Below are 57,671 nucleotides of genomic sequence, written 5' to 3'. Positions count from 1 at the left end.
TTCTCCTTCGTCGAAATGACAAATAATACGTATATTCTCCATGTAAAAAACTTTGTGACTTTGCGAGATAATTCCACTCTACCATAAAAAAACTTTGCGCCTCTGAGTCTTTGCGAGCAAATTACACTCCAGCATAAAAAAAACTTTGTGCCTTAGCGCCTTCGTGGCAAAACTCACTAATGCGAATGCTCCCCGCCACCCTTCATTGCTGAAAGCAAATAAAAAGCGCCTTTTGTAACAATCTTTGCTTGAGAGTCAATTTTATCAACGAATTTAACTTCTGTAAAACCTAAATCGGTTGTTCCTGGAATTACCTCTAAAGCTTTAAAATGAACTTCTGCCTCATGTGCTTCTTCTTTTTCGCCTACTTTGTGTTCGTGTTTTTCTTCTGCATGGCCTTCTTCCTGAACAAAAACAAAATACTTATCGGCATTGCGGACTACGGCATCTTTTGGCAATGCTGGAACAGTTGCATTAACTATATTGATATTCGCAGAAACATACATTCCCGGAATCAAACCTTTGGCATCAGCAGGATCAATTTTGGCATGTACGGCAACTGTTTTGCTCTCGTTAGAAAAAGACTTATTGATTCCGAAAATCTTTCCTTTAATTGATTTATTCGACTGATTCGTTAAGACAAAATCAATTACCTGACCAACAGAAATCGAACCCAAATCTTTCTCATACACATTCAAATCCAAATGCATCTGGCTGTTGTCTACCACTTCAAAAAGCGAAACTCCGGTATTCGCAAAAGCGCCTTTAGCAATATTGATTTTTCCAACAAAACCATTTATCGGCGACACAATTGGCACAACCGATGTAGTGCCTTTTGCACCCACATGTAAAGCATCTAGCTTGTTTTTTGCGGCTTGCGCACGGGCTCTTTCGGCCGCTAATTTGGCTTTTACTTCCTGAAAAGTCTTTCTCGGATTCACATTTTCCTCACTCAACGTTTTCTGGCGATTATATTCTAACTGCAAGAATTCTACATTGGCAACAGCCGACTGATAATCTTCCTGCATTTCTATAACTTCTAGATTCTGAATCGTCGCTAATACTTTTCCTTTGTTTACATAAGTTCCTTCCAAAACAAAAATATCTTTTACTGTTCCACCAATTAAAGTCGAAACCTCAGCAGAATTTTGCGGAGGAACTGTTGTGTAACCATTTGCTTTGATGACTTTGTTGAGATTACGATCTTCTACAATTCCAGTTTCAATTCCTACCGTTTTGAATTGTGATTCCGTCAAAGCCACTTCTGTAGTTTCTGTTTCTTCTTCCTGAGCGTCTTCCGCTTTCTTTTCGTTACAACTTGCTAAAGTAACCGCAAGGCATGCAAAGACAAAGCGCAAGGCACGCAAGGAAATTAAACTTTGCGAACTTTGCGTTAAAATCTTTACGCTCTTTGCGGCTAAACTATTATCTATATATTTCATGATTAATTGTTTTTGATAGTTGGAAATTGAAGTTCGATAGCACTCTGATTGTAGCTGTGCGTTGCCTCTGCAAACTGTTTTTTAATATCAATAGCCTGATTTAAAAAGCTGATATACGACCAGTAACTCATATCGCCGTTGGCATAACTTTTTTGAGCCGTTTCAATAATCTGATCGGCATAATGCAAGCCTTCATTTTGGAAATACGCTAAGTTTTTCTGCTGCTTTTTGAAATTGTTCTGCAATTCTTCTTTCTGCAAATTCAAAATCATTTTATTTCGATCTAAAGCCATTTGCGACTGCGAAATACTGATTTCGGCCGCTTTGGCTTTGGTAGTATTCACACCTCCAAATAACGGAATCTGTAATCCGGCTGTAAAACCCTGAAACAGCGATTCGGTATTGATGGTTTGTGCAAAATAACCTAATCCAACTTTTGGTGTTCGCAGTGCTTTAAACGTTCCCGCTTCTTTTTGATAAACCGAAATCTGCTGCTGATAAAAATCGGTCATCAAAGTCTCTGCTTTTGTATTTTCCTGATTTTCTAAAAAAGTGTATTGTAAAGCCGTATTTGAATCAGGAACTATATTTTCATCTGTCTGAATGAAAAATTGCAATTGCTTCTGATAAATTGCCAAATCGTATTCTAACTGTGCTTTTTGTATTTCGATTTCTTTTACTTTCGCTTTAGCGCTGATTACTTCAATATTACCACTTTCTCCTGTTTTAAAACGCAGTTCGGCGTTCTTTAAGAACTTGGTATAAATAGCATTCAATTCTGAGTTGAGTTTCTGGATTGAAACACCATACAAATATTGATAATACGCCAATGTCACCGCTTTTTCAATTTCATACGAAGACAAAGCTTTTCGTTTTTCAGCCAGTTTTGCCAATTCTTCCTGCAATTGTCGATTGGCTTTTGTTATATTTCCTAACGGAAAAAACTGCTGTACCGAAACGTTATGGTCGTAATCGGCACTGTTAAACTGTCCGCCTTGATATTGCACTTGAAGCGGATCTGGCTGAAAAGCCACTTTCTTAAGAACGGTTTGTTTCTCGATCTCTTTATCAGCAATTTTTAAGTCGATGTTGTTTGATTTGGCTAGTTCTATTGCTTTTTCTAGACTTATGGTTTGCTGTGCAAATGTTGCTGTACTTGTTAATAGGAATGTGCTTAACCACAAAACCTTATTTGCTAATAGCAACTTATTTAACCGCAAAGTTCGCAAAGGATGCGCGAAGTTCGCAAAGGTTATATACTTTTTTTTATATATTGAATTTTTCATTTTTATCATTTTTGTTTCACGCAGATTTTAAAAGATTTAAGCAGATAAGCGCAGATTAACATTTAAATAATCAAAAATTAATCTGCCAAAATCTGCAGGATCTGCGTGAAAAATCATTTTTTTTGTTTCTCGCAGATTGAGCAGATTTTTTCTTTTAAAATTAATCTGCGAAATCTGCGAGAGAAATTATTTTTTACACGCAGTAATAAATTATCTAATTATCAAATTTTCTCACTAACTAATTATGTTTGCGGTTAAACCCACGCTCCAGCAATAAATACAAAATCGATAAAACGATTAAGGTCAATAAAGTTGCAGAGATTAATCCGCCGATTACTACGGTTGCAAGAGGTTTCTGCACTTCTGCCCCGCCGCTTGTCGATAATGCCATTGGCAAAAATCCTAACGACGCAACCGCTGCGGTCATTAAAACGGGACGTAATCTCGTTTTGGTTCCAATAAGAATTCGTTGAAACGGATCTGAAATGCCTTCTGTTTTTAACTGATTGAAATACGAAATCAGTACAATTCCGTTTAAAACTGCAATTCCAAATAAGGCGATAAAACCAATTCCTGCCGAAATACTAAATGGCATTCCTCTCAGCGAAAGCGCAAAAACACCTCCAATAGCCGATAACGGAATCGCACTAAAAATCAGCAACGCTTGTTTGGCACTTTTAAAAGTAAAATACAGCAAGACTAAAATCAGTCCCAAAGCAATTGGCAAGGCTACAGAAAGTCTTTTTGAAGCTTCAATAAGATTTTCAAATTGTCCGCCATATGTCACATAATAACCCGCTGGAAGTTTAAAACTTTTATCCAGTTTTGCCTGAATTTCTTCGACAACGCTTTTAATATCTCTTCCACGCACATTCAATCCAACAGTAATTCTTCGTTTTCCGTCTTCGCGGATAACTTGCACAGGACCTTGTTCGTATTCAACAGAAGCAACCTGAGAAAGAGGCACTTGCTGGCCATTTGGAAGCGGAATAAACAAATTGCTAACATCTGTAATATCAGCGCGGTTGTCTTCGTCCATTCTCACCACCACATCAAACCTTTTGCTTTCATCATAAATCTTTCCCGCCACTTCTCCCGCAAAAGACGAACGGATAATTTGATTGATATCTGAAATATTCAGTCCGTACAGCGCGATTTTGTCGTAATCGTATTTTATGGTAATCTGTGGTAATCCGGTAACTTTATCAGCTTTCAAATCTCCGATTCCTTCAATTCCCTTTATTTTCGAAATCAATTCAGTTGCTTTGGCATCTAGAATTTCCAAATCGTCACCAAAAATCTTGATGGCAATATCAGATCGGCTTCCTGTCATTAATTCGTTAAAACGCATCTGAATAGGTTGCGAAATCTCGATATTGGCTCCTGGAATAATCTCCATTTCCTTTTTCATGCCATTGGCCAATTCTTCCCAATTATGATACTTCCCTTTCCATTCTTTTTTGTCTTTTAAAACAATAATTAAATCCCCGCTTTCTATTGGCATTGGATCGGTTGGAATTTCACCACTCCCTATTTTAGTCACAATAGTCTTGATTTCTGGGAATTTGGCTTTTAAAATCTGTTCATATTTAGTCGCCGTTTCAACCATTTGCGAAAGCGAACTTCCCGTCATAATGGTCGCATTGATTGCCAAATCGCCTTCTTCGATTGTCGGGATAAATTCGCCTCCCATATTTTGGAAAACAATAAAAGCAAAAGCAAATAACCCGACAGCAACAGAAAGAACTACTTTTTTAAACTCTAAAGCTTTTTTCAATAATGGCGTATAACGGCTTTCTAGCCAAGCAATCATGCGGTCGCTAAAATTTTCTTTGTGTTCTGTTTTTTTTGAAAGAAATAAAGCACTCATCATTGGAATATAGGTCAGCGAAAGAATAAATGCTCCAATAATGGCAAAACCAACCGTCATAGCCATTGGCTTGAACATTTTTCCTTCGGTTCCAATTAGAGCCAGAATTGGCAGATAAACGATCAGAATAATGATTTCTCCAAAAGCAGCACTGTTCCTGATTTTTGAAGCCGAATTATAGACTTCTTCGTCCATCTCTTCCTGCGTTAATTCTTTTTTATTTTTGAGTTTCTGCAGATGATGCATCGTGGCTTCGACAATAATCACAGCGCCGTCAACTATAATCCCGAAATCTATCGCTCCAAGACTCATTAGGTTTCCGCTTACGCCAAAGGCATTCATTAAAATAACAGCAAACAGCATCGCCAGCGGAATCACAGAAGCGACAATCAATCCCGCACGAAGATTTCCTAAGAATAATATCAGAACAAAAATTACGATTAAAGCTCCTTCTAATAAATTCTTTGCAACCGTTTTTATGGAATTATCAACCAGTTTTCCCCTGTCAATAAAAGCTTCGGCAACAACTCCTTCTGGAAGGCTTTTATTAATCTGAGCCATCTTTTCATGAACTCGTTCAACAACAGCGCTGGAGTTTTCGCCTTTTAACATCAAAACCAATCCCGAAACAATTTCTCCTTTTCCGTCTTTGGTTGATGCTCCGTAACGTAGCGCAATACCTTCTCGAACTTGAGCTACATTTCGAACCAAAACAGGAGAACCATTTCGGTTTTTGACTACCACATTTTCGAGGTCTTTTACGCCTTTTGCCATTCCGACACCGCGAATAAAATATGTGTATTGATCTTTTTCGATATAAGCTCCACCTGTATTTTGATTGTTTTTTTCTAAAGCATCAAAAATTTCGGTAATGGTAACTCCAAGACTATTCAGCATATTAGGATTTACGGCAATTTCGAATTGTTTGAGTTTTCCGCCCCAAGTGCTAATTTCAGCAACACCGCGAACTCCCTGCAATTGCGGAATAATGATCCAATCCTGAATTGTTCTCAGTTCAATCGCGCTGTATTTGCTTTCGTAACCTTTTTTGGCATATACATCATATTGATAAATTTCTCCTAAACCCGTTGAGATTGGCGCTAATTCTGGAGAATTTACATAATCTGGAATGTTTTCTTCGGCTTGTTTTAAACGTTGGAATATCTGTTCACGAGCCCAGTAAATATCAACATCCTCTTCAAAAACAACGGTTACAACCGATAGTCCGAAACGAGAAATACTGCGAAGTTCGATCACATTTGGAACTGTCTTTACAGCTCTTTCTAAAGGATACGTAATTAATTGCTCGACTTCTTGACTCGCCAATGTTGGTGCAGTGGTAATAATCTGAACCTGATTGTTGGTTACATCGGGCAAGGCATCGAGCGGTAATTTTTTAAGCGAATAGCTTCCCCAAGCAATAAGTACAAGGGTAAATAATAGTATGACGAATTTGTTTCGTATACTAAATTGAATGATTTTATCTAACATTTGAGTATATAATGACGTGAGAAATTAGACAATTAAATTGTCTGTAAATGTGTGGAAAGTCCACAACTCTCTCGCCCGTTTTCGATTTTTATCGAACAGGCCTAATCATTATGCTATTTGAGGGGGCTGCCAAATACTTCCGTAGAAATTGGAAATAAAAACAGAACTGTAACTTGGCAATACAATTGAAATTTGATTGTAAGGTTTAGGAAACTCAAAACTTACAGTAGAATGGTAACTTAAAACCTGTGCACCACAGCAGTTGCAAGCACAAAATGGAGAACATAAATCATTGTCTTTGTCATGCGAATGATTGTCTTCTGACGCAAACTGAGCTGTTTTATGCATAGCACTGTTTACTTCCATATCGGCGCAGGGCATATTAGACAATGCCAAAAGGTAAATTGATAATATGATTGTTATCCATTTCACAGCTGTAAAAATACAATTTATTTTTTAATTGGTATTTGACGGTGCTAATTCCTAGAATAAAAATACTGAAAAATGGTACAAAAATTATTTTAATGCCTTTTATCATTTTCTTATCATTTTTTGTCGGTGGTAAGAAAATTTCCTTAACTTTAACATTAATTAACACATTATCAAGCCTTAATCTTTAATTACAATAAAGCCAATTTAGCATACCAATAAAAAGATTCTCACAATAGCATTAGTACATATTTATTTTTCGCAGTTTAATTAATTTAACATTAAAACACTTAAATCAATGAAATGTAATACACTAATATCAGCCTTTTTATTACTATTTAGCATGCAAATTTTCGGGCAGGTTTATACCGATAAAATTGTAGGGAAAAAAAATGAAGAATTACTAGACAGTCTTAAAGTAGAAAAATATCCGTACGCTCTGCCTATTTGGGGTGAGAAAGTAGCTCAAAAAGGATACAAACTTCCCTACTCTGCAGGTGTTTCTGTTAATTATTTTTGGCAGGAATCTGAAATTGTCATTAATGATCTAAATATTGGTTTTAATCATGGACCCCAATATAACTTAGATGAAATTGTACGATTTGACAAATCAACGGTTGAAGCTGGTGCGCTAACTATTAGACCTGATATCTGGCTGCTTCCCTTTCTAAATATTTATGGAATTTTTGGAAAAGCCAAAACGGCAACTAAAATTAATGCTGGTATTTGGGTGCCAGATGCAGATAACAATTGGTCTGAAGTTGCCAATTTTAGCACCAAAGCCAATTTTGACGCTACTACTTTTGGTATAGGTATGACACCAACAATTGGTATTGGCGGTGGCTGGCTCGCTCTGGATATGAACATGGCTTGGACTGATATTAGTTCGCTAGATAAACCTGCTTTTTCCTATGTTTTTGGTCCGAGATTAGGAAAAACATTTAAATTCAATAAACCAGACACCAATATAGCGATTTGGGTTGGAGGTTTTAGAGTTCATATTTCTGGAGATACAAATGGAGATTTGCCTTTATCTGATTTTATTGATCTAAGCAGTGCTCAAGCTAAAGTAGACAGCGGACTTCAAAAAGTTTCTGACAATCAGACAAAAGTAGATGCATGGTGGGATGGTTTAACTCCGGCTGAACAAAAAAATCCAGTTAATGTAGCCAAACATAATACTGCCGACAGAGCTCTAGAAAGAGCAGGAACATTCCTTGCAACTCTAGACGGGGCATTGAGCACAGCCTCAGATTCATCTGTTCAATATTCCCTTCAAAAAAGACCAAAAGACATGTGGAACTTCATTATTGGGTCGCAGTATCAATTCAGTAAACATGTAATGTTTCGTGCAGAGTGCGGTTTCTTGGGGACTCGTACACAAGTATTGGGAAGTTTACAATACCGTTTTGGACTGTAATTCATCCATTATATGAAAAAGATTTTATTAATCGTTTTTGCTTTCTTTTGTATTTCCACGGCGCAGTCACAAGTTTTGATTTCCTTAATCTTTGGAGATAAACTCAACTCAGAGTTTTTAGAATTTGGTCTGGAAGGCGGTGCAAATTTTTCTACCATTTCTAATATGGGATCTTCGGCCTTAAACCCAGGATTTAATCTTGGTTTTTATTTTGACTTTAGATCAAAGAAAAATCCTGCCTGGATGATCAATACCGGAGTTATTGTTAAGTCACCAATGGGAGCAAAAGATATTCCAGTGTATTCTCTAAACGATGAAAATCTAGACAATACTTTTGCGGGCGGACATGTGAATCGTGAAATACGTTATTTTAATGTTCCTATTCTAATCAAATACCAATTCAAAAATAATATTTATCTTAAAACTGGACCTCAATTTGGTTTGTTAGCCAAAGCATTTGATGAGTTTAAAAACGAAATCAATAAAGATGATGTGGTTTACAAGAAAAACATTAGAGATCAAATTCATGTTATCGATGCGGGACTTGCTTTTGGTGCTGGTTATCATATGAATGTTGGAAACGGATTAAACATCACCGTTCAATATTACTACGGACTTGTTACGGTAATGAAAGGAGATGGTCCAAATAACCAATACAACCGATCTTTGTACGTTACAGCGGGAATTCCGATCGGAAAAGGAAAAGCGGCACAGAAAAGAGCTGAAAAAGAAGCTGAATTGAATAAAGTCGTACTTCCTGAAGATGAAAAAAATTAAGAAATTGAAGATTTTAGATTTTTGATTAACGATTTTTGATTTCAGATGGAAGAAATCAAAAATCGTTAATCAAAAATCAGCAATATTAATTTCTTTTATAAACTCTAAAATCTCTTCGGTTTTTAAAATAAAATCTGGCACTGTATGCAAAATTGCATTGTTTGGCATAAAAGGCATATCTGCAGAAAGCGGATTCTGCACAACGCTTACACCGCCAGCTGACTGAATTGCTCTCAACCCTGCTGTCCCATCCGAATTGGAACCCGAAAGTAGAATTCCAACTAAATTTTGACCATATATTTCTGCTGCAGACTCAAAAGAAACATCTATACTTGGCCTGCTATAGTTTATTTTTTCTGAAATATCTAAAGATAATGTCTCATCTTTCTCAAATAACAAATGATAATTGGAAGGCGCGATATAAATAAATCCTGCTTCGAGTTTTACTTTGTCTTCTACCTCTTTTACTTTTATTTTTGATTTGAGAGCGATTAAATCTTCTAAAGTTTGTTCGTCTGAGTTTTTTCTGTGAACCACAATGGCAATCGCAAAAGAAACAGGTTTTTCTATAAAGGGCAAAATCTGCAATAATGCCTGCAAACTTCCTGCCGAACCGCCAATTATAACTACTTTACAATTTGTTACTCTTTTATTTTTCTCCATATTTTCTCTTTATCAAATTGTTTGTATTTGGTTTGAGATATAGAATACTTTATAGTTTCTTTTGTTCCAAGTGCCAAAAAACCTAAAACAGCCAAGCTGTCATCAAATAGATTGACCACTCTTTTCTGCAGATTATTATCAAAATAAATTAAAACATTGCGGCACAAAATCAGATCAAATTCATTAAACGAAGTGTCAGAAACTAGGTTATGCTGAGAGAAAACCATTTTCTCCGAAAGATTTTCATTAAATTTTGCAAATCCGTAATTGGCAATGTAATAATCTGAAAAATCTTCCTGTCCGCCCGCTTCACGATAATTATCGGCATAATCTTTTATCATTCTCAGCGGGAAAATACCGCTTTTTGCTGTCTCCAAAACCGTAGCGTTTATATCGGTAGCGTACAATATTGATTTATGCAGCAAACCTGCCTCTTTGAGCATAATCGCCATCGAATACACTTCTTCTCCTGTAGAACAGCCAGCATGCCAAATTCTGATAAAAGGTTTGGTTCCTAGCAAAGGAAGAATTTCTTTTCGAAGCGTTAAATAAAAAGACGGATCACGAAACATTTCTGTAACGTTAACCGTTATTTCATCAATCATTTTTTTGTAATATTCTGGATCGGTACGGACTTTAGACAGAAATTCATGAAAATGCTTAAATCCATCCAAAGTAAATACCCTGCTTACACGTCTTTTAAGTGAGGCTCTTGAATAACTTCCAAAATCAAAACCATAATATTCGTAAACTTCATTAATGAGAGTCTCTAATTCAATATCTTCAATCATAATTCATTTAAATTTCTCCCAAGATGTGAAGTAATTTATCTACATCTACAGGTTTTGAGATGTATGCATCTGCTCCGGCTTGTAAACATTTTTCTTTATCTCCTGCCATAGCTTGCGCTGTGACGGCAACTACAAAAGTATTCTCTTGAGACGGAATGGCTTTAATGAGCGGAATGGCCTCATAACCGTCCATTTCGGGCATCATCATATCCATCAAAACGGCATCTATTGAATTGTCATTTGCTAATATTTTTAGGGCTTCTTCAGCACTTAAACAAGACAGACAGTCAAAAGATTTTGCCTTTAAGGTATTTACTAAAGCAAAAATATTTCTAGAATCGTCATCTACAATCAATACTTTTTTCTTTTCCATGTACAGTATTTTTTAAGATTAGATTTTATCGTATAACCAAACTCGAAGCAGCGATAATAACTGATCGACATCGACCGGTTTTGTAATATAATCTGAAGCTCCCGCCTTAATACATTTTTCTCTATCGCCAGTCATGGCTTTGGCTGTTACGGCGATTACAGCTAAGTTAAGAAATTTAGGATTGCTCCTAATTTTTTCTGCTGTTTCATAACCGTCCATATTAGGCATCATCATATCTAAAAGCACTACATCTGTATCTGGATTTTCATCTAAAATTTTAATAGCCTCTTTTCCATCAAAAGCCGTGATAACAGTCATCTTAAAGGCCTCTAAAGCTTTAGAAAGCGAATAGATGTTTCGCACATCATCATCTACAATTAATACTTTTTTCTCAAATAAAATATTGTTTAACGAATTCAGTTTTTTACTGCTTTCTTTTCCTGTATTTCCTTCTTTCTTATTTTCTACTAAGTGAAGGAAAAGCGAAACCTCATCGAGCATTCTTTGGTACGAATGTGCTGTTTTCACGATAATAGAATCGGCATATTTCTTAATTTTCAGTTCTTCTTTTATCGAAAGACTTTTTCCTGTAAATACAATTACTGGCAGATTTTCTAAACCTGGACTTTTCTTAACTCCTTCTAGAATTTCATAAGCCTGTTTATCCGGAATTCCCATATCGAGAATTACACAGTCTACCTCTTCTTTTCCTAAAGACGATAAACCTTCTGAAACTTCACTTTTAATCTCCGAATTAATATTATAAGTTTCTAAGAAAAACGCCAGTGCTTTTGCATGTTTCGCATTATCTTCAATAATTAAAACCTTTTGCGATTCTTTGTTTATAATATGCTCAATACGTTTAAAAACATCTGGAATTCGGTCAAAAGCAACAGGTTTATCTAAGAAGTCCACAGCTCCTTTTAGCAGACTTTCCTGTTTCAATTTATGCGAAGACATAATGTGTACCGAAATATGTTTGGTATGCGAATGATTTTTTAGTTCTTCCAGAACCTGCCATCCACTTTTTATCGGAAGTTCGATATCCAATAAAATTCCGATTGGTCTATAAATCAGAGCAAAATTTAAAGCATAATCGCCTCTTACTGCTACAACACCTTTATAGCCCTTTTTCTGAGTGAAAGCCAATAACGATTTAGCAAAATTGATGTCGTCTTCTACAATCAAAATCACTTTATCACCTTCTACAATTGAATCTCTGTCATCTTCAATTTCTTGCGGAATAACTTCACTGATGTATTTCGGTCTTTCCTCATCACTTTCAGTTGTTACTTCGATTTCTTCTGCATGTGGAATTTTATTTACCGAAACTTTGTTGATTGCAAATCCTAAAACGGGAAGACACAATGTAAACGTACTTCCTTCATTTACTTTACTATGCAATACAATTTCTCCTCTCAGTAATTTTGCCAACTCACGGCTAATCGACAATCCTAAACCGGTTCCGCCATATTTTCGTTTTGTTGAGCCATCGGCTTGCTGGAAGGCTTCAAAAATTAAAGGCTGTTTTTCTAACGGAATTCCGATTCCGGTATCTTTTACAATAAAACAGATAATTTTATCATCGTCTGTATCTACTTTTATTTCAAGAGAAACGGTTCCTTTTTCTGTAAATTTAATCGCATTAGAAATCAGGTTTTTCAGAATCTGCTCCAAACGCATTTTGTCTGTTTTAATGACAATAGGCGCGTCTTTGGCAATAATTTCAAAATTAATTCCCTTTTCTTTTGCAACCAGATGAAACAAGTTATACAGGTTATCTGTAATCTCTTTGGTCGAAACATCCAAGAATTCCAGATCCATTTTTCCGGCTTCAATCTTAGACAAATCTAGGATTTCATCAATTAAACCTAACAAACTATTTCCTGAACTCTGAATTACTTTTGCAAATTCAATTTCTTCATTGTTCATCGTTTTGTTGTTGTTTTCAGACAATAAACGACTCAGCAATAAAATCGAATTCAACGGTGTTCTCAACTCATGCGACATGTTGGCCAAAAACTCTGACTTGTATCGCGTAGTTAATTCTAAAGCTTCTGATTTCTTTTGGATCTCGGTGTTTTTTTCTTCCAATAAAACACTTCTTTCAGACAACTCTTCGTTCGTCTGCTCCAATTCTTCCTGCTGTACTCGAAGTTCTTCTTCTGAAGCCTGCAATTTTTCGGTCTGCGCTTCTAATTCGGCATTTATAGCTTCCAATTCGCTGTGCTGAATCTGCAATTCTTCTGACTGCGATTTAGTTTCCTCCAAAAGTTCCATCACTCTCTTACGATTTTGGGTCGCTTTAATCGCAATTCCGATATTATTGGCTACCATATTCAAGAATTCAAGCTGCAAAACAGAAAATCCGTAAATGCTAGCCAGTTCCACTGCGCCTTCAATCTTAAAATCCATTAATGGCAAGGCCACAATATGTGTAGGTTTTATTTCTCCCAATGCATAATTGATCTGAATATCGTCTGGAGAAAGGGTTTTAAGTTCCAACATTTTTCCAGAAACTATAGACTGGCCAATTAATCCCTCGCCCTTCTTGATTCTTTCTCTGTTTTTACTCGGTATATAACTGTAACCTCCTGTAACTGTCAACTCCTCTCCATCAATCACATACAAAACTCCAGCGCTACTGTTGGTGTATTGACACAAAAATTCGATAACGTCTTTAGATAATTTCTGGATTGTTTTTTCTCCCAGCATTTTATCATTCAAAGTTGCAACCCCCGATTGAAGCCATTCTTTTTGAGATAATAATTCGAAAGAATCTTTTAATGAATCTTTCATATTATGAATGGATGCGCCCAAAGCTCCTAAAGTATCTGATTTTCTATCATCTATCTGAACATCATAATTTCCTTTAGAAATTTGTGTTGCGATACCGCTTATTACATCAAGTCTTTCAGCTGTTTCTTTATCTTTTCTTTCCAATTCCAACTGCAATAAAGTTCTCTCGTTGTAATCCTTCAGAATTCTGATTAGGAAAACAATAGAAATAAGAAAGGCTATAAAGAAAGCAACAGCAATTAAAGCTAAACTATAATTTCCGTAACGTTCTGAATTTGAATTACGTTCTTCTAAAAGTTTTTGTTCTGTATTTTCAACTTTCCTTACAAGTGCCTTAATCTCGTTCATCATATTTCGACCTTCATTCAAATCGAAAATCAGTGTTTCTTTGCTTAAACGTTTTTTTACAATCTGATTATTCAAGTACTTAAAGAAACCAAAACGTTTGCCACGCAACTCTTCTAGTAATTTTGTCTGCGAGGGATTATCAACTGTAAGTTCATCCAATTTTACAAAGTAGGCATTAGATTTATTTTCAGCATCATTAAATCGATCCACAAACTGTTCATCGCCTGTAAGCAAATAACCTCTCATACTGGTTTGCGCTTCGGTAATAATTGAGGAACCTTCATTCAGATTGTAAATTACATCCTGAGTATGGTTGACCCAAAAGTTGCTGTTTAGTAGACTTTTTATACTGATAAAAGAAGCAACAGAACTAATAGTAAGCACAAACAGTGAAACTAGTGAACTGATTAATAAATTTCTTTTAAAATTACCATTCATATATTCTAAATTATTTTTATTCGTATTTTAAAGGAAGAACAATGATAAAGCTTGCACCTTCTCCCACTTTACTTTTAGCTGTAATTAATCCGTTATGTTTTTCGATTATTTTCTTAGCAATTGCCAGTCCAATTCCTGTTCCTTCGTAAGATTGACGATCGTTTAAGCTTTGAAAGATAATAAAAATACGATCAAGATAAATCTCATCAAAACCAATTCCGTTATCTTTTACTGTAATCCTGCAAAATTTGCCTTCTGGCGAAGTCGGACTTTCGATTGATTTCTCTAAAATAGTTTCCGAAGTAATTTCAATTACCGCTTTTTCTTCATTTCCGGAGAATTTCAAAGCATTTCCAATTAGATTTTGAAAAACCTGACGCATTTGACTCGGAATACTATCTATTGTTGGAAGTTCGTTGGTCTTTATTGTGGCATTTTTGCGCTCAATTAAATAATCAAAATCGCCCAACACTTCCTGCAAAACAACATTCAAATCTGTTTTTTCCGGTTTAACCTGAGCAGAAAGCCTTGAATAAGCCAAAAGATCGGTAATTAAAGTTTGCATTCTTTCTGCCGATTTTATTGTTCGGTCCACATAATCGATCGCTTTGTCGTCTGCCTTTAAGTAAAGGTCTTTTATTATTTTGATAAAGATCTGAATCTTTCTAATGGGCTCATTTAAATCGTGTGATACTACCCAAGAAAACTGTTGCAATTCGTGATTTCGAAGTTCCAGTTCTTCATTTTTCTGAACCAGTTCTTTTGTTCTTTCCGCGATTTTTATTTCAAGATTGTCCTGCGCTTCTTTTCTAATTTTTATTTCTTTAGAAAGAAGATCTTTCATCACTTTAAGTTCATTTTGCTGTTCGTAGATTTTAATGAAGGTTTTTACTTTTAAAATCAGTAAATCACTATCTACAGGTTTGGTAATGTACTCTACAGCACCTGTTTCGTATCCCTTAAAGATGTATTTTTTCTCGGTATTAAGTGCCGAAAGAAAAATAACAGGAATATCTTTTGTGCGTATATTTCCAGAAAGAATTTTTACTACCTCAAAACCATCGAGTCCCGGCATTTGAACATCCATAATAATCAGACAGTAGTCTGTTTTCAGGATTTTCTTTAAAGCTTCTTCTCCGGATTCGGCAGTATCGACATCGATATTATGCAGCTCTAATGTTTTCTTTAAGGCAATAATATTGGCCCTTATATCGTCTACAATTAATACCATGCCATGTTGAAGCTAAATCGGTTGTAAATCAAAACTGTTGAATTTAAAGTGAAATTTAAAAATTTTCTTATTTTTTTAAAGAATCACCGAAGTAACTCTTAAAAATTATGTGGAAATTCTCAAATGTATAAAAAAAATAACGAGCAGGTTTTTTATCTAAATCAAAAATAGTTACAAAATTCCCATATTTGACTATCATATTAAACATATTGTGTGATTCTTAACTTATTAGAAATTTCTTATTATTTTAACTCCAGCTCTATTAGATGTATTTTCATACAATTTTTTCTTTTTTGATTTTATTGAGGCAAACAAAATTCCTTTTAAGGCAAGTAAAATTTCGGTTATCAATTAATTTTAGATAGCATACAAAAGCTTAAAAGAGAGAAATCATGAAGAAGAAACAAACATTTCCAAAGCAAAACCAAAATCTCCCAGGCAATGAACACATGATGAATCCCGAGCCTGAAATTATAAGAGAAAACTATGTTGGAAGCGGTAAATTACTAGGGAAAACGGCTTTCATTACAGGTGGCGACAGCGGAATTGGCCGAAGTGTTGCGGTACATTTTGCAAGGGAAGGTGCCAATATTACAATTGTATATCTAAAAGAAGATAAAGATGCAAAAGAAACCAAAGCATTGATCGAAAAAGAAGGTCAGCAATGTTTATTGATAAGCGGTGATTTGAAAGATGAAAAGTTTTGCCAAAGCGCCATTAAAAAATGCCATAGTACTTTTAAAAGTCTTGATATTTTGGTGAATAATGCCGCCACTCAGTTTCCGCAAACAGAGATAGAAAAAATAACTTCGGCGCAACTTCATAAAACTTTTGAAACTAATATTTATCCTTTTTTTTATATCACAAAAGCAGCGCTTGCTTTCTTAAAAGAGGGCGATAGCATCATAAACACCACCTCTGTTACGGCTTTTCGCGGAAGCGAACATTTAGCAGATTATGCGAGTACAAAAGGCGCAATTGTAAGCTTTACTCGTTCGCTTTCGACTATGCTGGCAAAAAAGAAAATACGCGTAAATGGCGTTGCACCTGGACCAATCTGGACGCCTTTAATTGTAGCGAGTTTTGATAAATTATCAGATTTTGGAAAAGACAATCCGATGGAGCGAGCCGGTCAGCCTTCAGAAGTGGCGCCCGCTTATGTATTTCTGGCCTGTGAAGACAGCAGTTATATTACTGGGCAGTTTATTCATATAAATGGCGGCGAATTGGTAGGTTAAAAAGTTTCTGAGATTCTGAGATGCTAAGATTCTAAGTTTTTTCTTTTTCAAGGCGCTAAGATTGACGCAAAAACTGGTAAAGTTTTGTGATTTTATCAGACAGAGACACGTCTGATTTGTCATTTCGAGGAACGAGAAATCTCACGCGGGATTCAATACAGATTGGAGAATTTACTTTGCGGAGCTTCTAGTGTGATTCCTCGTTCCTCGGAATGACAAACAAAACTTATAATGCATCCAAAACAAAAATCTTTGTGCCTCTGAACCTTTTAACCTAAAAAACAAATCATGAATTATATAGACATCATCGGACTTTTTGCTGGAGGGTGTATTACACTATCTACGATTCCGCAAATTATAAAGGTCTGGAAGACCAAGAAAGTAAAAGAAATTTCGCTAAGGATGTTCAGCATTTTAACCTTTGGGATTGCGGTATGGATTGTTTACGGAATTCTCAAAAAAGACTTTCCAATTATTCTGACCAATAGTATTTCTTTCGTTTTAAATCTGATCATGGTTTATTTCATTATTTACTACGAAAAAGAATAAGTAATAAATGAAAAAAACAGCCCGATAGAAGCTGTTTTTTTGAAAGTGAAGAATATGGTATGCTTACTAGCTAGCTAATTTTTGGTTGTATGATTTTAATTCCAATTGGTATTTGCGAGGTTGTAAGTTTCGCTTTAAAAACTGTACTGGCGCTGTAATTGCGGTTAATTTCATATGAGATAATTTTCTGATCTCACTTAATTGTTTTACTGCAAAGTTCAAAATAGGTTCAAACGGAGTAAAATAATTATAACTATGTTGCGCTATCTCAAGTTCTAAAACTTCGCGAAGAATACCTTTCATTAATATATAACGAATTAACCCTTGACTCGGAATTTTTTTAAGATCCTGAAATTTCTCTCCAATTTTGTGGTTTTCATCTCCTATATAAATGTAATTTCCAGAATTGCTCGTAAATATTTTTTTTACTTGAGAAACAAAATCGCTTTCTTTATTTTCGATTGTGGTTGGCATTCCAATTAAAGAGAATTGAATATGTTGGTGGCTTTGAAAATATAATACACTATTAATAGTAGAAGAATTGCTCATAATACCCGATTGTTGTTTTTTAAGGCAATGAGTAGCTCCGTCTGCACCAAAACTATGCAAAACGTTTCCTTTCTCGCAATACGCAAAAAACACAGGTGAAAACGGGTTAGATTCGATACTTAAACTAATTTCTTGATTAAAAGTTAAATCAAAACTCAAGTATGACATCTCTTTTTCAAAACGAACGCCAGAAATGCTTCCCTTTGCCCATTTTGATTGAATTGTCAAATTGTATTCATTGCCAGTAACTTTTAATTTTCCTCCAAAACTTTCTTTCAGATTATTAAAAACAGCATCAAAGCTTCCAGTATTTATGTAAAGTTTTTTCATTATATGGTTTGGTTTTAGTAAAAGTGGTTAGTTATTTATTTACGTATAAAAACCAACCTTGGTTGCTAACTTTCTATAACCCAAATTTCGTTTATATTGTCAGTCAATTCTTTATACAATTTTGTTCAGATATTTCATAATTATTATTTAAAGTTGCTAAGTTGCTGAGATAAGTTTCTCAAACTCAAAAAACAGTAAAAAACTACCACAAATGAATTCAAACTAAGGAACTAAACTTCTACCTTTCTCACTTTTAAAAAACTTAGGATCTCAGTATCTCAGCATCTTTGCAACTTTCAAAAAAAAAAGCAGCTGCCTCAAATAAATTTGAAACAACTGCTCATCAGCAAAATAAAAATACCAATCTATTTTTATTCTTTTATGTTAATTCGTTTATGTCTGCATTTTTGGAATAATTGGTTTTCGGAATGTCTTTAAAGAATTCGGCTTCTTCCAAATCTGCCGTTGGACCATATCCTAACAAATGAGTTCCTTTGCCTCCATCTTTAGTTTCTATTATGTATAAAATTGACATATCATCGGGATCACTCATACCTTCATAACGATGATGCGCCACAATGAAAATATCTTCTGGTTTATAAGTTACTTTGCTTTCTGAATCTATCAAATGATCGTTTTCGAATAAATAATTTACCGTGTATCCTTCTTCTTGATATCTCTTTATATTATCGGTTTCGTGTTTTGAATCTTCCCTTTTCATTGTTTTTTTATTTTTAACTGTTATTCAAATTTCCGCATAGGAAAGCGATAAAATTAACTCTAACGATTTTAATCTTGCCTCATTTAAAAATCGCTTTTCTGCGAATATTTATTTTCACTAATTTTAATAAAACATAATTCAAAACAAGAATTTACTAACTTTAATACTAATAAAAAGTAGCTTGTTAACGAGACGAAAAATAAGATTTTAATGAATAGCAACAATTATGATTTTCTCGCAAACGGAGGAGAAATGGGCATGCTTACTCGCACCAAAGATTGGAGTAAAACTACACTTGGGCCTGTAGAATCATGGCCTCAAAGTCTTAGGACTACTTTAGGAATTCTTCTAAACTCTAAATTCCCCATGTTTTTATTTTGGGGACAAGATCATATTTGTTTTTACAATGATGCCTATCGTCCAAGTCTAGGAAATGATGGAAAACATCCTTCTATTCTAGGCCAAAAAGGAGCTGATTACTGGCCTGAAATCTGGGATTTTATTAAGCCCTTAATTGATCAAGTACTTCAAAATGGGGAAGCAACATGGCACGAAGACCAATTATTACCGATTTATAGAAATGGAAAATTGGAAGATGTTTACTGGACATTTAGCTACAGTCCTGTAAATGATGAAAACGGAAAAACAAATGGCGTTTTAGTAATTTGTAATGAAACTACCAAACAGATTATTACTCACAAAAAACTCGAAGAAAGCGAAAGACGTTTTAGAAATACAGTTAAACAATTGCCTCTCGGAATTTGTGTTTTAAAAGGAGCCGATCTAATTGTCGAGATGGCCAATACCACTTATCTCCATATTATTGATAGAGAAGAAAGTGCCATATTAAACAAGTCTATTTTTGATTCTGTTCCCGAAACTAGAGAAACTGCCTATCCTATTATAAAAAAGGTTTTCGAAACTGGCGAACCATACTATGCAGATGAATTTGCTGTAACCTTAAATCGTTATAACAAAGAAGAATTAGCTTATTTCAATCTCGTTTTTTATCCTTTAAATGAAGAAAACGAAATTACTGGAGTTATTGTTGTTGCATATGAAGTGACCGAAGAAGTAAAAGGCAGATATCTCCTTGAAGAAAATGAAAAAGCTTTTCGAAATATTGTAATAGATTCTCCAATTGCAATGGCAATCTTTAGGGGAAAAGATTTCGTTATCGAAATGGCCAATAAAGCCATGATGCATAATATTTGGCAAAAGGAAGAAAAAGAATGTATTGGCATTCCATTAGTTGACGTTTTCCCTGAATTGAAAAACCAAAAATATCCTGAATTATTATATGATGTTTTGGTCAATGGAAAAACGATTCGGGAAAATGAAGCTGTGGCTTATGTTGATATTAAAGGAAGTCTCAAAAAATTCTATCTGGATTACGAATATACTACGCTATATGAAAAAAACGGAAAGGCATCTGGTGTAATGTGCACGGTTTATGATGTAACTTCTAAGGTTAAAGCCAGAAAAAAAGTGGAAACTGCCGAAGCAAGAACACGTTTGGCCACTGAAATCGCCGAAATTGCCATGTGGGATTTGAATCTTAAAACTAAGAAACTCATCTACAGCGATACTATTCTAGACATTTTTGGATTTGAAAAAAACTCAAAGATTGTGCATCAGGACATTCGAAGTCGTGTACTACCAGAAGACGAGGATATTGTTTTAGACGCTTTCGTGGAAGCATTAAAAACTGGAATTTACAAATATGAAGCTCGTATTGTAAAACTAGACCAATCGATTGCATGGATTAAAGTTCAGGGTAAAATCTTTTTTGATGAAAATAACGAACCTTACAAAATGTTGGGAACTGTGATGGATTTTACAATCGAAAAAGAAAGTCAGCACGTTTTGATGAAGAGCGAACAAAAATTTAGACTTCTCGCCGATTCTATCCCTCAGTTCATCTGGACGAGTGATACTCTAGGAAATCTGAATTATTTTAATGAAACAGTTTACAACTATTCTGGATTGTCTAAAGAAGAAATTGAGAAAAACGGCTGGCTTCAAATTGTGCATCCCGACGATCGCGAGGAAAATGTAAAACTATGGATGGAATCTGTAAAAACAGGAAATGATTTTCTGTTTATTCACCGTTTTAAGCGCTATGATGGCGAATACCGATGGCAACTCAGTCGTGCAATAGCGCAATTGGATGAATCTGGAAAGATTCAAATGTGGGTTGGAACAAGCACTGATATAGAAGAACAAAAAAACTTTACCAATAAACTAGAAGATCAAATTATAGAGCGTACCACACAATTGGAACTCAAAAACAGGGATTTGATTAATATGAATATAGAATTGCAGTCGTTTGCTTATATCTCAAGTCATGATTTGCAGGAACCGCTGCGAAAAATTCAAACTTTTGCAAGTCGATTGGCAACTTTAGACGAGCAGAATATTTCGGCAAATGCCAGATCTTATTTAGCGAGAATTGAGTTTTCGGCAAAGAAAATGCAAAATCTAATTCAGGATTTATTAACCTATTCCCGCACCAATTCTGCCGATCGTATTTTTACAACAGTCAAAATAGACGAAATTGCAGAAGAAGTAATAAGCGATTTTTCTGATCGAATTGAAGAAAAAAATGCTGTTGTAGAATATCACGATTTAGGAGAAGCACATCTTATTCAGTTTCAGTTTAGACAATTGCTGCATAATTTGGTAGAAAATGCCTTAAAATTCTCTATTCCTGGTGTTCCTCCAAAAGTGAAAATTTCTGCTACGCAAATTGATGGAAAATCGCTTCCTAATGCTGAATTTAAAGACAAAAATTACCTTCATCTCCAAGTAGAAGATAACGGAATTGGATTTGAACCTATTTATAAAGAAAAAATCTTTGAAGTTTTTCAGCGCTTAAATACCGACAGTGAATACAAAGGAACTGGAATTGGTCTTGCAATCGTAAAAAAAATCGTCGAAAACCATAAAGGTTTCATCACGGTTTCTAGCGAAAAAGGTAAAGGTTCTACTTTTAATATTTATATTCCCGATTTGTCTGAAATCAATATTTAAACACAAAATTGGATTGATTGGGAATAAATTTTTCCCAATCTATTTGCATTGCATGCTCAATAGATTTTATAATGTCATTCATTAAAACTGGCTTTGTAATAAAGCAGTTAGCGCCAAGTTTACGGCATTTTTCTATAATTCCAGGTTCGCTTGAAGTAGAATAAATTACAACAGGAATATCTTTTTTATAATCTGAATTTCGAAGTTCTTCTAGAACATCAAAGCCATTTTTTCCAGGCATGTTTAAATCTAAAAAAACTACATAAGGTGTAGTAGGCGGATCGTAAATTGCGTTTAAAAAATTCTGCCCGCCACAATAGGTCTGAAGTTTAATGTTCTGAGGTATAGATTCTACGGCATCAGCAAAAATACACAAATCATCTTCATCGTCATCGGTATAGAATATCGTAAAATCGGTCATTATCTTTTGGCTTCGAATTATAATGTCTCAAATATAATGTAATTTTATGTAACAACCAGATTTTAAACTAATTTCCTACAAAAACAGCAAATTGAAATCTCATAATTTATAAGTTTAATTATATAATCTGTAAACGGACAAAAAGAGCCAACTTTACTTTTAGCTATTTCAATGACAAACAATACTTTATTTGTCAAGCAATTAACTTAAAATATAACTTAAAAAATATTAATATTATGGGCGATCATAAAGACCTTACAGATGAATTTGCAGTAGATAAAATAAAAGATCTTGCTGAGCATATTAAAACATGTATGTTTTGTACATACAATGAATATAGATTACAGTCCCGACCGATGTCTGTTCAGAAAATCGATGATTTGGGACAGCTTTGGTTTTTATCTGACCGAAACAGCAGTCAGAATGCAGAAATCACATTAAATCCGTTGGTTGAAATATTCTTTTCTGAACCGCACGACAAGTTTTTAACGCTTCACGGAACCGCAAGTATTTCATACGATAGAGAAACTATCGAAAAATTATGGAATCCTATAGTAAAAATCTGGATGCCTGGCGGTGTAGACGATCCGAATCTAAGTGTTATAAAAGTAGTCCCTGAAGATGGTTATTATTGGAATAACAAAAATGGAAAAATGGTTGCCATTGCTAAAATGACAGCAGCTCTAATAACTGGAAAAACAATGGATGACGGAATTGAAGGAAGCTTGAAATTGTAGTCTTTTTATTTAAAGTTTTTTAACTGCAAAGAGCGCAAAGTATACGCTAAGTTCGCTAAGATTTTTTCTTTTGCGTGCCTTGTGTATACTTTGCGCTCTTTGCGGTTATTTTTTTTGCCACAGATCAAAGGATTAAAAAGATTTAAAAAAATCTATTTAAATCTGTAATCGGGAGCGGGAAACAAAAATTATTCAGCACGCAACACTACAAAGCTTTGCGAACTCTTTAACGTTTGTATTAAGTCTTCAAAATAAAAAAACTTTGCGCGCTTTGCGTTAAAAAAATGCGTTTAGATAGAATCTTTGCAGTTAATTTTTTGCAACAGGTTAATAGAATTAAAAACATTAAAAAAGATCTGCGTAAAGCAAATTAAACTCAGAGCTTTGCGAACTCTTTCACGTATGCATTAAGCCTTCAAAATAAAAAAAACTTAGCGTACTTTGCGTTGAAAAAAAACAGAAACAAACTTCTAAGAATTCATTCTTTTCAATTCCAGAGCATTCAGAATACCTGCTTCGCTTGCTGTATTATTAAAGTAGATAAATCCTTTTTTGGAATTAATTTCATGATTAATTTTAGTTAATTCTTCTGTAGAATAACTCGAATAAAATAATTTTGGAACTCCATGAAATCGCATATAAAAGAGCGGGAAATCTTTAAAAATAGTTTTAGGAAGATCTGGATGACTTACACTGCAAAATGTAATGTTATTTTCTTTGAAAACATTCCAAACCTCATCATTCCACCAGCTTTCGTGACGAAATTCGACCACATTTTTAAAATTATAATCCAGACTATTGATTATGGATTCTAATTTTCCTCGACTAAAAACGTAACTCGGCGGGAATTGAAACAAAACTGTTGCAAGTTTTTCCTTCATTCCAACTTTGCAGATTTCATAAAAGTCATTAAGTAGACTTTCGCATTCGTTCAGTTTTTTGATATGCGTAATTTCTTTTGGCACTTTAACCGAAAACTTAAAAGATTCAGGCGTTTTATTATACCAATTTTGAAAAACACGAACGGTTGGAAATTTATAAAAGCTTCCGTTAAACTCATAAGTGTCAAAATGATGGCAATAAAACTCAAACCATTGCTTTGAAGGCAGGTTTTGAGGATAAAAAATATTTTTCCAAAAACTGTTGTAAAAACTTGAACATCCTATTATTACTTGATTTTTCATTTGTATAGTTGTTGACAATTGGTGCAGAAAAAGCTTCTGCGTTTTCGTTCTCCCGTCTGTTTTTTTTCAAACGGCAGATTACATCGTAAGCAAATACTTTTGGTATAGGCTTCCCAATGTTGTTTCAGTTCAAACTTCTTTTTCCAGTATAGAAATTCAAAGCTATAAATAGAGCATTCTGCAATGAGCTGGCTTATAACGTGAGCCGGAATCTTCTCTACAATCGACTCTGGATGAACATAGCAGCGATACAAAACCTCATTTTTTATGATATTGCCCACTCCAGAAAAAATATCCTGATCTAATAGTACATCGCAGATCATTTTGCTTTCCATCTTATCCACACTGGTTTTTGCCTTTTTCGGATTCCAATTTTCATTCATTACATCCACACTCCAATCATAATGAGAATTGATATCGCCCTCTAAAATTTTAACTGAGCAGGTGTAGAAATTAATTTCGCCGCTTTCAAAAACTAAACTCAGTCTGGGCTTTGAAACTTTGCTTTCGTTAATTCGATAGGTTCCGAACATCAACAGGTGAATTTTTACTGTAAAAGAATCAAAACAGATTAAAAAATGCTTTCCCCAGGTTTTAAAGGCAAGAATCTTTTTATCCTTCAGTCTATTAATATCAATATGGGCATTTCCAGATACAGAAATTATTTTCTGTCCAGTAAATTGCTGCACTTCTTCTTTTAAGATTACTATAGACGGTCCTTCGGGCATATACTGTATTTTTTATTCAACTAAAAAAGTGCAGTTTTAGAACTGCACTTTTGTTTCATTTCTTCATCTGCTATTCAATTTCGGCAGCTTCAAGATTGACTGCATTTACAGCGACTTCTGTAAGCACTTTATCAGCTCCTTTTTCTTCATCGAGTGTTTGTTCCAATAAAGTTGCTGCTTCTGGCAAACCAAGCGTTTCTGCAAATTGTCTTAAAGTACCGTAAGTGGCAATTTCGTAATGTTCAATTTTCTGACTTGCCGCAATAATTCCTGCGTCACGCACTACTCCAAGCTCTGTTTCTTCCAGCATTCCCTTGGCTTCTTCAATTAAACCTTCCATGGCATCGCATTTTTTTGCCGTTGCTTTTTTGCCAATAATTTTAAATACCTCTTCCAAACGGACAATTTGTTCTTCGGTTTCGGTTAAATGATTATCAATTGCATCTTTCAATTCAACAGAAGAAGCATTTTTAACCATTACAGGTAAGGCTTTTATCAGTGCTTTTTCTGCCCAATAAATATCTTTTAGCCCGTCTTCAAATAATTCTGTTAATCCTGAAGCAGCGTTAGACTTCGGCTTCGTAACTCCTCTAGGTGTAGTTTCTTTTGCAGTAGCTGCATTTTTACTATCTGTAGTTTTCATGGTAATAGTTTTTATGATTAATATGATGGTAAAATTACTGCCTGTGCTATGAGACTGGTTATATGATTACAAATTAAAATTCTATTCTAAACATCTGTTAATTATAGAATTACGTTTAATAATTTTATAATATATTCCGCCAACTTCATGCTAGCTTTGTATATATAATCATAAAAAACAGCGATCATGAATACTATAGATAAAAACAACAGCACGAATAAGGATTTCAAAAATCATTTCTCAAATGATAGAAATCATTTCTCAAATGATAGAAACTTGGCAGAAGATTTAGATGATGCTAAAAAACCCGACAATGATAATCGTGAGATTGCAGAGCGAGGTTATACGGTAAGAAACGGTTACAATCCGAACAGGCCAAATCCAGATCAAGAAGATTTTGTAAGTGATGATGATTTGGACGATCTAAATGACGATTTTCATACTGACAGAGATCTCGAAGATAATAATGATGATGTTTATGAAGTTGAATTGGAGGATGATAATTATGTCGAAGAAAATGACGAATTTGATAATCCTTCCGATTTAAAAGAAGATGAATACGACTTTAACGAAACAGAAGATGTTTTGGAAGACATTGATGATGAAGATGAAGACGATGATGATGAAGACGAGTATATCGAAGAGGATATTGATGAAGAAGATGATACTGATTATATCGAAGACGATGTTCAGGAAGATAAGGATGATGAAAGGTATCCCGAAAATGATCCACGAAGATTGTAATAGTTAAAAGAAAAACCGTCTCGTTAAATAACGAGACGGTTTTTTTGAGTTTAAAATTTAACTACTTAATCTCCAATAATTTCCAATACTGGAATATCATCCATTCGGGCTAAACGATCGGCTAATCCGGCTCTGGCTTCATTAAGCTCTTGTTCAGCTTTCCCTAATTCTATATACCATTTTTCTTTACCAACTGGCGATGATTCTATTTTTCTGATAATTTCATAAATCTCACCCTCTGCTTCCATTACTTTTAGTCTTTTATAGTAAGTTAGACTTTCAGTCATGTGTGCAAGCGCAATCATAGCGGTTAAAAACGGATGGTTATTGGTCACATTTACGTCTTTTACCCTACCGTGTTCCAACTCTACTTTTAATGCAAAAGCAAATTCTTCCATATTAAAAGCTTCATGCTTGCTTTTTGGATCTAGATACGCTTTTATTGCATGAACATTATTCATTGTAGAAAGATCAACATCAGTGTGATTTTTATCATTTAAATCTTTAAAAACCACATTTGCAATAGCTCGTGCTTCTGCAGTTGTAGGATCATTTTCAGGATTTTCAAAATCACGTACCGACCAATCCCAATCTTTAGGATGAACAGGTTTTATATACTTTTCACAAAAATCTGTCACATCATTTTTTAGGCTTACCATTTCATCTTCTCTTTTGATATAAACATCCTGGTAAGCACCGCTTTTTGTTCCCATGATTTGGCTTTTTTAATGAAACCACAAACGACACATTTACTAAATGAAATGTGTCGTTTTTGATTTGTTTGTATTTACTGATACTTCTTCTATACTCTTGTTGATCTTCCGCTTATTAAAGAAATAACAAAAAGAACTAAAAATATAAAGAATAAAATTTTTGCTATACTAGCAGCTCCAGCGGCAATTCCACCGAAACCAAATATTCCCGCCACTATGGCTAGAATAATAAAAGTGACTGTCCAACGTAACATAATAATAGTTTTTTAGTTAATAATGATTTTGTTTGTACTTCAAACTTTTGAAACTTTTGGGAGAGATGTTTCAACTCTTTTTATTGGCAAGATGCTTCTAGATTGATCTCATAATTTTGAATCAATTCCGAGAATGCGCTTTCTGTTTTTGTAAAATATTTTTTCGTGCTTCTACTTTTTTTAACCTTATCAAAATACTCCTGAATAGAGCCATCTTCATAAGTGGAAATCAAAAGCGGATGAACGTAATAATCTTTGCATACTTTTCTAGTGTTTCCGAGCGCTTCGGCAGTCAGATCAAAAGCAGTTATAATATTCTGTTTGATCTCTTTTTCGTCTGAAGTCACTCCAATTTCCATCAGGCTCTCGAAGAAAATAATAGAGGCAGCCCAAGTTCTAAAATCTTTCGCACTGAAATATTCCCCCGATATATTATGCAGATATTCATTGACCATATGACTGTCCAGTACTTTTTTCTCGCCATTTTTATCGTAATATTTAAAAACTTCCCAGCCTGGAATTTCTTCGCAACGGCTCACCAGTTTGATCAGTTGTTTGTTTCGCGTCGTAATAGTATGCTGTTTCCCTTTTTTGCCAACAAATTCAAATCGGAGCGAATTTTTATTGATATTAATATGACGTTTTCTAAGAGTCGAAAGTCCGTACGATTTGTTGTCTTTGGCATATTTCTCATTTCCGATTCGAATGTGCGTTTCTTCCATTAATCGAATGACCAAAGCAGTTACTTTTTCTTTAGACCATTCCTTCTGTTCCAGATCAAGATCAACTTGCTTTCTAATCGCTGGGAGTTTAGATCCAAACTCAGCAATTTTATAAAACTTGGTCTGATTTCGAATCAAATTCCATTTTGGATGATAACGGTATTGTTTTCTATTTTTAAGATCAGTTCCTACGGCTTGTAAATGTCCATTTGTAATATCGGTGATACGAACATTCTCCCAAGCTGGCGGAAGTACCAGACTATTAATGCGTTTAATTTCATGTTTGCTTTTTACATTCTTTCCGTTCTTTTTATAAACGAAATTTTCTCCTTCGCGACAGCGTACAATGGTCAATTGATAATCATTGATGTATTCCAAATCTAATTTTTCAATTACTAAATGTGGTGCTTTTATCAACTGATTCATTAAGATTTCTTTTTTGGCTGTGGCGTTCATGATATTGCTATTTTTATCGCATTAATGTTTTGTTTCAAATTTTAGTTATTTCTTAAAGACTCAATCAAGGCTTTTTTATTCATATAAGATCTTCCTTTTATGCCAACTTTACTGGCTTGTTTCAGAAGTTCCTCTTTTGTCCATTCGTCATAAGGTTTTGCTTTTCCACCTTTCTTCCCCGCATCTGGAGTATTGGCAATACGAGCAGATTTTTCTTTGCTGTATCCTTTTTTTACCAATGCTTCATATTGCTCTTCATTCTTAATTCTTGGATTTGGCATGACTTTAATTTTTAATATTATTTCTAAAAATCTGATAAGTCAAAGTTCTTCAAAAAGTTAAGCGAATCTGTTATAGAATTTTTGCTGGAAATTTCATTTTTGTAGGATGGGAATTGTGAAAGTGGAAATGTAAATTTTCTTTTTTTTTTATGAAATGTGAAATGTGGAATGTGAAATGAAAAAAAAAATCCCAACTCTTTTGGAGTTGGGATTTTGATTATTTTAAAAATTTAAGGATATTAATCTTCTTTTTTATAAGATATTTTTATTGACTGATCTTCTTTTGCTCCATCCCAATAGACATATTTTTGCACATTTTTTATACCTGCCAAATCTTTTTCAAAGTTATTTTGATAGCTAACAGCCACCTCACCTTTTTCAGCATATTCATTAAATAATATATTCCCAATATATAAAATCTCACCTTTATTTACTTTAAAGGGAATCGAAAAACCTCCCAATCCACTATTTTTTTGAAGTATTGCAAAACCACTATTAGAAAAAAGTCGAATTCCAGTTATTTCATTTTCTCCTTCTGGTCTTTCAATTGCAAAAAGATAAGTAAGTCCATTATCTAACTCTCCCTTGTGTCTCATTTTAAAAATTTGAGCTGGACTAATATGAACTTCTTTAAAATTTTTTCTTGCAGTTTTTTCATCTGCAGCTTTATAACTAATCTGAATAAAATACTCATTAAAATGTGCTTTTTCTTTTGGAAATGTAATTGATCCGAAGATTAGTCCTTTATCTGTTTTATTTGGAATAAAAGTTAATTGCTGAGCCGTTAGTTTTGAAAATGTTACAACACATAAAAAAGTAAATATTGACAAGAATAAATTTCGAATCATAAAATAGTTGATTTTAAAGTTTTTGATATTATTTTTTTTTAGGTTCAAATATATAATTTTTAATAAATCAATCTCCTTCTTATAATTATTTAAAATTATGATTTTTTAAGTAAACCTTAATCCTACAACAATCTCTAAAAATCCTGTAAGCCCCCATTATATGTTCTTAATAACTTCATTTTTATAATATTATAAAATAATTAATCACATTTAATCTTTTTGTAATCCTGTGTTTTATCGTCATATTCCATACAGGTCTTTTTAATCAAAACCATTTTATTATTGACCACTTTATATTCAGTTCTTTCTACGCTTCTTCCAGCGCAACACTGATTATGCTCGTAAATTCTTTTTGTTTTGTTGTCAAATTCTAAAGAAGTTCCGCTAAAACCGCTTTCAAAATATTTTCCTGTTTTTGGATTATAAAGAAAATATATTCTTGAAGTATTTGGACCTGCATAACTAGATTCGAAAACAGAAAACTCTTCAAATCCATCAAAATTATAATCGCCTACATTTATATTATGCAATCCCCAAAGTTGGCATTCTATATCAACCTTCTGAATTAATTTATCGGTCTTTTTTTCAATAATTTTTATTCCAGAAACCGTAGATGAACCTTTTTCTTTCAAAATAATCAATTTAAAATATTTGTCTTTTAAAGAAACGGGTTGTAGAATTTCTCTTTCTGTCCATTCTTCTCCATTATTATAATTAAGGTCAAACTCTTTTATCAGACTGATTTTAAGTTCTTTTCCGGAATTTAAATCTTTCCAAATTCCATTTAATTGATCACTTTCAGAACTATAATTTTCAAAACTCAATTTCGCGGTTTCTTTATCATTTTTATCTTTTTCTGTAAATACTAAAGTTTTGCCATTTAATTTAGCATTTAAGACAATTGGAGTGACATAATTGGAATAAGCATAAATTGCCGTTCCTTGTCCATCAGAATAGATATCGGTTACAAACTCGATTGGGTATTTATCAATAAAACCTTTATAACTGATTTGAGCTGATACAAAAGCTGTAGCTAAAAGAAATAGAATTGTAATTTTTTGTTTCATGAATAATCTTTTTACTTCTTAATATACAAACATACATTTTCTAATTATATAAAAGCATCCAAATCCTATAACAATCTCTCAAAATCCTGTAAGACATTCCTGTATGTTCTTAATAATTTTACATCATAACATTTAAATTATTAAAATCATGAAAAAGTTATTATTAGCCGGAAAAGCCATTTTAGGAGCAGGACTTATTATATTATTCCTTCAATCTTGCAAAAACGAAACTAAACAAGAAGATCCAAAAGAAGTTGCAGAAGATGCAAATGAAGCGAAATTTGATTCTATTGACAGCAAAGAAGATGATTCTGAATTTTTAGTAGATCAAGCTGAAATTAATTTAGCTGAAATCGAAATAGGTAAACTGGCACAAACAAAAAGTACAAACCCTGAAGTGAAAAAATTTGGTAAAATGCTTGTTGATGAGCACACTAAATCGGCTTCTGAAGTGAGTGCTTTAGCAAAGGCGAAAAACTTTACTCTACCAACTTCTCTAACTGAAGAAGGTCAAGAGGAATACAATAAGCTAAACGAAAAAACGGGAGTTGATTTCGATAAAAAATTCGCAGACATGATGATTGATGGTCACGAAAAAGCGATTAAAAAACTTCAAGATGCAACAAAAGATGCCGTTGACCAAGATGTAAAAACTTGGGCTTCTAACAATATTGCAGGTTTAACAGCGCATTTAGAGCACGCTAAATTGCTAAAACAAAACCTAGACAAAAAGTAAAAATGAATTAAGACGCTAAGATTCTAAGGTCCTGAGATTCTAAGTATAAATATCTAAGAACCTCAAATCTTTGCTAAAAAAACCCCTCAAGAGTTGAATTGCTTGAGGGGTTTGTTTTTTTTTAGATGCTAAGATGCTAAGTTTCTGAGATACTAAGTTTTCTGTTAGTTGCTTAGTAACTTAGCATCTTAGAATCTTAGAATCTCAGAAACTTACTTTCCAGCTATCTTCTGCAGATGTTCTGGGTATCTTGATCCTTCAATTGTTATTTTTGAAGCTGCATATTCGATTTCTGCTAGATCTTGGGCTGAGAGCACTAAATCTGTTGCTTCAAGGTTTTCTTCCAAACGATGCAGTTTGGTTGTTCCTGGAATTGGTGCTATCCAAGGTCTTTGAGCCAAAATCCATGCAAGCGCTACTTGTGCGTTTGTTGCTCCTTTATCAGAAGCAATTTTAGATAATAAATCTACCAAAGCTTGATTCACTTTTCGGGCTTCTGGTGTGAAACGCGGAAGTGTATTTCTAAAATCTGTACTATCAAATTGCGTGTTTTCATCAATTTTAGCCGTTAGAAAACCTCTTCCTAGCGGACTAAATGGCACGAAACCAATTCCTAATTCTTCTAATAGCGGTAAAATTTCTTCTTCTGGAGTTCTCCACCAAAGAGAATACTCACTTTGAAGTGCTGTTACAGGCTGAACCGCATGTGCACGTCGAATACTTTCTACGCCTGCTTCTGAAAGTCCAAAATGTTTTACTTTTCCTTCCTGAATTAAATCCTTTAGAGTTCCTGCAACGTCTTCCATAGGAACATTTTGATCAACACGATGTTGGTAATACAAATCGATTACATCTGTGTTTAATCTTTTTAAGGAACCTTCAATGCTTTTTCTAATCCATTCTGGACGGCTGTCTAATCCTTTTTTAGAATCGCCTTCCAAAAAGCCGAATTTTGTCGCAATTACAACTTTATCGCGAAAAGGCGATAATGCCTCTCCCAATAACTCTTCGTTCAAAAATGGCCCGTAACATTCTGCCGTATCAAAAAAGGTAATTCCTTTTTCGTAAGCAGAGCGTAATAAACTTATCATTTCTTTTTTATCATGGGCTGGCCCGTAGCCAAAACTCATTCCCATGCAGCCCAGTCCCAACGCTGAGACTTCTAAGCCGCTATTTCCTAGTTTACGTGTTTGCATGTTTTTTTTTAAAGTTTCTAAGATACTGAGACGCTAAGGTTCTAAGTTTTTTTCTCTTTAATCCTTTTAATCTCTACTCCTTGTTTTTTTACATAATTTCTAAATTAACCAAGATTCTAAGCACTAAAGAGAAAACTTAGTATCTTAGAACCTTAACAACTTAGTATCTTATATAATTTTCTTTACTTTGAGCTAAATCAACATCCTATTTTATCACTTTCTAAATTAGCCAAGATCTAAGCACTAAAGAGAAAACTTAGTATCTTAGAACCTTAGCAACTTAGCATCTTATTTAAGCGACTCCATATCAATTACAAAACGGTATTTAACATCTCCTTTTAGTAATCTTTCGTAGGCATCATTAACATCATTCACACCGATTACTTCTACGTCTGATGTGATATTATGTTCGGCACAGAAGTCTAGCATTTCCTGAGTTTCAGCGATTCCTCCTATTAGAGATCCTGAGAAACTTCTTCTTCCTAAAATAAGACTGAAAGAAGTTACAGGAAGCGGATCCATTGGCGCTCCAACTAAAGTTAATGTTCCGTCTACTTTCAATAAATTTAAATACGAATCAATACTGTGTTCTGCAGAAACGCAATCTAAAATGAAGTTTAAACTTCTAGCGTGTGCTGCCATCTGCGCTTCATCTGTAGACAATACAACCTCATCTGCTCCAAGACGTTTTGCGTCTTCTGTTTTAGATAAAGATGTAGTAAAAACCACTACATGAGCACCCATAGCTTTTGCTATTTTTATTCCCATATGGCCAAGACCGCCAATACCTACAATTCCAACTTTTTGACCAGGACCAACTTTCCAATGTTTTAATGGTGAATAAGTTGTAATTCCTGCACACAATAATGGTGCAACAGCAGAAAGTTCTAGTTTATCTGAAATATGCAGTACAAAGCTCTCATCAACTACAATACTTTGAGAGTAACCTCCATAAGTTTGTCCTCCTAAATGTTTGTCAGGCGAATTAAATGTTTGAATATTTCCTTCATCACAAAATTGCTCTAAATCATTTTTACAGTGTTCGCATTCTCTGCAAGAATCAACCAAACATCCCACTCCTGCCAAATCGCCAACTTTAAAACCTTTTACGTGATCTCCAACTTTTGTTACACGACCTACAATTTCATGTCCAGGAACAATCGGATAAATTGTACCATGCCATTCATTTCTAGCTGAGTGTAAATCTGAATGACAGATTCCGCAATACAAAATTTCGATTTCTACGTCGTGTGCCTGTACTGCTCTTCTTTGAATATCTAGGGTCTTTAACGGTGCTTCGGCAGCTTCGGTACCAAAGGCTTTAATGTTTTTTGTTTCCATAATTTATTTGTTGTTTTTTTGTTTCAAGTTTCAAGTTTTAAAACTGTTGAAAAAAGGCATAGAGAATCTACCAAATCATATTGATTTACAAATAGTTATATAAATTTCGATTATTTTTACCTAATCAAAAAATATAATCTGTTATAAATCAGTAAAATCTGCGTAAAAACTTAGAATCTCAGAATCTTAGAATCTTAGCATCTTAGAATCTAGCATCTTTCAAAAGAATAATATTCTTCATCGGTAACGCTTTCCAGCCAAGTTCCATGACCTTTATCTATTTCTGTTACAATGGTAATATGAGAATATTTTGTCGTTGGTGTTGCTCCGTACCAATGCTCAATTCCAGGTAAAACCGTGATTACTTTTCCTTTTTCAATAAGATTAATTTGTCCGCCTCTTTCTTGGTAATAGCCAACTCCATCTGTTACAATGATCAACTGCAGACTAGCGTTACTGTGCCAATTACTTCTTGCTCCGGGTTCAAAAGAAATATCTTTGATAACAGTATTTTCAGGATGAATTTCGCTTGTCTGCTTTTTATATGACACTTCGCCTGTCATATAAGTATTTGGAATTTTACCTTCTTCGGTTACGGCAGTGAAATGTGTCGACATAATTTCGTTGTTTTTAGGTTAATAATTAATTTTTAAATTCTTATAAGCTTATTTGAATGAAATAATCAGTACATCGAATCTCTTGATAGAAGGAGATTTTGATTTTAATTAATACTTTAAAAAAATTTATATTTTTCTATTATCAAAATTTAAAACTAAATGTAAAGCGGAGCATGCTTTTGTGAAGTGTTATTTAGTCATTAAAAAAACTGATACAAAGATTCGTTGTTTATTTCAGGGCAAATGTAGTGCAATACTATAATGCCGAAATAACAATATTCAAACAAAAAATTAAGAAATTGAAACAATTTACATGCGAAGTGATTTCGGAACCGTTCCTGTAAGTCTTTTAAAATAATTATTGAAATAACTCGGATATTCAAATCCAAGCGAATAACCAATATCAGAAATACTCCAATCTGTGTGCTGCAATAAAGCTTTTGCTTCGTTAATGACTCTTTCTGTAATGTGCGCTGTTGTTGGTCTTCCTGTAACTTCTTTTACGGAACGATTTAAATGATTTACGTGAACAGAAAGGCTCTGCGCGTAATCTTGAGGAGTTTTTAAAGCTAAAGGCTGATCTTTGGTTTCTATTGGAAATTGTCTTTCTAATAATTCTAAAAACAAAGAAGTAATTCTCGAAGAAGCATTTTTATGTTTAAAGAAGTTCTCCGAAGGCTGCATTTTCATTGATTCGTGAATAATCAAATTGACATAACTGCGCATTAAATCGTCTTTGAAAGCATAATCGGTTTCATATTCTTCAATCATTTTTTGGAACAAGGAATCAATAAACACCTTTTGTTCAGTAGTTAAAGTGAAAATTGGAGTTCCTCCTATTTTAAACAAAGGCGATTCCTGAAGGGTTTCAGAACGGTCTTTGGTTTTAAAAAATTCTTCGGTAAAAACACAGGCATAGCCTTCGAATTTCTCAGAAATAGTTTCCCAAGAATATGGAATAATCGGATTACCAAAAAACAGAATTGTCCCGTCGGTTTCTATTCCACGGTCAGCGTATTGTATAACGCTTTTGCTGGTGTTTATGCAGATTTTATAAAAATCTCTTCGGCTGTAAACGGGAACTTTACTGAAATCTCCATTTATAGGATAGACTTTAAAACCTTTCATCTTCAAATCTGAAGTGAAATCGCAATTCTGTATTTCTGTTTGATTATTCATTTTGCAAAGTTATGAAAATCAAACAATATTTTTTTGATTCAGGTTTAAAGTTTCAAGTTTTAAACCGCAAAGTTCGCTAAGAATTACGCAAAGGTTCGCAAATGAATTTACAGTTAAATTTAGAAATTCAGATTTGTCCTCCTGAGCGAAGTCGAAGGATATGCGCATTTTATATTGCATGTCGAGTCACTTACGTATCCTTCGACTTCGCTCAGGAAGACATAAATTGAGAAAAAACTTTGCGAACCTTGCGTAAATCTTAGCGTGCCTTGCGGTTAAAAAAAACTACTTCACCACAATTACACCATTTTTTAATCCTTGCGCAGAAGCAGAAAGTATAACTTCCTTCGCATTTTCATCTTTCTGGATGATGATTTGCGCATAACCATTAAAAAGCTTTCTCTTCCAAGATTCTGCTGGCGTTATTACTTGAATAATTCCTGGATCTGTATTCATAACATCCCAGTCTTTTACTTTTTGCAAGGGCGTTGCTGCAATGTGAATCGTGTTTTTTCCTTCTTTTAAAATAGCCGAATTCAAAACATATTTTTGAGAATCTTCTTTACTTGGCTCAACTTTATTTCCGTTGATGAAAATCACAGTTTCAACTCCTATTTTTTTGTAAAAGAAACTCACAACATTTGAAGCGGAGTTGTTCTTCAAATCAAATTCTCCTTTATAAATATAAGATGGTGCTTGTTTTTTATAATCACGATCTTTAAAAGCTTCTGTCCAATCGTTTTCTGAATAATTAGACAATTCCTGAGGCAGAGAGGCAGTTGTTGATTTTTGTTCCATAAAATTACTTATACCAACCAAAGCAATATTATCAATAAATTGATCGCTTTCTAAAGAAGTTGGATCTCCGTTTCCTACTCCTAAAATTTTACCGCCTTTAATAGAAAACATAATTTCATCGTTTGCTGTCGGAACGTGCAAGCGATTTTTATCTGTAGTTTCAACCGTTAAAACAGATACATTCCCTTTCAAAACGTTTTCTTTATCCAAAGATAATTTGATGTTTTCTGATTTTCCAGTAGTTTTCCGAACATCAGAAAGTACTTTTTTTCCGTTTTTATAACCAACCGCTTCCAAAGTTCCTGGATTATACTTTACTTTCCATTCTAAATGGCTATTTTGCTCCATTTTCTTTTTCCCCAAACTCTTTTTGTTAAGGAAAAGCTCTACCTCATCACAATTGGAATACGCCCAAACATCAATTTCTTTGCCTTCCATTCCACTCCAATTCCAATGTGGCAGTACATGTAAAACAGGTTCTTTTCCCCACCAAGATTTCAAATAGAAAACATTGTCTTTCGGGAAACCGCAGACATCCATCATTCCGAAATAAGATGTTACAGACGGCCAGCCATAAGGCGTTGGCTCTCCGCGGTAATCAAAGCCTGTCCAGATAAACATTCCTGCCAAATAAGGTCGTTCAGCATAAAACTTCCAGCCTTCTTCTATACTATAAAAAGTTGGTCGAGGTTTTTTATCGTAAGCACTTTGATAATGTTTGGCATCGTCTGTAAAATAAATTCCACGCGTTGCAAAAGTCGAACCTTCCTCTGTTCCCATTCCTGGCTGTTGCTTAAACTGATTTCTATGCGCATCAATATCTCCGTTTCCGAGATAATTATATCCCATAATTTCTACAACAGAAGAGATTCCGCTTTTAAATCCGCTGCTGATTCCTACTGTAACAGGTCTTGTTGGATCAATACTTTTACTAAAATCCTGCATGATATTGGTAATTCTTTCACCCGTAATTCCGCCTTCAATCTGCCATTCTTCATTTCCAACTGACCAGCAGAAAATACTCGGATGATTTCGGTCACGCTCCATCATTCGCTGTAAATCATTCAAATGATACTCATTGATTCCCATTAAACGAGTTTCGTCAATAACCAGCATTCCTAATTTATCGCAAGCATCCAGCAATTCAGGCGTTGGCGGATGATGTGAACAGCGATAGGCATTCGAACCCATTTCCTTCAGTTTTTTGATTCTGTAATACTGAATTTCATCTGGAAGTGCTGTTCCGATTCCCGCGTGATCCTGATGATTGTTTGTTCCTTTCAGTTTTACCTGTTTTCCGTTAAGGAAAAAGCCATTTTCTGGATTAAATTCAATCGTTCTAATTCCAAAAGAGGTTTTATAGCTGTCAATTACTTCTCCATCCTTTTTTATTTCAGTAATTAACTGATATAAATTAGGAGAATCAATATCCCACAAAAGCGGATTTTTGAAATTCAATTTTGATGAATAAGCATTTGTTTTATAAAACTCTGGAGCTGTAACATTTTCAGAATTTGTGGCTACCTGTTTTCCAGAAGCGTCCAAAATAATTTGATTTATTTCTACATTTCCTTTAAAATGACCTTTGTTTTCCAATTTTACTTCTGCAGTAATTAAAGCATTATCCTTTGAAATTTCTGATGTAACATAAGTTCCGTTTTGCTTCACATGAAGTGGATTTGTTTTCTGAAGATAAACATGTCTATAAATTCCAGCACCTTCATAAAACCAGCCTTCTTCCATCGAAGCATCTACACGCACTACAATTGTATTTTCGCCTCCATAATTAACATAAGCCGACACATCATATTCAAAACCATTATAACCGCTTTCTTCGGTTCCTAAATAAAATCCGTTAAAAAAGACTTTTGAATTTCTAAAAACGCCATCAAATTTCAGAGAAATAATTTTCCCTAAATCTTCATTCGGAATATTTATTTTTTTTCGGTACCAGCCAATACTTTTCTCTGGGAAATTTTTGCCTGCTGATTTGAATCCGTGGCTGAAACTTGCATTTTCGCTAAAAGGTTGTTCAACTGCCCAATCATGTGGCAAACCCAATCTTCTCCAAGCGCGATCGTCAAATCCAGAAGCTGCTGGCCCATCGCCAAATCCTGTTTTGGTTAAATACGAAAAATAACCTTCTGCATGACCGAAATCTCTTTTGGTATCGTATTGATGACCAAATGAAAAGCTCCAATCTTTATCGATTAAAACAAGCGCTCTCCCTGATCTATTTTGCGCTAATAAATGGAATGAACATAGAAGAAAAAAACAGAAAATTGTTTTTTGGACGAAAGTGGTTTTCATAAGTTTGGTTTGTTAGTAAAATCAGATAGCGATAAAAATAAAGTTTTTAGAGAAGAAAGATTAATAGTATTTTATCAAAATATGATAACTCATTCATAACAAATGTTTCTAGAAAGGCTTTCAAAATTTAGAATGAATCTAATGGCTTCAGATTCAAAAATTATTTTCTTTTAATGTAATTTTATATTGAAATCTTAAAAAGCAATTCTACTATGAGTACTATTATGAATGAAAATAGACTCCAAACGACTTTCAAAAACCTTGATCATAAGATTAATAAGCTTAATGATCAAAAGATTGTAGCTTTTTTTGAATCTTTAGGATTATTAGAAAGAAAAGACGTTCCGAAAGACTTTTTGAACTGGGAAAATATATTAATTGTGGTTCCCAATCGACATGTTTCTCACGAACTGAAATACTATAAATATACCATTTCAAGAATTTCATTCTTAACAAATCCTTACGCAGATCAAATTCATATTTTTGATCTCAAAGATTGGAAAAGCGCATCGGGAAACAAAACGCAGTTTCAAATAAGAGAAATGCTGAAAACGAGTTTTGGAGGTGTAAAAAAAGTGATTAAAGAGTCTTAAAAATTAAAAGCCCAATATTATCGATTGGGCTTTTTTGTTTTTTAACCGCAAAGAGCGCTAAGGTTTACGCTAAGCACGCTAAAAATTTAAAAACTTGGCGAACCTTGTGTAAACCTTAGCGCTCTTTGCGGTTAAAGAAAATCTTACTGAACCTCTAAAAGCTCTTTAATTTTAGCTTCTAAAGCTGGTCCGTGAATGTTTTTTGCTAAAATAATTCCGTTTTTATCAATTAAAAAATTCAATGGAATAGATTGCAGCATATAATCTCCAATAACTGGAGATTGCCAGTATTTTAAATCACTCACATTTGTCCAAGGCAGTTTTGCCTTTGCGATTGCTCCTGTCCATAATGGCTTTTTGGTATCCATAGAAACTCCGTAAATTGATAGTTTGTCTGGATACGTATTGTGCAGTTTTATTAATAGAGGCTGTTCTTTAATGCAAGGTCCGCACCAAGAAGCCCAAAAGTCTACTAAAACTAAAGTTCCTCTTAAAGAAGAAAGTGCAACTTTCTCTCCTTTTGTATCCGGAAGATCAATTTCTGGAGCAATATCTCCAACATCTACGCCTACAACTTGAGCTTTAGAACTGGTAATTACACAACATAAAAATGCTACGATAAGTAAAGTTTTTTTCATAATGATTAAGTTTAATTTGGATTTGGGGTTGTTTTTTAATCATGTTATTGCCTCAATATTTGTCATTTCGACGAAGGAGAAATCTCCACAAGTAACTCTGCAACGAGAATCCAATCTTTGTCGAGCTTCTCGCGGAGATTTCTCCTTCGTCGAAATGACATAAAATGAGAGTAAAAATATTGTGTATTCCTAAGAAACATTAAACAACAAATATAAATTTTCTTTATTAAAATCTTCTTCATTTGTCCTCCCCAATCATAAAATTATCCTAAATATTTTTCTCTAAATCCATATATCGGGAAAAGTCGATATATTTGCGCCATGGAAACGATAGAAATTTTTAAAGCATTATCGAACAAATCCAGATTGCAAATGCTGGAATGGTTAAAAGAGCCCGAAATCAATTTTCCGGGACAGCTAGAACATGCCGGATTTGAGCATGGTGTCTGCGTTGGGCAGATTCAGGCCAAAGCTGGTCTGACACAATCCACAGTATCCGAATACCTGTCTATTTTACAGCGCGCTGGTTTTATTGAAGCCAAACGTGTTGGACAATGGACTTATTATAAACGTAACGAAGGTGCCTTTGAAGCACTCAGTAAATTAATTCAATCTAATTTGTAAAATTACTATGAGTACAAACAACCTATTTTCAGAATTTAATCTAAAATCGTTAAATCTGAAAAACCGAATCGTAATGGCGCCAATGACGCGCTCTTTTTCTCCAAACGGAGTTCCAACTGATGAAGTCGCAGCTTACTACCAAAAAAGAGCTGAAGGCGAAGTTGGTTTAATTTTATCTGAAGGAACTGTTATTGACAGAAAATCTTCTTCTAATGATGCTAATGTTCCTCACTTTTATGGCGATTTAGCTTTAAACGGATGGAAAAAAGTGATTGATGAAGTTCACACTGCAGGCGGAAAAATGGGTCCGCAAATTTGGCACATGGGAATTATGGACAACCACCATTCTGGATGGGTTCCGCCAGTTCCTTTTGAAGGTCCGTCTGGATTAAACCGTCCTGATTTTAGAAATGGTGTTGCTATGACTGAAAAAGATATTGAAGATACTATTCTTGCTTTTGGAAAAGCTGCTGCTGATGCAAAAAGATTAGGCTTTGACACTGTTGAAATTCACGGTGCTCACGGTTATTTAATTGACCAATTTTTTAGAGCTGAAACGAATTTACGTGAAGATATTTATGGAGGAAAAACACTTCCTGAGCGTAACCGTTTTGCTATTGAAGTTATAAAAGAAGTGAGAAAACAAGTTGGAAATGACTTTGCTGTGATTATGCGTTTTTCTCAATTTAAACCTTCTGATTATAATTATAAATTGGCTAAAAATCCACAGGAATTAGAAGCTTGGCTTACTCCTCTTGTTGATGCTGGTGTTGATATTATTCACGCTTCGCAACGTCGTTTCTGGGAACCTGAATTTGAAGGTTCTGATTTAAACTTTGCTGGATGGGCTAAAAAAGTAACTGGAGCGCCAACTATTACAGTAGGTTCTGTTGGCCTTTCTGGTGATTTCTTTGGCGCATTTGCAGGAGAAAGTTCGCAACCGACTTCTTTAGAAGAATTAAACAGACGTTTCGACAGAGGCGATTTTGATTTGGTTGCCGTTGGAAGACCTCTTTTATCAGATCCGAATTGGGTTGCTAAAATCAAAGCGGGAAAAACTGAAGAATTAAAAGGCTTTACTAAAGAAGCTTTAGGGCAATTGGTTTTAGAATAATTTTTTAGATACAAAGTTACAAAGGTTCAAAGGGACAAAGTTTTTCCTTTGAACCTTTTTTATTTTCTAAAATATTAAGGAATAAATATAATATTTATCTTTTCTTTCTCTGCTGAAGGTTATCCATTTCAAGCATTTAATGATATTTTGTTTAAAATGATTAAAATATGATGCCATTTTAATACATAAAATTTATCTTTGCAATCGATATGAAATTCTTGAACAGCATATTACGCCTTCCTTTTTTCAGCACTTATTATTATGCAATAATATCTGCTCGGATAGGCTATGCATATAATTCAACGTATTTACGACTATAAATTAAATAGATAAATTATATAAACCTTAAAGCCCGGGCATTGCGTCTGGGCTTTTTTATTTTCAAAAAAATGGAAACAATTGAAAAATTAAAACAAAATGCCGCCATCTTTCTTCCCGAAAATGGCTTAGAAGAAAAAATCAATCAGGCTGAAAAAGAAAACAGAAAACTAATTATCAAACTAGGTTTTGACCCAACTGCTCCAGATTTGCATTTGGGACATGCAGTTGTCTTGAAAAAGTTGAAACAATTTCAAGATTTAGGGCATCAAATCGTAATCGTTGTGGGAAGTTTTACCGCAAGAATTGGTGATCCGACGGGAAAAAATAAAAGCCGAAAACCTCTTATCATTGAAGAAGTTCAGCATAATGCAGAAACCTACATTTCGCAATTATCTAAAATCATTGATGTCGAAAAAGCTAAAATTGTTTTTAATTCAGAATGGCTCGATGAACTTTCTTTTTCTGAAGTGATTCAGATTATGTCCAATGTGACGGTCGCTCAATTGATGCATAGAAATGATTTTAATAAACGATTTACAGAAAATACCCCAATTGCCATGCACGAACTGGTTTACCCAATTTTACAAGGTTTTGATTCGGTTAAAATTAATGCTGATATCGAAATGGGCGGAACAGATCAATTGTTCAACTGTACAATGGGAAGACAATTGCAGGAGAGTTTTAAACTTTCAGGACAAATTGTGATGTGTATGCCTTTATTGAAAGGATTGGATGGAAAAGAAAAAATGAGTAAATCGCTTCATAATACAATCGGATTGATTGATGAACCGAATGAAATGTTTGGCAAAACCATGTCGATTCCTGACGCTCTTATTCTTGAATTTTTAGAATTGACAACCGATTTTTCATTTGAAGAAAAAGAAGAAATCAAGAAAAGATTAGAGAATGAAAATCCGATGAATATTAAAAAACTGATTGCCAAAAATATCATTAGCCAATACCATAATCAAACTGAAGCGGAACAAGCAGAACAATTTTTCATTAATCAATTTCAAAGTAAAAATGCGGAAACCAAATCATTTGTTCCTGTTTCAATTTCTTCTTTAGAAAGCAAAACCAATGAAATTGCATTAATTGACCTTTGTGCATTTATAAAAAATGATATTACAAAATCAGCAAACAGAAGATTAATTGAAAGTGGTGCGGTTCAGATTAATAATGAAAAAATTATCGATCCATTTAAATTAATTCAGTTACGAAAAGAAACAAAGATTAAAATCGGAAAAAGGAATTTTTATGAGTTACAATAATTAATTCTTTCATTAGAAATAATCGTGAAATTGTAGAGACGCACAGTTTGTCTCTACAATTTCAATCATCAATAAAAAAGGGATAAAACAAATCGTTTTATCCCTTTCTACATTTGTAACTAACAAAAATTACAAACTCTAAAAAACTCATTATGCCGCTATTGGCTTTTTCTTTTGAAACTTATTTACAAGCCAATTTCTAACTGGCTCATCGTATAATTTTAAACATACAAAAGCTAGAACGATACTTACGATTAATACGCCGATTCCTTCCAAATAGCCATTTTCCATCGAAACTTTATTATCTACAACCCATGCTGTAAACCAATAAATTAAGGGATAATGTGTAATATAAATTGGGTATGAAATATCTCCGAGAAGTTTGCAAATCTTAAGTGAAAACTCATTTTTAATTTCTCCTCCTGCTCCAATTGCCACAATAATTGGAAAAATAAAAATAATACAGATTGATTCGTATAATCCGTTGATCCAAAGACTGTTTTCGTCTCCAAATCTTGGCAATGCTAAAACAATTGTGATTAAAATACTGCAAACCCAAAAAGCATTTTTTACATGTATTAATTTCCCTAAACGGCATAATAAAACTCCAGCAAAAAATGGATACAGCAATCTTGTGAAACCAACATTCATTTGTTCCCAATTCAATGACCAACCGCCGATTACATCTCCTTTTGGTCCAAAAACAGTATAATTAATTAACAGTCCGGCAAATATCAATACAAAAACTGACATTACTTTATTCGAAAATTTACGAAAGATTAAGGCGTACAAGATGTTTGCAATATATTCGAAAAAAAGCGACCAAGCCGGACCATTTAAAGGATGCATTTCTCCCCAGCCTCTAATTTCTAATGAAGGCGGAATTGGTAATAATGTAAACCCTATTACCATCGTCAAAATAACTTTCCAAACTTCCATACCTCCAATCATTGGAAACAATATATCTGAAGCTTGAAAGTAGTAAAATATGGCCCCAATAATCATCCCCATGATTACCATTGGCTGTAAACGGATTAATCGGCGTTTGTAAAATTCCCATTGTCCCATTTTCCCCCAACGATCATCATACGCATATGCGACAACAAATCCAGATAAAAGGAAAAAGAAATCAACTGCAAGATATCCGTGATTTATAATTTGTACAAAACGATTTCCGCCTGCGAAAGCTTCAAAAATATGAAAAGCAACTACTAAAATAGCCGCAACTCCACGCAGTCCATCAAGGATTTCATAATGTTTTTTTGGTTTAATATCAGATGAAATTGAACTCATTTGTTTTTGGTTTAAGTTAGGTTAAGTTTTAATTGTAGATTGTAGATTTTAGATTGCAGATTTTAGATTTTCTGCAATCTTAAAATTCAAAAATTAAGTTTCGAATTTGGAATTTTTAAATTGAAATTTAATCTACTGATGGTTTTTCAGCCATTCCGCTCTTCTCTGATCTGGTAAATGTTTTACCGTGAAGTTTTCGAATTTAGCTTCAAAACCTTTTCCGTCTGGAGAAGCGGCCATTAAACCAACCATGACTGGCGTGTTGTCTTGCAAAGGCGCGTTTCTAGTCATGATATAATTTTTATCATCAAAAGAATAGAATATTTCGACAGCATCTAATCGTCGAACAGCTTTAATCCAAATAAAAGGAGGCACTTTTTCTAAAGTTGTTACGCTCCAATCACTTTTCTCGTGTGTTACAACGGTGCTTATATTAAATTTTCCATCAACAAACTCTACTCCTGTTTTAATATAATTTTTTTCGTCAATGCGAATCATTAACCCCATTTGGTCAAAACGCGCAATGTAGTTTCCAGTCAATTTTACTTTTGCTTCAAATTCGCCCCCATAATTAGCATAGTAAAAAGGTGCATCATCAACTGTAAATCCGTAGTGTGAAATTCTCCAATAATCGCTGTTTGCTGTTACATTCATAATTAGAGCATTGTTTTTAATTTCCCATTTTTCAGGTTCATTAAACCATTGCATTTTATTCAGTGTCTGTGCTGAAATATTTTTCGCAAAAAATAAAGTCAATATTGCAATCGTAATTTTTTTCATATTGTTTCTTTTTTTTACCATTAAGATATTAAGAAAATTAAGTTTGACTTAATGAATCTAATCTTAATGCTTAAATATTAAAAAAATAAAGCTTCTCTTTATTTTTCTTAATGTCTTAATGGTGAATTTTTTAACCAAAAGCAAAGCTGCAAATTTTTACACTTGCAGCTTTACAAACCAACCAATTTTAGAAATAAAAAACTTATTTAAGTGAGAAATTCACTTTAGATTTTATATCTGTAGACGAAGCGCCAATTATCGCTTCGAAATCACCAGGTTCTGCAACCCAGTCATGTTTTTTATCGTCAAAGAAACTTAAAGCCGTTTTGTCAATTGTAAACGTTACTGTTTTTTCTTCTCCAGCTTTAAGGGCTACTTTCTCAAAACCTTTTAATTCTTTTACCGGACGTGGCAATGAAGATTTCACATCTGTGATGTACAATTGCACTACTTCAGAACCTTCTCTGCTTCCTGTGTTTTTTACATTAACAGAAAATGTGATTTTATCTCCAGCGTTCATTTGTTTTTTGTCTGCTGTTACTTTTCCGTAAGCAAAAGTCGTGTAGCTTAAACCGTGTCCGAAAGAGAACAATGGTTTGATTTTGTTTTTATCTGCCCAACGGTAACCTACAAAAATTCCTTCATTGTATTTTACTGAATCGCCTCCTGGGAATTCGCCTAAAGCGTGAGCTCCGTTATCCGCTAATTTTACTGGGAAAGTAAAAGATAATTTTCCTGACGGATTCACATCTCCCACCAAAACATTTGCTAAAGCATTTCCTGCCTCAGTTCCTAAAAACCATCCTTGAACAATTCCTGGAACTTCTTTAATCCAAGGCATTGCCACTGCATTTCCAGAAATATTTACGAAAACAATGTTTTTGTTTACTTTCGCTAATTCGCTAATTAATTTATCCTGACCATAAGATAAATTCAATTCTTTACGATCATGTCCTTCATCATCTTGATTTGGACTTTTATTTAATCCTCCAATAAAAAGAACAATATCTGCATCTTTAGCAACTTTTAAAGCTTCTGCCGTTAATTCAGCCTGCGGGCGTTTTTCTTCTAAACTTACTTTAGCTACAACGCCATTGTAGTTGCTTGTAGGATCTCCAACATAACCTCTTGCATAAACAATTTCAGCTTGATTTCCGATTCTTTTCTTTAAACCTTCTAGCGGAGTTATTTCATATCTAGCTTTAAGTGAAGAACTTCCTCCACCCACAGTCATCATTTTGATAGCATTTTCTCCAATTACAGCAATCTTTTTGGTTTTAGAAAGATTGATTGGTAGAATGTTGTTGTTGTTTTGCAATAAAACAATTCCTTCTTCAGCAATTTTACGCCCAGCAATAGCGTGTTCTTCTGTTCCAAAAGATCCAAAAGGACGATTTCTATCCATTGTCGTCAAGAAAGACAAACGTAGAATACGACGTACTTTTTCGTCTAATTCTTTTGTTCCAATTTCTCCTTTTCTGATCATTTCGGAATATGGTTTTGCTAAGTAATAATTGTCATAAGCATTACTTGTTCCCCAAGAAAGTCCGTTTGTCCATGAACCAAATTCCATATCCAAACCATTGTGTATTGCTTGTTTAGTATCATTAACACCACCCCAATCTGAAACCACAACACCTTTGAAGCCCCATTCTCCGCGAAGAATATCGTTTAACAAATATTCGTTATGGCAGCATTGCTGACCTTTGTATTTATTGTAAGCTCCCATAATCGACCAAACATCTCCTTCTTGAACTGCAGCTTTAAAAGCAGGAAGATAAATTTCGTACAATGCACGATCATCAACAATTACATCAACCGAGTTACGATTGGTTTCTTGATTGTTTAAAGCGAAATGCTTTACGCAGGCAGCAACTCCATTGGACTGAACTCCTTTAATATAAGGAACAACCATTTTTGAAGCTAAAAACGGATCTTCTCCCATATATTCGAAGTTACGTCCGTTTAACGGGCTTCTGTAAATGTTTACACCTGGCCCTAATAATACGTTTTTGTTACGGTAACGTGCCTCTTCTCCAATAGATTTACCATATAAAGAAGCCAATTCTTTGTTCCAAGTTGACGAAAGTGCCGTAAGTGCAGGAAAAGCAATACAAGAGTCGTTTGTCCATCCTGCCTGATCCCATTCGTCCCATTTTACCTCAGTACGAATTCCGTGTGGGCCATCGGTCATCCAGTTTTCTGGAATTCCAAGACGTTTTACACCTGGAGAACTAAATTTAGATTGCGCATGAATCATGGCAATTTTCTCTTCGGTAGTCATTCGTTTAAGCGCATCTTCTACACGCTCTTCAATCGGTTTTTTATCGTCTAGATAAACTGGAACTTTGCTCTGAGCATTCATTCCCGCAGAACTCAGTAAAAGTAAAACAACAATTGTTTTAACGTTTTTTAACATAACAGTAATAATTAAGCATTAGTTAGATAATATTATAAAGTCTATTATAAAAACTTTCTCTATCATATTGTAAAACTAAAACGTTATCGTACAAGTTACATTTTTAGATAGAAAAAAGTAGTGGTTTAAAAAATTAAAAAACTGATTTACAAATATTTAAAAGAAAAACTATAGTAAAAAAAGTAGTGGTTTTAAAATAAATATTTACGCTTTCAAAGCCATCGAACCAATTTTCATGACCATTTCTTCGAAATCATTTCGCGAAACGGCAGCCTTATTTCGAGCTCGTGTGCGGTAGTTGTAAATTGTGCTTAAAGAATAACGTAAAAATGCTGCAATTTTAACACTGTCAGTAATTCCAAGTCTGATTAAAGCAAAAATTCGAAGTTCTGTATTTAGCAATTCATTTTGTTTTAAAACTATCTGTTCTTCCGGAATTAATAAAGCATTAAAATCTTTAACGAATGTGGGATATAAATTCAGAAAGATAATATCAAAATTCTTGTACAATTCTTCTAACTCATTATCAACCAAAGTAGTTGATTTTAGAATTTTATAAATTTCATCGAATTGTTTTGCTGTTGCTTTTTTGTTTAGAATAATGCGATAATTTTCCAATTTATTGATGTAAGTCGAACACAGATTGAAGAAATGCGCAATATATTCTTCTTTAACCAAATTAGATTCAGACAATTGCAGGTTGCTTTCCTGAAGCTGACTATTGGTTTCGGTAATATCTTTGTTTAATTCTGCCAATTTCTGGCTCGTGTCATACAATTCGCTCCTAATTCTCGAAACTTTTTTCATCTGCTTATAAACATAGATAATGGCCACTAGCAAAAACAGAGAAAGCAAACTGATGCAAAGTAAATAAATCTGTAATTCACTTTTTCTCTCCGCTTCCCGCTCCTGATAAACAGTATTGATAATAGAATACACTTCTGACATCAATAAAGTTCTAAACTGGACATTGCAGTACAATGCATCTTCAATAGCAGATTGTGTGAGTTTATAAGCCATATCAACATCGCCAATTTCATAAAAAACCAATGCCAATTCTTGCAATGAAGCATTGTCTTTATTGGCATTTTTAAGATCTGAAGTAGCAGAAAGAGCATAATACTTTTTTCTCGATTCTAAATCATGTGTAGCTTCGGCAATTTTTCCAAGCAAATAAGTAATCATCGCATATTGCGGACTTTCCTCATTGGTTTTATTTAATAAAACTAATAATTGTTTCTTTGGATCGTTGTATTTCTTATCACTAAAAATATCTTGCTGAATTCTATTAATTTTATAATCCAATGTATTCGGATTTAAAATACTTAATAATGAATCTCGATATTTTCCAATCTGTTTTCTATATTCAGGGCTATAACTGTTAGCTGCATAGTGTTCAAAAAACTCGCGATACGAAATATAATAGTTGGGAAGTAATGAAGTGGCTATACTTTTTTTATCAATGCTTTTTAAAAGAGCTTCAGATTCACGATATTTTCCTGACGAAGAATAGAGCGTTACCAATTGCAATTGCGCTAAATTAAATAGCTCTTTGTCATGAAGCTCTTCGGCAATCTTAAGGTTCTTTTTTACATATTGAATAGCAGAATCTGAATTTAATTTCTGATATTCAAAATACAATGTTTTATTATAATTGTACTCCTGCTCTTTCGTAAGATTATCAGATTTTATTTTCTTGAAGTTCGCAATACGTTCTTCTTTAATCTTTACGTAATGCTGTTTATTTTTAATCGCTTCGTTTAATTCTTTTAAAATATTATCTGTACTTTCCGATGCAAAAAGAGGAAAGTTTAGGATAAGAAATAGAAATAAGTAATATTTTTTCAAAGCGATTTTAATATAAAGGAATTACAAATATAGCAAAGCGAAAATATAAAAAATGAATTATTTTAGCAGTGGTTATAATTAACCAAAAATAGAACTACACCCTTTTATGGTATAAAAAATTCAATAATCAGAACAATATTCATATAAATAAATTTATAAAAGAAAAGCTTTGTCAAAGTTTAAAATTTTGACAAAGCTCCTTTAAAAATATATAAAGTTTAAACCGCAATCGGCGCCGCTAAACAGCTTTCAGGAATATCAAAAGCGTTTACCAAAGCCACAGCATCGGGACGAATATCCCAACAAAGCTGATTTACGATTTTACGTACTGCTTTGGTTTTTACTGCTTCCATATAACCATCTTCAAGATACCAAGCTTTATTTTTTTCGATTTGCGAAAGTGCATACAATTGATTCAATTTCGTCAAAATGGCTTTTGAAGATTCATCTTCAACTGCTTTTATGGCAAGTTGAAATTGTTCTAAAACTATTCTTTCTAAATAGGCCTGAGCCACATCAATCATTTGGTGCTGAACGACATTAAATGCATCGTAAGGTTCTAATCCGCCATCGATTAATTTCTTGATACGTCTTGCAGCCGAAGCCAAGATTGTTTTCTCTCGGTGAACGAATGCCTGAAGATGAAATTCACTATCTAACAAATGCTCCTCGTCTGTTCTTCGTGTAGCTATTGGGTTTTTCTCTGAAATAGCCGTTTTTGCGTTTTCATATACATAATTAATAATTCCCAACGAACCCATTTCTCCAAATGATTTTCTGAATTCTGCTAAACGGTTTTTAGCAACCAATTGCATCAAAACCGTATTATCTCCTTCAAAAGTCGTGTAAATTTCGGTATCGTTTTTAAGCGCATCAATTCTGTTTTCAGACAAATAACCTTTTCCTCCGCAAGCTTCTCTGCATTCTTGCAAAATATCTCTCGTGCTCCAAGTAGAATACGATTTCATTCCCGCTGCTAAAGCTTCAATTTCTTGCATTTCGGCTTCAGTTTTGTTTAAAAATCTGTTGGTTAAATATTGCAATGCAAAATGAACTGCATACGTTTTAGCCAAATGTGGCAATAATCTGCGCTGGTGCATTCTGTAGTTTAAAATTGGCACCTCAGAACCTCCTTCTGGTCCAAATTGTCTTCTTTGATCGCTGTAGCGAATGGCAATTGTTAACCCAGATTTTGCTGCGGCTAAAGCGGAACGCGGAATCCCAATTCTTCCTCCAACCAAAGTGCCTAACATGGTGAAAAATCGTCTGTTATCACTCGGAATCGGACTTTCGAATTCGCCTTTATCATTTACAGAAGCAAAACGATCTAGCATATTGTCTTTCGGAATCACAACGTTATCAAAACTGATGGTTCCGTTATCAACGCCGTTTAATCCCATTTTATGACCGCAATCGCCAATTGTTACTCCATTTACCACATTTCCATTTGGATCGCGCAACGGCACCACAAAAGCATTTACACCATAATCATGATCCTCAATAATTAATTTCGCAAAAACAGTTGCCATTTGTCCATGAACAGCTGCGTTTCCAATATATTCTTTTTGAGCGTTTTTATTTGGTGTATGAATGGTAAAAGTCTGATCGTTATGATTGTAAGTTGCTGTAGTTTCCAAACCTTTTACGTTCGATCCGTGATGTGTTTCTGTCATGGCAAAACAACCTGGAAGTTTCAGCGAACCAATATCTTTTAAATATTTAGCATAATGTTTTTCTGTCCCTAACGACTGAACGCTCATTCCCCAAAGTCCAAACTGAACACCAAATTTGATTACCAAGCTCAAATCATGATAACTCAACGTTTCCATAATAGCAAAATAATCGGCTATATTTTCTCCTCCTCCATATTGTTTTGGGTACGCCATATTTCCGAGATTTTCATCGGCCAGAATTTTACACCATTTGTAAACGATTTGCCTAAAAACGTTAATATCGGTCGAAGTTTCATAAGCAAATTCGGGTCTTGAAATGACCGATTTTACTCTTTTGATTATGTCTGCTTCTTTTCCATCTAAAATTTGAGTGATTTTCTGAATATCAAAACTTGCGTCGGTATGAGAATTGGCAGTAAAAGAACCTGCTTTGGTTTTGAAGTTTTGAAGCGCTTCTTCTCCTAAAATTCCTAAATCATTTTCTAGTTTTTTGAAATCTGATTCGATTGGGGTTAAATCCAAATCGTTTCCTGAAAGTGCTTTCGCAATATCAAAAATCGACTTGATCGAAGATTTGTCGTGAATACTTGTTTCAATATCCAATTTCCATTGTGTGAGTTCATTTCGCGAAGGTGGATTCGAAATATCTAGTTTAGAAAGCAGATATTCTTTTTCTTCATCAGATAAAACATTTAAGGAATTTATAAACTCTTTTAAAGTTGCAAATTCTTTCTGAGTCAATAAATCATCTGACCACACTAAATAAAATAACGGAGTAAAGGCTTGAAGTTTGGTATTTTTCATATCAATAGTATTCGGTTTAGAAATAGTTTTTTTTTAGCCACAGATTTCACAGATTAAAATGATTCTTTCTTCGCCACGAATTCCACTAATTTTCACCAATTTTTATTCCCTATTCTAAAAATAATTAATTCGTGAAAATTAGTGGAATTCGTGGCAACCCTTTTTTGCACAAAGACTGTAATCCTTTTAATCTGTGAAATCTGTGGCTAAATATTTTTTTTCTGTTTATCACATAAAAAAACAGGAATGAAAAATAGTCATTCCTGTTTAAACATCCTGTTAAGATTCTGGTAATTTTCGATTTTAAACCAATAAAAAATATGAAAACTATGAATTAAGAATCTTTGGATATTGAGGTAAATTTCTGCTTTATTGCAAAAATATGATGTGAATTAAAAACCAACACTGCAGTAAAAATTATACCGTACGCTGTAATTTGCAAAGGTGTAATGTTTTCTCTGAAAAAGAAGGCCGCCAAACCAAATGCAATCATCGGATTGATGTTTAATAACATTCCAACTGTTGAAGAATTGATTCCAGAAAGCGCATACAAATTCAGGAAAAGCGGAATAATTGTAAACAAAATTGCAATTGTCTCTATAAAGAAATAGAATTTAAACTCTGTTGGAACTGGTCCTCCGTAACTTGGATAAAATGGCAATAAACATAATGCTGATAAAGTTATATGAAAAGTTAAAACAATAAACTTATCAAACCCTTTATTGGCACGCTGACTTACTAAATAAGCCGCATAGGTTAAACCAATAATAATACTGAACAGCATATCCATTATGTCACTGTAAGAAAGCAATATACATCCAGAAATGCTTAATCCTACAGAAAGCCATTGTGTTTTAAGCAGTTTTTCTTTTAGTATGAAATAAGCCAATAAAGTCGTTAAAATGGGACAAACCAAATAAGCCAAGGAAGCTGCTTTTACGCTTACATGATTCACTACATAAATAAATGTAAACCAATTGGCCATTAAAAATACGCTTCCGCCAATATTCAGAAGAATCGATTTTCTTTTTTCTGATTTTGGTAAAGCTCTAAAGATCTCAACGGTTTCTCTTATTTGTTTTCTTTTAAACAAAAAAGCAATTAAAAGCATTAAACCAGCACAACTAAAAACACGAAAAAACAAAATATCTAATGACGGATATTCGTGTATTGGCTTTAAGACCAAACTAAAAAGTCCCCATATAATAAAGGCTGAAATCGCCGCGATATAATATTTTGTTGTCTTCACAAAATTGCTTTTTGAATTGTTTTGTTTTGATTTGGCAAATTTCTTAAAAATAAAACAGCAATACAGATACAGTTTTTGTAAATTGCAGCATAACAGTTTTTATTTTTTTATGAAAAATTCGAATTACTTATATCTTCAATTTGCTGACCGAATCGAGAAACAGATTAAATCGGGCGTTTTAAACGTTGGCGACAAACTGCCTTCTATACGCGAAGTCTGCGCCGAAACGGGTTACAGCATGAGTACCGTAAGTAAAGCCTATTATGAAATTGAAAGCCGTTCTCTCATCGAATCTCGACCACAATCTGGCTATTATGTGAGTAATATTTCTGCTCGAGTAATTGCTGAACCTTCGGCAAGCAAACCGCAATTAAGCCTAGAAAACATTGAACGCGAAGATTTAATCGATTTGGTTTACGGCGATATGCGAACTAAAGATGTTACCATGCTTTCGCTTGGTTTTCCGTCCAATGAATTACTTCCGATTGCTAAATTGAATAAAGGAATGGTCCAGGCAATGCGACAATTACCGAACAGCGGAACGAGTTATGAGGAAATTCAAGGAAATAGCAATTTAAGAAAAGAAATTGCGCGATGGTCGTTTACGTGGGGCGGCTCTCTAACTGAAGAGGATATTATCACTACTCCTGGATGCATTTCTGCTATTTCAGATTGCTTATTAACACTGACTAAACCGGGAGATACGATTATTACAGAAAGTCCAGTTTATTTTGGAATCCTGCAATTGGCGCGATCTTTAGGCTTATATGTAATGGAGCTCCCTACCAATATGACGACAGGAATCGAATTGGAAGCGGTCAAAAAAACACTTTCTACCAATAAGGTAAAAGCTTGCGTTTTGATGAGTAATTTTAGTAATCCGTCGGGAAGCATGCTGCCAAATGAACATAAAAAAGAAATTGTTCGTTTGATGGATTTCTACAATGTTCCACTAATTGAAGACGATATTCATGGCGATCTATACTTTGGTACAAGTCGACCAACTAATTGCAAAACTTATGATGAAAGCGGCATTGTTTTGTGTTGCAGTTCTGTTTCTAAAACTTTAGCGCCAGGTTATCGAGTGGGTTGGGTTTCGCCAGGAAAATTTAAAAAAGAAGTTTTAAGAACGAAATTATATCATACTATTTCTAACACCACTATTACACATGAAGTGGTTGGAGATTTCTTGAAAAATGGCCGTTATGAAAATCATCTGAGAAAAATTCGTCAGATTTTGAATCGAAATTGTACTAATTATATCAATACCGTTTTGGAATCTTTTCCTGCAGGAACAAAAGTGAGCCAGCCTCAAGGAGGCTTTTTCCTTTGGGTAGAATTGGATAAAAAAATTGATACAGCGGCTTTTTATCATTTAGCGCTCAAACATAATATTAGTATTGCTCCAGGTAGGATTTTTTCGTTTCAGAATCAATTTTCAAATTGCATGCGATTGAGTTTTGGATTGCCTTGGTCTAATGAGTTGAGAACTGCTATTCAGACATTGGGGAAATTGGCGAAGCAGTTGTAATCGCCATTTTTTGTCATTTCGACGGAGGAGAAATCTTCGCGAGAAGCTCGACAAAGATTGGCAAAGCAATTGTGAAGTTCCAATAATCAACGTAACATTTGTCATTTCGACGCTAGGAGAAATCTCCACGAGAAGCTCGACAAAGATTGGCGATTTTCTTTACGGAGTTTCTAGTGTGATTTCTCCTCCGTCGAAATGACAAAACTTTGGGTTATTTCTGTATCTATTTACTTTGCGGAGCTCCTTACGAAGATTTCTCCTCCGTCGAAATGACAAAACTGTGAGATTATTTTTTTACAAAAAAACTGGACAGCGCAACTACACACTGTCCAGCCAACAATTAAAAGCAGACCAAAATTAATTAGTTATAAGACAAAATAAGCGTCTTTTTCGACTTTCTTAGGCTCGTCTTTTAAGTCAAATTCTTTCAGGATATCAAACTCACTTTGATATTCGTTTAGCATTTGCTTGATGTTTTTTTCAATTGTATTTGCAATTGCAGTAACTGGAGTATCTGTTGGCCTGTTTTCAAACGGATCTTGCAAATGAATCGCCATTCTTTCGATCAAAAAGAAAGCACCTCCAATTGCAGTAATCAACGGAATTGCGAACCAGCTTAAAACGCTCGTTAATCCGAAAGGCAATAGAAAAATGAACAAACACAAAGTCAATCTAATATACATACTGTATGTTGTTGGGAAAATCGTGTTTTTAATTCGCTCACATTTCCCCATTTCATCACATAATCTAGACAGAGTATTATCGATTTCAACCTGCTGATACATGTTGATTTTCTTTTCATTTTTAGCAATTCGTAAATCTCTTGCATGAAGCATCAAAATTGCATTTGGAACGTTTTGATGATTTTTGATGTATCTGATTTCTTCTTCGCTAATTAAGCCTTCAATCGGTTGTATTGCATCTCTGTTTCGAAGCGACTGACCTAAACTGTAACACCAAGCAATTTGTCTTTTAGCAAAATTTTCTTTGAATTCGCTTGCTTCAACAGAGAAATCTGGATCTTCGTAAAATGTTAAAACCTGACGAATCAAAGTTCTGGAGTCGTTTACAACAGCGCCCCAAACAATTCGTGCTTCCCACCATCTGTCATAAGCCTGATTCGACTTAAAAGCTAATAGTAAGGAAATTATGGTTCCGATCATAGTCGGAATGGCAATCGGGATATCTACAGGAAGATTGATGAAATAATGATGAAAAATCTCAAATAGTATGGTATACGCTAATACCAATACAATTTCTACTTTAATTTTCCCGAGAACGTACTTCATTGGTATTCTTTTCTTTAATAACATATTTTCGGTTTTAAATTAATATTTTTTAAGAGTCTAAGATTCTAAGTTTCTAAGATGCTAAGAATTAAAAAGCTTAGAGACTTACTGTCTTAGAAACTTAGAAACTTAGAATCTCAGACTCTTAAACCATCTCTTCGTACAATGAAAGAACAGGAAGTCCTAGTTTTTCATTGACATTTTCTTTTTTCGATTTTTTAAATTTGATTTTTTCGCCTTTTCTGGTTTCTACCAAGACATCAATATTGTGTTTTGAAATGGCTTCGGATAAGAATGGAGCAACTTTTTCGTAGTCGTCTTCAAAACTGGCAGTTTGACTTACAATCTCAAAAGAGAAATTGGCGCTCAAAAAATCTTGAACATCTTTTACATGAATGTTCATACTAGAATTTTCTACGTAAAGTGCTTTATGGAAAACTTCTTTATTAATCTCTGTGCTTAAATGTAGAATTGGGCATTTCTGATTTCCTGCCAATTGCACCAAATACTGATGGATCCTTTTAGTTTCTTGTTTATAAGAATGGGTAAGAATGACCAATTTGACTGAAAAAGCTTCAATTAGCCTTTTAAAAATCGGTGCTGAAAGTCCGTATTGGTTGTGAACTTTTAATTTTATGTTTGAAGTGTGTTCAACAACATATCGGCAGGTTTCTAGAACTTCTTCCTGACTTCTGGTAAGTCCAGATTTCATTTCTCTTAAAAAACCAGAAGAAGAAAACGTATCGGGCGCTTCTGAAACTAATACTAAAATAATTTCTGATTCCGTATTTTTGGACTGATTCACCGCAGATTTAACAGCAGAGATTGTATCATCTTTTAAAGTCGTAGGTATAAGAAAGTTTTTCATAAGTACATCTTTTAGTTTATACTTACAAAATAACTGTCCGCAAATTAGACCTTAATTAATCTAAAATTAGAATTTTCTAAAATTAAACATTAGATTTTTTAATGTTGCCTTTTTTAAAGATAATCGTGACAATTGTTCCTTTATTTTGCTCCGATTGCACTTGAAGTTCGCCATCATGCATTCTAATGATTTTAGAAGCTAATGGAAGTCCCAAGCCGTATCCTATATACTTGGCAGCGATTTTACCTCTAAAGAAAGGCTCGTACAAATGCGGAATATCCTCAGGCGGAATTCCGATTCCGATATCATTAATCGATATTTTAATCATTTCTTTATTAGCAGAAAGACTCACAAAGACTTCATTGTTATCAGAATACTTTACTCCGTTGGTAATAATATTATTGATTGCCAATTCTAAAAGCGGTCTATTGCATGGCAACAATAATAAGTTAGAATCTTCTGGAGCAAAATTAAGTCTAATGCTTACGCGATTGTCTGGATAAATTTTATCTAAATCTGATTTTACATCCAATAACAATTCGTCCATTCGGGCAATATCAGACACTTGTTTTTGTCCGTCATAACCCGTTTGAGTCAATTTCA

General features: G+C 34.1%; 49 protein-coding genes (1 of these 49 cut by a window edge). 13 read left to right on the top strand and 36 right to left on the bottom strand.

The window, feature by feature from the left end; all coding sequences use genetic code 11:
• Positions 1–176: 176 nt before the first annotated feature.
• The 4 genes from NCC77_RS12055 to NCC77_RS12040 all read right to left on the bottom strand — a co-directional run bounded on the left by NCC77_RS12055 (position 177) and on the right by NCC77_RS12040 (position 6,521).
• Entirely contained in the window at positions 177–1,442 is a 1,266-nt protein-coding gene (locus NCC77_RS12055) for an efflux RND transporter periplasmic adaptor subunit (RefSeq protein WP_250835782.1), read from the bottom strand.
• A gap of 2 nt (positions 1,443–1,444) precedes the next feature.
• The gene (locus tag NCC77_RS12050; RefSeq protein WP_250835781.1) at positions 1,445–2,728 is read right to left on the bottom strand and encodes a TolC family protein; all 1,284 of its coding nucleotides are present in this window, start codon (positions 2,726–2,728) and stop codon (positions 1,445–1,447) included.
• A 238-nt stretch (positions 2,729–2,966) separates the two neighbouring features.
• Positions 2,967–6,089 (bottom strand): efflux RND transporter permease subunit, encoded by a 3,123-nt coding sequence (locus NCC77_RS12045; protein WP_250835780.1) that lies wholly within the window; start codon positions 6,087–6,089, stop codon positions 2,967–2,969.
• Positions 6,090–6,197: 108 nt separating this feature from the next.
• Complete coding sequence (locus NCC77_RS12040; RefSeq protein WP_349306047.1) at positions 6,198–6,521, bottom strand: DUF6660 family protein; 324 nt, start codon at positions 6,519–6,521, stop codon at positions 6,198–6,200.
• A gap of 295 nt (positions 6,522–6,816) precedes the next feature.
• On the opposite strand from NCC77_RS12040, the gene NCC77_RS12035 reads away from it, so the two are divergent.
• Positions 6,817–7,938: a hypothetical protein gene (locus tag NCC77_RS12035; RefSeq protein ID WP_250835778.1), complete on the top strand. Its 1,122-nt coding sequence runs from the start codon at positions 6,817–6,819 to the stop codon at positions 7,936–7,938.
• A 12-nt stretch (positions 7,939–7,950) separates the two neighbouring features.
• On the top strand, positions 7,951–8,715 hold the full coding sequence (locus tag NCC77_RS12030; protein WP_250835777.1) for a porin family protein: 765 nt from the start codon (positions 7,951–7,953) through the stop codon (positions 8,713–8,715).
• Between the two features lie 69 nt (positions 8,716–8,784).
• On the opposite strand, the gene NCC77_RS12025 is transcribed toward NCC77_RS12030, so the two are convergent.
• From NCC77_RS12025 to NCC77_RS12005, 5 genes are read right to left on the bottom strand one after another with little or no spacing between them, the layout of a single operon-like run.
• Complete coding sequence (locus NCC77_RS12025) at positions 8,785–9,378, bottom strand: chemotaxis protein CheB (protein WP_250835776.1); 594 nt, start codon at positions 9,376–9,378, stop codon at positions 8,785–8,787.
• A complete protein-coding gene (locus NCC77_RS12020; protein ID WP_250835775.1) occupies positions 9,357–10,169 on the bottom strand; it encodes a CheR family methyltransferase in 813 nt (270 codons plus the stop codon). The genes NCC77_RS12025 and NCC77_RS12020 overlap by 22 nt, the downstream gene beginning before the upstream one ends.
• Before the next feature lie 7 nt (positions 10,170–10,176).
• Entirely contained in the window at positions 10,177–10,542 is a 366-nt protein-coding gene (locus NCC77_RS12015) for a response regulator (protein ID WP_095927599.1), read from the bottom strand.
• Positions 10,543–10,560: 18 nt separating this feature from the next.
• Positions 10,561–14,127 (bottom strand): response regulator, encoded by a 3,567-nt coding sequence (locus tag NCC77_RS12010; protein WP_250835774.1) that lies wholly within the window; start codon positions 14,125–14,127, stop codon positions 10,561–10,563.
• Between the two features lie 16 nt (positions 14,128–14,143).
• A complete protein-coding gene (locus tag NCC77_RS12005) occupies positions 14,144–15,358 on the bottom strand; it encodes a hybrid sensor histidine kinase/response regulator (protein ID WP_250835773.1) in 1,215 nt (404 codons plus the stop codon).
• A 392-nt stretch (positions 15,359–15,750) separates the two neighbouring features.
• Here NCC77_RS12005 and NCC77_RS12000 point away from each other — a divergent pair, with 392 nt between their 5' ends.
• On the top strand, positions 15,751–16,596 hold the full coding sequence (locus NCC77_RS12000) for an SDR family oxidoreductase (protein ID WP_250835772.1): 846 nt from the start codon (positions 15,751–15,753) through the stop codon (positions 16,594–16,596).
• A 288-nt stretch (positions 16,597–16,884) separates the two neighbouring features.
• Positions 16,885–17,145 carry a SemiSWEET family sugar transporter gene (locus NCC77_RS11995; RefSeq protein ID WP_250835771.1) on the top strand — a complete coding sequence of 87 codons (261 nt, stop codon included), beginning with the start codon at positions 16,885–16,887 and terminating at the stop codon, positions 17,143–17,145.
• Positions 17,146–17,211: 66 nt separating this feature from the next.
• Here NCC77_RS11995 and NCC77_RS11990 read toward each other — a convergent pair whose 3' ends face one another.
• Together NCC77_RS11990 and NCC77_RS11985 are read right to left on the bottom strand one after the other, a co-directional pair.
• Positions 17,212–18,024, bottom strand: coding sequence for a hypothetical protein (locus NCC77_RS11990; protein WP_250835770.1), 813 nt, complete (start codon positions 18,022–18,024; stop codon positions 17,212–17,214).
• Between the two features lie 379 nt (positions 18,025–18,403).
• Complete coding sequence (locus tag NCC77_RS11985) at positions 18,404–18,745, bottom strand: hypothetical protein (protein ID WP_250835769.1); 342 nt, start codon at positions 18,743–18,745, stop codon at positions 18,404–18,406.
• Positions 18,746–18,955: 210 nt separating this feature from the next.
• On the opposite strand from NCC77_RS11985, the gene NCC77_RS11980 reads away from it, so the two are divergent.
• Positions 18,956–21,778 (top strand): PAS domain-containing sensor histidine kinase, encoded by a 2,823-nt coding sequence (locus NCC77_RS11980; protein ID WP_250835768.1) that lies wholly within the window; start codon positions 18,956–18,958, stop codon positions 21,776–21,778.
• Here the strand turns inward: NCC77_RS11980 and NCC77_RS11975 are convergent.
• Positions 21,768–22,199 carry a response regulator gene (locus NCC77_RS11975; protein ID WP_250835767.1) on the bottom strand — a complete coding sequence of 144 codons (432 nt, stop codon included), beginning with the start codon at positions 22,197–22,199 and terminating at the stop codon, positions 21,768–21,770. The two genes, NCC77_RS11980 and NCC77_RS11975, sit on opposite strands and share 11 nt — an antisense overlap.
• Positions 22,200–22,435: 236 nt before the next feature.
• On the opposite strand from NCC77_RS11975, the gene NCC77_RS11970 reads away from it, so the two are divergent.
• Positions 22,436–22,936: a pyridoxamine 5'-phosphate oxidase family protein gene (locus NCC77_RS11970; protein ID WP_250835766.1), complete on the top strand. Its 501-nt coding sequence runs from the start codon at positions 22,436–22,438 to the stop codon at positions 22,934–22,936.
• 470 nt (positions 22,937–23,406) lie between these two features.
• On the opposite strand, the gene NCC77_RS11965 is transcribed toward NCC77_RS11970, so the two are convergent.
• The 3 genes from NCC77_RS11965 to NCC77_RS11955 form a co-directional block, all read right to left on the bottom strand.
• Positions 23,407–24,120 (bottom strand): DUF72 domain-containing protein, encoded by a 714-nt coding sequence (locus NCC77_RS11965; RefSeq protein ID WP_250835765.1) that lies wholly within the window; start codon positions 24,118–24,120, stop codon positions 23,407–23,409.
• The gene (locus NCC77_RS11960; protein ID WP_250835764.1) at positions 24,117–24,848 is read right to left on the bottom strand and encodes a DNA-formamidopyrimidine glycosylase family protein; all 732 of its coding nucleotides are present in this window, start codon (positions 24,846–24,848) and stop codon (positions 24,117–24,119) included. Before NCC77_RS11960 ends, NCC77_RS11965 begins: the two co-directional genes overlap by 4 nt.
• Before the next feature lie 70 nt (positions 24,849–24,918).
• Positions 24,919–25,491: a YciE/YciF ferroxidase family protein gene (locus NCC77_RS11955; RefSeq protein WP_250835763.1), complete on the bottom strand. Its 573-nt coding sequence runs from the start codon at positions 25,489–25,491 to the stop codon at positions 24,919–24,921.
• A gap of 186 nt (positions 25,492–25,677) precedes the next feature.
• On the opposite strand from NCC77_RS11955, the gene NCC77_RS11950 reads away from it, so the two are divergent.
• A complete protein-coding gene (locus NCC77_RS11950) occupies positions 25,678–26,235 on the top strand; it encodes a hypothetical protein (protein ID WP_250835762.1) in 558 nt (185 codons plus the stop codon).
• Positions 26,236–26,300: 65 nt separating this feature from the next.
• Here the strand turns inward: NCC77_RS11950 and NCC77_RS11945 are convergent, their stop codons facing one another.
• The 6 genes from NCC77_RS11945 to NCC77_RS11920 form a co-directional block, all read right to left on the bottom strand.
• On the bottom strand, positions 26,301–26,948 hold the full coding sequence (locus NCC77_RS11945) for a DUF5661 family protein (RefSeq protein ID WP_250835761.1): 648 nt from the start codon (positions 26,946–26,948) through the stop codon (positions 26,301–26,303).
• A gap of 89 nt (positions 26,949–27,037) precedes the next feature.
• Positions 27,038–27,202, bottom strand: a complete 165-nt coding sequence (locus NCC77_RS11940) for a DUF1328 domain-containing protein (RefSeq protein WP_008463190.1) — start codon at positions 27,200–27,202, stop codon at positions 27,038–27,040.
• Positions 27,203–27,282: 80 nt separating this feature from the next.
• Positions 27,283–28,380, bottom strand: a complete 1,098-nt coding sequence (locus NCC77_RS11935) for a DNA topoisomerase IB (protein WP_250835760.1) — start codon at positions 28,378–28,380, stop codon at positions 27,283–27,285.
• A 41-nt stretch (positions 28,381–28,421) separates the two neighbouring features.
• Positions 28,422–28,661, bottom strand: coding sequence for a DUF7218 family protein (locus NCC77_RS11930; protein WP_095927614.1), 240 nt, complete (start codon positions 28,659–28,661; stop codon positions 28,422–28,424).
• Positions 28,662–28,900: 239 nt separating this feature from the next.
• Positions 28,901–29,509 carry a hypothetical protein gene (locus NCC77_RS11925; RefSeq protein ID WP_250835759.1) on the bottom strand — a complete coding sequence of 203 codons (609 nt, stop codon included), beginning with the start codon at positions 29,507–29,509 and terminating at the stop codon, positions 28,901–28,903.
• Between the two features lie 200 nt (positions 29,510–29,709).
• Positions 29,710–30,576: an XAC2610-related protein gene (locus tag NCC77_RS11920; protein ID WP_250835758.1), complete on the bottom strand. Its 867-nt coding sequence runs from the start codon at positions 30,574–30,576 to the stop codon at positions 29,710–29,712.
• 148 nt (positions 30,577–30,724) lie between these two features.
• Between NCC77_RS11920 and NCC77_RS11915 the strand changes: the two genes are divergently transcribed.
• Positions 30,725–31,312 (top strand): DUF4142 domain-containing protein, encoded by a 588-nt coding sequence (locus NCC77_RS11915; RefSeq protein ID WP_250835757.1) that lies wholly within the window; start codon positions 30,725–30,727, stop codon positions 31,310–31,312.
• A 212-nt stretch (positions 31,313–31,524) separates the two neighbouring features.
• On the opposite strand, the gene NCC77_RS11910 is transcribed toward NCC77_RS11915, so the two are convergent.
• The 5 genes from NCC77_RS11910 to galA all read right to left on the bottom strand — a co-directional run bounded on the left by NCC77_RS11910 (position 31,525) and on the right by galA (position 38,753).
• Complete coding sequence (locus tag NCC77_RS11910; RefSeq protein ID WP_250835756.1) at positions 31,525–32,508, bottom strand: aldo/keto reductase; 984 nt, start codon at positions 32,506–32,508, stop codon at positions 31,525–31,527.
• A gap of 288 nt (positions 32,509–32,796) precedes the next feature.
• A complete protein-coding gene (locus NCC77_RS11905) occupies positions 32,797–33,849 on the bottom strand; it encodes an NAD(P)-dependent alcohol dehydrogenase (RefSeq protein ID WP_250835755.1) in 1,053 nt (350 codons plus the stop codon).
• 209 nt (positions 33,850–34,058) lie between these two features.
• Positions 34,059–34,466, bottom strand: coding sequence for a cupin domain-containing protein (locus NCC77_RS11900; protein WP_095927619.1), 408 nt, complete (start codon positions 34,464–34,466; stop codon positions 34,059–34,061).
• Positions 34,467–34,775: 309 nt separating this feature from the next.
• Positions 34,776–35,645: a helix-turn-helix domain-containing protein gene (locus NCC77_RS11895; protein WP_250835754.1), complete on the bottom strand. Its 870-nt coding sequence runs from the start codon at positions 35,643–35,645 to the stop codon at positions 34,776–34,778.
• Positions 35,646–35,930: 285 nt separating this feature from the next.
• Entirely contained in the window at positions 35,931–38,753 is a 2,823-nt protein-coding gene (gene galA, locus NCC77_RS11890) for a beta-galactosidase GalA (protein ID WP_250835753.1), read from the bottom strand.
• Positions 38,754–38,965: 212 nt separating this feature from the next.
• Here galA and NCC77_RS11885 point away from each other — a divergent pair, with 212 nt between their 5' ends.
• Positions 38,966–39,346, top strand: a complete 381-nt coding sequence (locus NCC77_RS11885; protein ID WP_095927623.1) for a hypothetical protein — start codon at positions 38,966–38,968, stop codon at positions 39,344–39,346.
• Between the two features lie 143 nt (positions 39,347–39,489).
• Here NCC77_RS11885 and NCC77_RS11880 read toward each other — a convergent pair whose 3' ends face one another.
• Entirely contained in the window at positions 39,490–39,984 is a 495-nt protein-coding gene (locus NCC77_RS11880) for a TlpA family protein disulfide reductase (RefSeq protein WP_250835752.1), read from the bottom strand.
• A gap of 321 nt (positions 39,985–40,305) precedes the next feature.
• Here NCC77_RS11880 and NCC77_RS11875 point away from each other — a divergent pair, with 321 nt between their 5' ends.
• The 3 genes from NCC77_RS11875 to tyrS all read left to right on the top strand — a co-directional run bounded on the left by NCC77_RS11875 (position 40,306) and on the right by tyrS (position 43,314).
• Entirely contained in the window at positions 40,306–40,608 is a 303-nt protein-coding gene (locus NCC77_RS11875) for an ArsR/SmtB family transcription factor (protein ID WP_091496855.1), read from the top strand.
• A 7-nt stretch (positions 40,609–40,615) separates the two neighbouring features.
• Complete coding sequence (locus tag NCC77_RS11870; RefSeq protein WP_250835751.1) at positions 40,616–41,722, top strand: NADH:flavin oxidoreductase; 1,107 nt, start codon at positions 40,616–40,618, stop codon at positions 41,720–41,722.
• Positions 41,723–42,111: 389 nt separating this feature from the next.
• The gene (gene tyrS / locus NCC77_RS11865; protein ID WP_250835750.1) at positions 42,112–43,314 is read left to right on the top strand and encodes a tyrosine--tRNA ligase; all 1,203 of its coding nucleotides are present in this window, start codon (positions 42,112–42,114) and stop codon (positions 43,312–43,314) included.
• 150 nt (positions 43,315–43,464) lie between these two features.
• On the opposite strand, the gene NCC77_RS11860 is transcribed toward tyrS, so the two are convergent.
• The 6 genes from NCC77_RS11860 to NCC77_RS11835 form a co-directional block, all read right to left on the bottom strand.
• A complete protein-coding gene (locus NCC77_RS11860) occupies positions 43,465–44,607 on the bottom strand; it encodes an acyltransferase family protein (RefSeq protein ID WP_250835749.1) in 1,143 nt (380 codons plus the stop codon).
• Between the two features lie 132 nt (positions 44,608–44,739).
• Entirely contained in the window at positions 44,740–45,387 is a 648-nt protein-coding gene (locus tag NCC77_RS11855) for a DUF1349 domain-containing protein (protein WP_250835748.1), read from the bottom strand.
• A gap of 202 nt (positions 45,388–45,589) precedes the next feature.
• A complete protein-coding gene (locus NCC77_RS11850; protein WP_250835747.1) occupies positions 45,590–47,806 on the bottom strand; it encodes a glycoside hydrolase family 3 C-terminal domain-containing protein in 2,217 nt (738 codons plus the stop codon).
• 204 nt (positions 47,807–48,010) lie between these two features.
• Positions 48,011–49,654, bottom strand: a complete 1,644-nt coding sequence (gene susR, locus NCC77_RS11845) for a SusR family glycan utilization regulator (RefSeq protein WP_250835746.1) — start codon at positions 49,652–49,654, stop codon at positions 48,011–48,013.
• 218 nt (positions 49,655–49,872) lie between these two features.
• Positions 49,873–52,131 carry an acyl-CoA dehydrogenase family protein gene (locus tag NCC77_RS11840; protein WP_250835745.1) on the bottom strand — a complete coding sequence of 753 codons (2,259 nt, stop codon included), beginning with the start codon at positions 52,129–52,131 and terminating at the stop codon, positions 49,873–49,875.
• Positions 52,132–52,465: 334 nt separating this feature from the next.
• Positions 52,466–53,380 (bottom strand): EamA family transporter, encoded by a 915-nt coding sequence (locus NCC77_RS11835; RefSeq protein ID WP_250835744.1) that lies wholly within the window; start codon positions 53,378–53,380, stop codon positions 52,466–52,468.
• Between the two features lie 109 nt (positions 53,381–53,489).
• On the opposite strand from NCC77_RS11835, the gene NCC77_RS11830 reads away from it, so the two are divergent.
• Positions 53,490–54,911 carry an aminotransferase-like domain-containing protein gene (locus tag NCC77_RS11830; RefSeq protein WP_250835743.1) on the top strand — a complete coding sequence of 474 codons (1,422 nt, stop codon included), beginning with the start codon at positions 53,490–53,492 and terminating at the stop codon, positions 54,909–54,911.
• Between the two features lie 365 nt (positions 54,912–55,276).
• Here the strand turns inward: NCC77_RS11830 and NCC77_RS11825 are convergent, their stop codons facing one another.
• The 3 genes from NCC77_RS11825 to NCC77_RS11815 all read right to left on the bottom strand — a co-directional run.
• Positions 55,277–56,224, bottom strand: a complete 948-nt coding sequence (locus NCC77_RS11825; protein WP_349306046.1) for a bestrophin family protein — start codon at positions 56,222–56,224, stop codon at positions 55,277–55,279.
• A 121-nt stretch (positions 56,225–56,345) separates the two neighbouring features.
• Entirely contained in the window at positions 56,346–57,068 is a 723-nt protein-coding gene (locus NCC77_RS11820; RefSeq protein ID WP_250835741.1) for a hypothetical protein, read from the bottom strand.
• 82 nt (positions 57,069–57,150) lie between these two features.
• On the bottom strand, positions 57,151–57,671 hold the 3' portion of the coding sequence (locus NCC77_RS11815) for a HAMP domain-containing sensor histidine kinase (RefSeq protein ID WP_250835740.1). 862 nt of this gene lie beyond the right edge of the window; 521 of the gene's 1,383 nt are visible here — the last part of the coding sequence; its start codon lies beyond the right edge, outside the window — the gene reads right to left on this strand; it ends in the stop codon at positions 57,151–57,153.

Source organism: Flavobacterium tyrosinilyticum, assembly GCF_023656565.1.
Classification (GTDB): domain Bacteria; phylum Bacteroidota; class Bacteroidia; order Flavobacteriales; family Flavobacteriaceae; genus Flavobacterium; species Flavobacterium tyrosinilyticum.
The sequence above is the reverse complement of the archived record's forward strand: the minus strand, read 5'-3'. Positions and strand labels throughout refer to the sequence as shown.

Bases quoted from the DNA above. Each gene is read 5' to 3' on its own strand.
- NCC77_RS12055 (WP_250835782.1), bottom strand. From the start codon at position 1,442: ATGAAATATATAGATAATAGTTTAGCCGCAAAGAGCGTAAAGATTTTA.
- NCC77_RS12050 (WP_250835781.1), bottom strand. From the start codon at position 2,728: ATGAAAAATTCAATATATAAAAAAAAGTATATAACCTTTGCGAACTTC.
- NCC77_RS12045 (WP_250835780.1), bottom strand. From the start codon at position 6,089: ATGTTAGATAAAATCATTCAATTTAGTATACGAAACAAATTCGTCATA.
- NCC77_RS12035 (WP_250835778.1), top strand. From the start codon at position 6,817: ATGAAATGTAATACACTAATATCAGCCTTTTTATTACTATTTAGCATG.
- NCC77_RS12030 (WP_250835777.1), top strand. From the start codon at position 7,951: ATGAAAAAGATTTTATTAATCGTTTTTGCTTTCTTTTGTATTTCCACG.
- NCC77_RS12025 (WP_250835776.1), bottom strand. From the start codon at position 9,378: ATGGAGAAAAATAAAAGAGTAACAAATTGTAAAGTAGTTATAATTGGC.
- NCC77_RS12020 (WP_250835775.1), bottom strand. From the start codon at position 10,169: ATGATTGAAGATATTGAATTAGAGACTCTCATTAATGAAGTTTACGAA.
- NCC77_RS12015 (WP_095927599.1), bottom strand. From the start codon at position 10,542: ATGGAAAAGAAAAAAGTATTGATTGTAGATGACGATTCTAGAAATATT.
- NCC77_RS12010 (WP_250835774.1), bottom strand. From the start codon at position 14,127: ATGAATGGTAATTTTAAAAGAAATTTATTAATCAGTTCACTAGTTTCA.
- NCC77_RS12005 (WP_250835773.1), bottom strand. From the start codon at position 15,358: ATGGTATTAATTGTAGACGATATAAGGGCCAATATTATTGCCTTAAAG.
- NCC77_RS12000 (WP_250835772.1), top strand. From the start codon at position 15,751: ATGAAGAAGAAACAAACATTTCCAAAGCAAAACCAAAATCTCCCAGGC.
- NCC77_RS11995 (WP_250835771.1), top strand. From the start codon at position 16,885: ATGAATTATATAGACATCATCGGACTTTTTGCTGGAGGGTGTATTACA.
- NCC77_RS11990 (WP_250835770.1), bottom strand. From the start codon at position 18,024: ATGAAAAAACTTTACATAAATACTGGAAGCTTTGATGCTGTTTTTAAT.
- NCC77_RS11985 (WP_250835769.1), bottom strand. From the start codon at position 18,745: ATGAAAAGGGAAGATTCAAAACACGAAACCGATAATATAAAGAGATAT.
- NCC77_RS11980 (WP_250835768.1), top strand. From the start codon at position 18,956: ATGAATAGCAACAATTATGATTTTCTCGCAAACGGAGGAGAAATGGGC.
- NCC77_RS11975 (WP_250835767.1), bottom strand. From the start codon at position 22,199: ATGACCGATTTTACGATATTCTATACCGATGACGATGAAGATGATTTG.
- NCC77_RS11970 (WP_250835766.1), top strand. From the start codon at position 22,436: ATGGGCGATCATAAAGACCTTACAGATGAATTTGCAGTAGATAAAATA.
- NCC77_RS11965 (WP_250835765.1), bottom strand. From the start codon at position 24,120: ATGAAAAATCAAGTAATAATAGGATGTTCAAGTTTTTACAACAGTTTT.
- NCC77_RS11960 (WP_250835764.1), bottom strand. From the start codon at position 24,848: ATGCCCGAAGGACCGTCTATAGTAATCTTAAAAGAAGAAGTGCAGCAA.
- NCC77_RS11955 (WP_250835763.1), bottom strand. From the start codon at position 25,491: ATGAAAACTACAGATAGTAAAAATGCAGCTACTGCAAAAGAAACTACA.
- NCC77_RS11950 (WP_250835762.1), top strand. From the start codon at position 25,678: ATGAATACTATAGATAAAAACAACAGCACGAATAAGGATTTCAAAAAT.
- NCC77_RS11945 (WP_250835761.1), bottom strand. From the start codon at position 26,948: ATGGGAACAAAAAGCGGTGCTTACCAGGATGTTTATATCAAAAGAGAA.
- NCC77_RS11940 (WP_008463190.1), bottom strand. From the start codon at position 27,202: ATGTTACGTTGGACAGTCACTTTTATTATTCTAGCCATAGTGGCGGGA.
- NCC77_RS11935 (WP_250835760.1), bottom strand. From the start codon at position 28,380: ATGAACGCCACAGCCAAAAAAGAAATCTTAATGAATCAGTTGATAAAA.
- NCC77_RS11930 (WP_095927614.1), bottom strand. From the start codon at position 28,661: ATGCCAAATCCAAGAATTAAGAATGAAGAGCAATATGAAGCATTGGTA.
- NCC77_RS11925 (WP_250835759.1), bottom strand. From the start codon at position 29,509: ATGATTCGAAATTTATTCTTGTCAATATTTACTTTTTTATGTGTTGTA.
- NCC77_RS11920 (WP_250835758.1), bottom strand. From the start codon at position 30,576: ATGAAACAAAAAATTACAATTCTATTTCTTTTAGCTACAGCTTTTGTA.
- NCC77_RS11915 (WP_250835757.1), top strand. From the start codon at position 30,725: ATGAAAAAGTTATTATTAGCCGGAAAAGCCATTTTAGGAGCAGGACTT.
- NCC77_RS11910 (WP_250835756.1), bottom strand. From the start codon at position 32,508: ATGCAAACACGTAAACTAGGAAATAGCGGCTTAGAAGTCTCAGCGTTG.
- NCC77_RS11905 (WP_250835755.1), bottom strand. From the start codon at position 33,849: ATGGAAACAAAAAACATTAAAGCCTTTGGTACCGAAGCTGCCGAAGCA.
- NCC77_RS11900 (WP_095927619.1), bottom strand. From the start codon at position 34,466: ATGTCGACACATTTCACTGCCGTAACCGAAGAAGGTAAAATTCCAAAT.
- NCC77_RS11895 (WP_250835754.1), bottom strand. From the start codon at position 35,645: ATGAATAATCAAACAGAAATACAGAATTGCGATTTCACTTCAGATTTG.
- galA (WP_250835753.1), bottom strand. From the start codon at position 38,753: ATGAAAACCACTTTCGTCCAAAAAACAATTTTCTGTTTTTTTCTTCTA.
- NCC77_RS11885 (WP_095927623.1), top strand. From the start codon at position 38,966: ATGAGTACTATTATGAATGAAAATAGACTCCAAACGACTTTCAAAAAC.
- NCC77_RS11880 (WP_250835752.1), bottom strand. From the start codon at position 39,984: ATGAAAAAAACTTTACTTATCGTAGCATTTTTATGTTGTGTAATTACC.
- NCC77_RS11875 (WP_091496855.1), top strand. From the start codon at position 40,306: ATGGAAACGATAGAAATTTTTAAAGCATTATCGAACAAATCCAGATTG.
- NCC77_RS11870 (WP_250835751.1), top strand. From the start codon at position 40,616: ATGAGTACAAACAACCTATTTTCAGAATTTAATCTAAAATCGTTAAAT.
- tyrS (WP_250835750.1), top strand. From the start codon at position 42,112: ATGGAAACAATTGAAAAATTAAAACAAAATGCCGCCATCTTTCTTCCC.
- NCC77_RS11860 (WP_250835749.1), bottom strand. From the start codon at position 44,607: ATGAGTTCAATTTCATCTGATATTAAACCAAAAAAACATTATGAAATC.
- NCC77_RS11855 (WP_250835748.1), bottom strand. From the start codon at position 45,387: ATGAAAAAAATTACGATTGCAATATTGACTTTATTTTTTGCGAAAAAT.
- NCC77_RS11850 (WP_250835747.1), bottom strand. From the start codon at position 47,806: ATGTTAAAAAACGTTAAAACAATTGTTGTTTTACTTTTACTGAGTTCT.
- NCC77_RS11840 (WP_250835745.1), bottom strand. From the start codon at position 52,131: ATGAAAAATACCAAACTTCAAGCCTTTACTCCGTTATTTTATTTAGTG.
- NCC77_RS11830 (WP_250835743.1), top strand. From the start codon at position 53,490: ATGAAAAATTCGAATTACTTATATCTTCAATTTGCTGACCGAATCGAG.
- NCC77_RS11825 (WP_349306046.1), bottom strand. From the start codon at position 56,224: ATGTTATTAAAGAAAAGAATACCAATGAAGTACGTTCTCGGGAAAATT.
- NCC77_RS11820 (WP_250835741.1), bottom strand. From the start codon at position 57,068: ATGAAAAACTTTCTTATACCTACGACTTTAAAAGATGATACAATCTCT.